The following is a 56,693-nucleotide window of genomic DNA, read 5'->3' on the forward strand; positions in this document are numbered from 1 at the left end:
GGTCATGGGCATCGACGACTGGGCCAACACCGACAACCCCGTCTTCGCCGAGATCGCGCCTTTACCCACGGGACTCGAGCACTGGGTCAGCCTCTATCTGGCGATCACCAAGAACCCACAGCGCGCCAGGTTCTCGTACGGCAGCGGGGGACTGGGCCTCGACTGGAGCAGCGCGCAGAGCTCGGTCTCCTCCGGCATGGCCAAGAAGCTCTTCGACCGGATCAACTCCGCCAACTCGACCATCTACCGGTACGACCTCTTCGGCTCCCCCAGCAGGGTCTTCGCCGACGACTTCACCTACCACCCGCTGGGCGGCTGCGTGCTGGGCAAGGCCACCGACAACTACGGCCGGGTGAAGGGCTATTCGAAGCTGTACGTCACCGACGGCTCGCTGATCCCCGGAAACATCGGGGTCAACCCGTTCGTCACCATCACCGCCCTCGCCGAACGCACGATGGCGCGGGTCCTCGTGGAGGACACCGCGCCATGACGCTTCGTCAGAGGACGTACTACTTCGCGTAGATCGCCTCGATCTCGTCCGCGAAGTCCTTCGCCACCACGTTCCGCTTGAGCTTCAGCGAGGGCGTGAGGTGGCCCGTCTCCTCCGCGAACTGGGAGGACAGAATGCGGAACTTCCGCACCGATTCCGCCTTCGACACCGCGGCGTTGCCGTCGTCGATCGCGGCCTGGATCGCCGCGTTCAGGTCCGCGTCCCCGGTCAGCGACGCCGCGGTGGAACCCGCCGGCTTGCCGTGCTCCTCGGCCCAACGGCCCAGGAACTCCTCGTCGATGGTGACCAGCGCGCCCACGAACGGCCGCCCGTCGCCCACCACCATGCACTCCGCGACCAGCGCGTGCGCCCGGATACGGTCCTCGATCACGGCCGGGGCGACGTTCTTGCCGCCCGCGGTGACGATGATCTCCTTCTTGCGGCCGGTGATCCTGAGATAGCCGTCCTCGTCGAGGGTGCCGATGTCACCGGTGTGGAACCAGCCGTCGGTCAGCGCCTCGGCGGTCGCGGCCTCGTTGTTCCAGTAGCCCTTGAACAGGTGCTCGCCGTGCAGCAGCACCTCGCCGTCGTCCGCGATCCGGATCACCGAACCCGGCAGCGGCTGCCCGACGGTGCCGATCTTCGTACGGTCCCAGGGGTTGAACGCGGTCGCGGCACAGGACTCGGTCAGGCCGTAGCCCTCCAGGACCGTGAAGCCGATACCGCGGAAGAAGTGCCCCAGGCGCTCGCCCAGCGGGGCGCCGCCGGAGATCGCGTACTCACCGCGACCGCCCAGCACGGCCCGCAGCTTGCTGTAGACGAGTTTGTCGAACGTCTTGTACTTGATCTTCAGACCGAGCGACGGGCCCGACGGGGTGTCCAGGGCCTTGCTGTAGGCGATCGCCGTGTCGGCGGCCTTGTCGAAGATCTTGCCCTTGCCGTCCGCCTGCGCCTTGGCGCGCGCCGAGTTGTAGACCTTCTCGAAGACGCGCGGGACGCCGAGGATCAGCGTCGGCCGGAAGGCCGCCAGTTCGTCGGTGAGCTGCTTGATGTCCGGGACCATGCCCAGTTTGATCGGCGCCATCATCGGTGCGATCTGCACCAGCCGGCCGAAGACGTGCGCGAGCGGCAGGAAGAGCAGGACCGAGCACTCGCCGGTGCGGAACAGCGGGCGCAGCCGCTCCACGATGTTGCCGCACTCCGCGAAGAAGCTGCGGTGGGTGAGCACACAGCCCTTGGGACGCCCCGTGGTGCCGGAGGTGTAGACGATGGTCGCCGGGTCGTCGGCCTTCGCCAGCGAACTGCGCTCCTCGACGGCCGCGTCGCTGATGTCCTTGCCGGCGCGGGCCAGCTCCTCGATCCCGCCGCCCTCGATCTGCCAGACGTGCTTGAGGGCAGGCAGCGAGTCGCGCACCGACTCGACGGCCGCGCTGTGACCGTCCAGCTCCACGACGCAGGCGGTCGCGCCCGAGTCGCCGAGGATCCACTGGATCTGCTCGGGCGAACTGGTCTCGTACACCGGCACGGTGATCGCGCCCGCACTCCAGATCGCGAAGTCCAGCAGCGTCCACTCGTAGCGGGTGCGGGACATCAGGGCGACCCGGTCGCCGGGCTGGACGCCGGAGGCGATGAGCCCCTTGGCGGTGGCGTGCACCTCGGCCAGGAAGGCCGTGGCCGTCACGTCCTGCCACTGACCGCCCACCTTGCGGGCGATGACGGCTACGTCGGGATGCTGCGCGGCGTTTCTCCGGACGATGTCGGTGAGATTGCCGTCCGCAGGGACCTCGTACAAAGCCGGAAGGCTGAACTCGCGCAAGACTGCTGCTCCTCATAGGGCGCCGGCGCCACGACGTTGTGTGATGCGACGGTCGGTCCAAGGCTCGGGCAGGTGCTCAGGGATTCGGTAGTTGAATGCTGAGCACGACTGGACTGCCCGGACGTTACCCGCCGGTATGGCTTCTTCGACAGGGGGTCCCGGCGAGATGTTCGCTGCGTCACACGGATTGGGGGTTCTTTTCGCGCACAGTAGTCCACCTACTTACCGACTGGCCAGTAACCGCAGGGCCGGACGCCACTGTTCACGTATGCCGCACAGGCTTACTCTTGATCGTCATGGCACCCACACCGGCCGGAAGCCGGAAGACACGCGTCCACGTGGTCAGTGATGTGCACGGCAACGCCCGTGACCTGGCCAGAGCCGGCGAAGGCGCCGACGCCCTGATCTGTCTCGGTGACCTGGTGCTGTTCCTGGACTACGCCGACCACTCGCGCGGCATCTTCCCCGACCTGTTTGGCGCGGAGAACGCGGACCGCATCGTGGAACTGCGCACCGCCCGCCGTTTCGAGGAGGCGCGCGAACTCGGGGCCCGGCTGTGGAGCGGGATCGGTGCCGACCGGGGCACGGTGATCGAGAAGGCGGTGCGCAAGCAGTACGCCGAGATGTTCGCCGCGTTCCCGACACCGACGTACGCGACCTACGGCAATGTCGACATGCCGCCTTTGTGGCGGGAGTTCGCGGGGCCCGGTACGACCGTGCTCGACGGCGAGCGGGTGGAGATCGGCGGCTGGACGTTCGGTTTCGTGGGCGGCGGTCTCAGGACCCCGATGCGGACGCCGTACGAGATCAGCGACGAGGAGTACGCGGCGAAGATCGAGGCGGTCGGCGAGGTGGACGTGCTGTGCACGCACATCCCGCCGGAGGTGCCGGAGCTGGTCTACGACACCGTCGCGCGGCGGTTCGAGCGGGGCAGCCGGGCACTGCTCGCCGCGATCCGCCGTACCCGCCCCCGGTACTCGCTGTTCGGCCATGTCCACCAGCCCCTGGTCCGGCGGATGCTGATCGGGGCGACCGAGTGTGTGAACGTGGGGCACTTCGCGGGGAGCGGGAAGCCGTGGGCGCTGGAATGGTGAGCCCGTCCGCGCGGTAGCCTTCACGCTGCACAGACGTGCGTACCACCCTTCCTCACCGGACCTTATCTGGAGGAGCCACGGCGATGGCGGAACACACCAGTTCGAGCATCACGATCGAAGCTGCGCCTGCCGACGTCATGGCGGTGATCGCGGACTTCGCCCGCTACCCGGACTGGACGGGCGAGGTGAAGCAGGCGGAGGTCCTGTCGACGGACGCGTCCGGCCGCGCCGAGCAGGTCCGGCTGGTCATGGACGCGGGCGCCATCAAGGACGACCAGGTCCTCGGCTACACGTGGACCGGCGAGAACGAGGTCTCCTGGACGCTGGTCAAGTCCCAGATGCTGCGGCAGCTGGACGGTTCGTACGTGCTGAAGCCGGCGGGTGCGGGTTCGACAGAGGTCACCTACCTGCTGACGGTCGACGTCAAGATCCCGATGCTCGGCATGATCAAGCGCAAGGCGGAGAAGGTCATCATCGACCGGGCGCTGGCGGGGCTGAAGAAGCGGGTGGAGTCCGAGCGGTAGGGCCGTCTTTCGGGTGCGGGTCCGTCGTGGCTGGTCGCGCCCACGCGGCGGGGCCGCACATTGCTACAGCCCCGCGCCCCTGAAAACGGTGCGCGACCAGCCCCCGCCGGGCCGCAGCCGCAAGACTGCCCCGCCGGACTGAACCGTCGCGTCCGTTACGGTTCACCCCTATGCGCACCATCCTGATCACCGGCCCCGGCGGCAGCGGTCGTACGACGGTCGCCGCCGCCACCGCCCTGCGCGCCGCAGGCGACGGCACCCGCACCCTGGTGCTGAGTGCCGACCGCACCGACACCCTCGGCGCGATCCTCGGCGTGCCCACCGGCCCGACCCCGGCCCAGGTCACCCCCACCCTCACCGCGTGGCGCCCTGACGCCACCGCCGGTTTCCGGGACGATCTGGCCGCCTTCCAGGACCGTGCCTCCCACGTGCTCGACCTGCTCGGCGCCTCCCGGCTCGACCCCGAGGAGGTCACCCCGCTGCCCGGCGCCGAGGAGCTCACCCTCCTGCGCGCCCTGCGTGACGCGGCCCTGTCCGAGCGGCACGACCTGCTCGTCGTGGACCTGCCGCCCACCCCGCAGGCCCTCGCCCTCCTCTCCCTCCCCGAGGAACTGCGCCGTTACCTGCGCCGACTCCTCCCCGCCGAGCGCCAGGCGGCCGCCGGTCTGCGGCCCGTCCTCGGACGGCTCGCCGGCATTCCCATGCCCTCGGAGTGGCTGTACGAGACCGCCGCCCGCTGGGACACGGAACTCGGCGCGGTCGAGGCCGTCCTCGCCGACCGGCGGGCCGTGGTGCGGCTCGTCGCCGAACCCGGCCCCGCCGGCGCCGACGCGGTCCGCGCCGCGAGCCTCGCCCTCGCCCTGCGCGGCCTGCGCCCCGACACCCTGGTCGCCAACCGCGTCGTACCGGAGGACTGGTCCCCGGGACTCGTCGCCCAGCAGCGCAAGGCCCTGGAGGAGTGGCAGGAGTCGTACGACGTCCAGGTCGTCCCGCATCTGGGCCACGACCCCCGCGGCGACGACGACCTCACCGCCCTCGGCGTCCCCGTGGTCAACGACACGACCTCCACGGTCGAGTGGCCCGTCGCCGACCACCTCGCCGAGGACGGCGTGCTGGTGTGGCACCTCCCGCTGCCCGGCGCCCTGCGCGACGAGCTGGACCTGATCCGGCGCGGCGACGAACTCCTCATCAGGGCGGGGCAGTTCCGCCGGATCGTCCCGCTGCCCTCGGCCCTGCGCCGCTGCACGGTCGCCGGCGCCGCCCTGCGCGAGGGCGAGCTGCGGATCCGGTTCGCCCCGGACCCGGATCTGTGGCCCCGCACCCCGTGAACCACGTACGCCCATTCGGGTAACGTCGTAGGGACGAACCGTAGTCAGGAGTCCGTCATGAGCGAAGAGCTCCCCCCGTCCGGCGCCGAGGAGAACGAGGCCGTGGACGAGGTACGGGCGACCGACGCCGACGCATGGGCGACGGCGGTCGCGGAGGACCTCGCGGCGGAGAAGGTCCGCCGCCGCACCCAGTACGGCCCGCCCCCGGGCTCGGCCGCCGAAGAGCTGCGCAAACTCGTCGACAACGTCGCCGAGAAGCTGTCCGGCCTCCAGTCCCCGCTCCTCGGGGGCATCGCCGGGCCGGCCGCCCAGCAGGTGGTCAAGCAGGTCGTCCAGCAGGCCAAGGCCGCGGTCGAGCCGGTCATCGAGCGCAACCCGGACGTCTTCGACCACCTCGCGGCCGCCGGTGGCGAACTCCTCGCCGCCTACCGCTCCGCGGTCCAGGCGCAGGAGCAGCGCTGGAGCCGCCGCGACGAGACCCTGCGCGACCGGGGCGAGGAACCGGGCCCCGGCGAGCGCATCGATTTGGACTGAAACCCCCTGACGGCAGGGCCTCGGGTACGGTTGGCCGTAGCGGGGCTCGACCGAAACTGAGGGATTCATGGGACTCACCATCGGCGTCGATATCGGCGGCACGAAGATCGCGGCCGGTGTGGTCGACGAGGAAGGCAACATCCTCTCGACGCACACGGTGCCGACCCCGGGCACGCCGGAGGGCATCGTGGACGCCATCGCCTCGGCGGTGGAGGGCGCGCACGCCGGTCACGAGATCGTCGGCGTGGGCATCGGGGCCGCCGGATACGTCAACCGGCAGCGCTCCACGGTCTACTTCGCACCGAACATCGACTGGCGCCAGGAACCGCTGAAGGAGAAGGTCGAGGCCCGCGTGGGCCTCCCGGTGGTCGTGGAGAACGACGCCAACGCGGCCGCCTGGGGCGAGTACAAGTTCGGTGCCGGCAAGGGCCACCGCAACGTCATCTGCATCACGCTCGGCACCGGCCTCGGCGGCGGCATCATCATCGGCAACAAGCTGCGCCGCGGCCACTTCGGCGTGGCGGCCGAGTTCGGGCACATCCGCATGGTCCCGGACGGTCTGCTGTGCGGCTGCGGCTCGCAGGGCTGCTGGGAGCAGTACGCGTCGGGGCGGGCACTGGTGAGGTACGCCAAGCAACGCGCCAACGCCACCCCGGAGAACGCCGAGATCCTCCTGGGCCTCGGCGACGGCAGCCCCGACGGCATCGAGGGCAAGCACATCTCCATGGCCGCCCGTCAGGGCGACCCGGTCGCCGTCGACTCCTACCGCGAGCTCGCCCGCTGGGCCGGCGCGGGCCTCGCGGACCTGGCCTCCCTCTTCGACCCGTCCGCCTTCATCGTCGGCGGCGGCCTCTCCGACGAGGGCGAACTGGTCCTGGACCCGATCCGCAAGTCCTACAAGCGCTGGCTGGTGGGCGGCAACTGGCGCCCGGTGGCGGACGTCATCGCCGCCCAACTGGGCAACAAGGCGGGCCTGGTGGGCGCGGCGGACCTGGCGCGAGAGCCCGACCCGGTCATGTAAGGGGTGACTTCTCCTCTTCAGGGGCTCCTCCTCAGGGGCGTGGGGCGCGATCCCCACGCCCCTTCTCCTTGGGCGTAAATTGATCCACATGGTTCTGGTCAAGGTCCTGAGCTACAACATCCGCTCGATGCGAGACGACACAGACGCGCTGGCCCGGGTCATCCAGGCCTGCGAACCAGATCTCGTCCTGATCCAGGAAGCCCCCCGCTTCTTCCGCTGGCGCAAGAAGCTGGCAAGGCTGGCGTCGGCCGCGGGACTGGTCGTGCTCACCGGCGGCGGCACGGCGGCGGGCCCCGCGATCCTCTGCAACCTGCGGGCGACGGTCGAACGGACGGAAGACGTCCTCCTCCCGCTCACCCCCGGTGAGCACCGACGGGGCTTCGCCACCGCCGTCGTGCGAATCGGCGGCGCCCGGCTCGGCGTGCTGAGCTGTCACCTGTCACTGCAGAGGGACGAGCGCTACGACCAGGCGGGCATGCTCCTCGACCGCCTCGCCGGCATGGGCGTGGAGCACGCCGTGGCCGGCGGCGACCTCAACGAACGCCCCACCGGCCCCGCCTTCACCCGCATCGCGGACAGCCTTCAGGACTGCTGGGCGAGCAGTCCCACCGGCGCCGAACACACCTGGACCCGCACCGAACCCCAGCGGCGCATCGACGCGATCTTCGCCACCAAGGGCATCGAGGTGGTCGGCTGCGGAGTCCCCGTGGACCTGCCCGGCATCACGGAGACAGACCTGAGGGCGGCCACCGACCATCTTCCGGTCCTGGCCACCCTCAACATCCCCGTGAGCTGAAGCTGAGCCGAGCCGACCTAGACGACGGCACCCCGGCCGGGATTCTCGTCGTCCTCGTCGTCCGCCCGCATCCGCGTCACCAGCGTGGCGAAGCCGCCCAGGAAGCCGCCGATCCCCACCGTGGCCAGCCACCACGTCATCTCCCAGCCGAGCAGCACCGCGACCAGCAGCAGAAGCGGCCCGCCGAGCACGCCCAGCCAGGCGAACTTGGCGGTGGTGTCGGCGGCGGGCAGCGGCGGCGGCTCCGGCGGCACGAAGTGCCCCTCGTCGTCGTCCTCGAAGTCGTCCTCGGACGGCTCCGGCGCGCTGTAGTCACGCGGCCCGACGCCGGGCGCGAAGGAGACGGAACCGCCCAGCGGCTTCGCCGGCTTCTCGTCCTGCTTCGGTGCGTCCTTCTTGGGTGAGTCCGCCTTCGGCGCGTCCTTCTCCGGCTGGGTCCGCGTGGCCGTCGGCTCGTCGTTCGTCTCGGTCTCGAGCAGCGCGAGATCCTCGACCGACTTGAACGGCTTCGTGCCCGGCGGGTCCTTGGGCTCTTCGCCGTACCCGGCGACGATGGCCGCCCACGCGGCCTCCTCGTCGAACGGGACGCCCTGCTCCTCGGGCTCGGGGCCCTCGCGGTCCTCGCGATCGGAGTCGTGCTCAGCCACGGGCGGCCGTCCCTTCACTGCCGATGCCGGTGGTGTGCCGGCCGATGAACGCGAGGCTCTCGTCGAAAATCCGCTCCGCGTCATGGTCCAACGTCGCCACGTGGTAGCTCTGTTCCAGCACGATCTCAGTTACGTCCGTCGACGACACCCGGCTCAGCACCCGCGCCGAGTCGGCCGCCGGCACCACATGGTCCTGGGCGCTGCGCAGCACCAGCAGCGGCTGGGTGACCTGCGGCAGCTCGCCGTCGACCTGGCGGAAGAAGGTCCGCAGGGAGTGGGCCGCGTGCAGCGGCACCTTGTCGTACCCCAGCTCGACGCTGCCCTCCTTCTTGATGTCGCTGGCGATCCCGGGCGCCGTGCGCACGAAATGCCGGGCCACCGGAAGGGCGTAGGGCGCGAGGCCGTGCATGCGGTTCGCCGGGTTGACGACGATGACGCCGCTCACCGCGTCCCCGTGCTTGGCGGCCAGCCTGAGGGCCAGGGTGCCGCCCATGGACAGACCGGCCACGAACACGGAGGTGCAGCGCTCGGTGAGGGCACGCAGCTCGCGGTCCACCTCGGCGTACCAGTCCTGCCAGCCGGTGAGCGCCATGTCCTGCCAGCGGGTGCCGTGACCGGGCAGCAGCGGCAGGGAGACCGTCAGACCGCGGTCGGCGAGGTACTGGGCCCAGGGCCGCAGCGACTGGGGGGAACCGGTGAAGCCGTGGCAGAGAAGGACACCGGCCTCCCCGCCCTCATGGCGGAACGGCTCGGCTCCGGGGAGGACCGGCACCTAGGTCTCCTGTTCATGAAAGAAGCGTGAGCAAGTCCAGGTGAGGTTCACCGTACGCGACCGCACTGACACCGACCAGGGCCGTCGGTCTCTTTGACAGGCCTCCGGGTTAAGGTCTGAACGACGAACACAGGAGGCACTCGGTTGTTGTACGGCACGATGAAGGTCGCCATCGGTGGGCCGCTGAAGGTTGCCTTCAGGCCCTGGGTGGAGGGCCTGGAGAACATTCCCGCCGAGGGGCCGGCCATCCTGGCGAGCAACCACCTGTCGTTCTCCGACTCGTTCTTCCTGCCCGCGGTCCTCGACCGCAAGGTCACCTTCATCGCGAAGGCCGAGTACTTCACCACGCCCGGAGTGAAGGGTCGCCTCACGGCCGCCTTCTTCAAGGGCGTCGGACAGCTGCCGGTGGACCGCTCCGGCGCGCGCGGCGCGGGCGAGGCGGCCATCAAGAGCGGCCTCGACGTGCTGGAGCGCGGTGAGCTGTTCGGCATCTATCCGGAGGGCACCCGCTCGCCCGACGGGCGCCTGTACCGGGGCAAGCCCGGCGGCCTCGCGCGCGTGGCGCTCGCCTCCGGCGCCCCGGTCATCCCGGTCGCCATGATCGACACGGAGAAGATCCAGCCGCCCGGCAAGGTCATGCCCAAGCTGATGCGGCCGGGCATCCGCATCGGCGAGCCGCTGGACTTCAGCCGCTACCAGGGCATGGAGCACGACCGCTTCGTGCTCCGCGCGGTGACCGACGAGGTCATGTACGAGATCATGAAGCTCTCCGGCCAGGAGTACGTCGACATCTACGCGACCGCCGCCAAGCGCCGGATCTCGGACGCGGCGAAGGCCGCCAAGGCCGCTGTCGCGAAGGCCGACAAGGACAAGCCCTAGGATCCTGGGACACGCAGTCCGGGCCGGGGGTGGGGGAGATGGCCAAACAAGTACGCGTCATGCGCATGTCGGTCGAGCAGCCGCTGTGGCGTGCGCTGACCGGGTACCGGGTGCTCACCATGCTGTACGCGGTCGGCCTCTTCGCCACGCAGTACGACGAGTACGACCGGCCCGGCATCGCTATCACCTACTACGTCGTCCTGTGCGTCTGGACGCTCGCCACGCTGCCCCGCGTCCAGAACGCGGCCGCCTGCACCAAGCGTTTCCTCGCCGTCGACCTCGCGATCGCGCTCACCGGGATCGTGCTGACCCCGCTGGTCGTCAACGACCACCACATCGACAGCGGCGGGCCCACCCTGCCGTCGATATGGACCGCCGGTTCCGTCCTCGCCTTCGCCATCAAGGGCGGCTGGCGCTGGGCCGCACTCGCCTCCACGCCGGTCGCCGCCGCCAACCTCATCGAGCGCGGCCAGCCGGCCCGCGACACCGTCCACAACGTGATCCTCGTCTGGGTCGCCTCCATCGCCATCGGCTACGTCGTCGAGGTCGCCCGTGCCTCCGAGCGCACCCTCGCCCGCGCCCTGGAGATCGAGGCGGCGACCCGGGAGCGCGAGCGGCTGGCCCGGGACATCCACGACAGCGTCCTGCAGGTGCTCGCCATGGTGCAGCGCCGGGGCGCGGTCATGGGCGGCGAGGCGGCCGAGCTGGGCCGGATGGCCGGCGAGCAGGAGGTGGCGCTGCGCACCCTGGTCTCCGGCGGGCTGACGTCCGTCTCCCGGGTCTCGCGGGACGCGGCCCAGGGGGCCGTCGTCCACGTCGTCGACGACGTGGACGACGACGGACCGGACGACGGTCCGCTCGACCTGCGCGCGCTGCTCGCCCCGTACGCCTCGGCGAAGGTCTCCCTCGTCGAGCCCGGCGCCCCCGTCCCGCTGCCCCCGCCCGCCGCGCGCGAGCTGGCGGCGGCCGTGGGGGCCGCCCTGGACAACGTGCACCGGCACGCCGGTGAGCACGCGCGTGCGTGGATCCTCGTCGAGGACGAACCCGACGAGGTGATCGTGACCGTACGGGACGACGGACCCGGCATCCCCGAAGGACGGCTCGCGCAGGCCGAGGGGGAGGGGCGGCTCGGGGTGGCCCTGTCGATCCGGGGCCGGCTGCGTGACCTCGGCGGCAGCGCCGAGTTGATCTCACCTCCGGGGCAGGGCACGGAGGTCGAGCTGAAAGTACCGAAGGTCTCACGGGGGAAGGCAGGACTGCGATGAGCGACAAAGGTCCGATCAGGGTCATGGTGGTCGACGACCACCCCATGTGGCGCGACGCGGTCGCCCGCGACCTGGCCGAGTCCGGCCTCGACGTGGTCGCGACGGCGGGCGACGGCGACCAGGCCGTACGCCGGGCCAAGGCGGTGGACCCCGACGTGCTGGTGCTCGACCTGAACCTGCCGGTGAAGCCCGGCGTCCAGGTCTGCAAGGAGCTCGTCGGCCACAACCCGGCCCTGCGCGTCCTCGTGCTGTCGGCGAGCGGCGAGCACGCGGATGTCCTGGAGGCCGTGAAGTCGGGCGCGACCGGCTATCTGCTGAAGTCGGCGTCGACCGAGGAACTCCTGGACGCGGTCCGCCGCACGGCCGTCGGCGACCCTGTCTTCACACCCGGCCTCGCGGGCCTTGTCCTCGGCGAGTACCGGCGCCTGGCCACCGACCCCGCGCCCACCACGGACCCTGACCAGCCCAGAGCCCCGCAACTCACCGAGCGGGAGACCGAGGTGCTCAGGCTGGTCGCCAAGGGCCTGAGCTACAAGCAGATCGCCGAACGTCTGGTCATCTCCCACCGCACGGTCCAGAACCACGTCCAGAACACCCTCGGCAAGCTGCAACTCCACAACAGGGTCGAGCTCGTCCGATACGCCATTGAACGAGGCCTCGACGACGAGTGAGACGGGCGTCACACTGACCCTTCGTCAGGCACCTGCGGCGAAGGGATCTGTCCATGCGCGTCGGAGTACTGACCGGAGGCGGCGACTGCCCCGGCCTCAACGCCGTCATCCGGGCCATCGTCCGCAAGGGCGTTCAGAAGTACGGCTATGACTTCACCGGCTTCCGGGACGGCTGGCGGGGTCCACTGGAGGACGCCACCGTGCGTCTCGACATCCCGGCCGTGCGCGGCATCCTGCCCCGCGGCGGCACCATCCTCGGCTCCTCCCGCACCAACCCGTTGAAGCGGGAGGACGGCATCCGCCGGATCCAGGAGAACCTGGCCGCGCGGGAGATCGAGGCGCTCATCGCCATCGGTGGCGAGGACACCCTGGGCGTGGCCGCCCAGCTCTCCGACCACCACGGCGTGCCCTGTGTCGGCGTACCGAAGACCATCGACAACGACCTCTCCGCCACCGACTACACCTTCGGCTTCGACACCGCGGTCGGCATCGCCACCGAGGCCATCGACCGGCTGCACACCACCGCCGAGTCCCATATGCGCGTCCTGGTCTGCGAGGTGATGGGCCGCCACGCCGGCTGGATAGCCCTGCACTCCGGCCTCGCGGGCGGCGCCAACGTCATCCTCATCCCCGAGCAGCGCTTCGACATCGACCAGGTGTGCGCCTGGATCACCTCCCGCTTCAGGGCGTCGTACGCCCCGATCGTGGTCGTCGCCGAGGGTGCCATGCCGAAGGACGGCGACGCGGTCCTCAAGGACGAGTCGCTCGACTCCTTCGGACACGTGCGGCTGTCCGGGGTCGGCGAGTGGCTGGCCAAGCAGATCGAGAAGCGCACCGGCAAGGAAGCCCGCACGACCGTCCTCGGGCACATCCAGCGCGGCGGCACCCCCAGCGCCTTCGACCGCTGGCTCGCCACCCGCTTCGGTCTGCACGCCATCGACGCCGTCCGCGAGGGCGACTTCGGCAAGATGGTCGCCCTGCACGGAACGGACATCGTGCGCGTGCCGATCGCGGAGGCGACGGCGAAGCTGAAGACGGTCGACCCGAAGCTGTACGAGGAGGTGGGGGTGTTCTTCGGCTGACGCCGGCCGGCTCACACGGTCGTGCGGCGCAGCTGCCTCACCAACTCCCGTACGACGACGGCGCCGTTCAGGGTCAGGACCGACTCCGGGTGGAACTGGACGCCCGCGAAGCCGGGGCCGCGCAGGGCGTGCACCTCTCCGTTGGCCGCCCGGCTGATCTCGATCTCGTGCGCGGCCAGTTCGGTCGCCGTCTCGTCGTCGCAGTGCGCCACGAAGCTGTTGTAGAAGCCCACGGTCTCGGGCCGCCCGAACAGATCGACCGTTGTCTGCGCGCCCTGGTACGGCACTTCCTTCCGTACGATCTCCAGGCCCAGCTCGGCCGCGATCAGCTCGTGTCCGAGGCAGACGCCGAGGACGCCGTGCCGGTGCTGCCTGATCACCTCGGTGGTCAGGCCCCGCAGGAACCGCATCTTCGGGTCGTCCAGGTCGGAGGGGTCACCAGGACCGGGGCCCAGCACGACCGGTCCCTCGTGCGCGAGCACCGCCTCCCGGAGCCCTTCCTCGTCGTACCGGCGGACGGTGACGTCCAGCCCGCTCGACCGCAGGACGTGCGCGAGCATCGCCGTGAAGGTGTCCTCGCCGTCGACGACCAGGGCGTGCCCGGTGAGCTCGTCGAGGGGCTCCTGCATCCGCAGCCAGAACGGCGCCAGCGAGGTGCGTCGCCCGTCGAGCGCGGCACGCACGCGTGGGTCGTCGGCGAGACTCACGCGCGCGTGCTCCGCACGGGGCCGGGACGGTCGTACGCCGAGAGCAGCCAGTACCCCCGCCGCCTTCGCGTGGGTCTCCGCGACCTCGCTCGCCGGGTCCGAACCGCGCACGAGGGTCGCGCCGACGGGGACCCTGAGGCGGCCGTCGGCGGAGATGTCCGCGGTGCGGATGAGGATGGGGGAGTCCAGGGTCTGCGCCCCACCGGAGTCGCGGCCGAGCAGGGCCAGCGCCCCGGCGTAGTAGCCGCGCCCGCCGACCTCGTGCCGCTCGATGACCCGGCAGGCGTTCTGCACCGGGGAACCGGTGACGGTGGCCGCGAACATGGTCTCCCTCAGGACCTCCCGCACGTCCAGCGAGGACTTCCCGCGCAGTTCGTACTCGGTGTGCGCGAGGTGGGACATCTCCTTCAGCCGGGGCCCGATGACGACCCCGCCCATGTCACCGACCGTGCACATCATCTTGAGCTCCTCGTCGACGACCATCGACAGCTCCTCGATCTCCTTGCCGTCGGCGAGGAAGCCGAGCAGGTGCTCGGGAGTGGGGCCCTCGGCGGGATAGCGGTACGTCCCGCTGATCGGGTTCATGACGACGGTCCCGCCGCTCATCCGGACGTGCACCTCGGGGCTCGCGCCGACCAGGGTGCGCTCGCCGGTGTGGACGACGAAGGTCCAGTACGCGCCCCGCTCGTCCACCAGGAGCCGCCGGAACAGCGCGAGGGCGTCCGCGCGGGAGAAGCCCGGGATCTCGCCCTCGTACGTCCGCCGGATCACGAAGTTGGCGCCCTCGCCGCGCCCGATCTCCTCGTGCAGGACACGCCCGACGATCTCGGCGTATTCCTCGTCGGGGACGTCGAAGCCGCCGTTCTCGACCCGGACGTCGTGCGCGGGGAGCTGCTCGAGGGCCTCCCGCAGGGACAGCGAGTGGGTCTCGTCGGGCGTCAGCACCGCGAGCGGGGTCCCGTCGTGCCGTACGTCGAAGCCGCGCTCGCGGATCTGGCGGAAGGGGATGAGCGCGAGCCCCTCGTCGGGGAGGTCGGCGAGACGGTCGTAGGTGCTGACGGGGCCGAGGAGCAGTTCTACCGTGCTCTCGTCGTGGCCGGGGGTGCGGCGGCGGAGCAGGGCGAAGGGGCGGTCGTCGTCCAGGAGGTGTGTCAGGTCCATGGTTCCTCAACTCTCGATGACTCGATGTCGGTGAGGAACGACCCGGAAAACACCGAAGGCCGCCCCTCGGGCGGCCTTCGCGAAGTCTTGCGTACGCGCAGTCAGTGGGCCGCCGGATGAGCGGTCCACCACCAGTTCTGGGTCGAGTGCGCGAACATGCGAGGCACCCTATCCCATGTCCGGCCCTTGTACCCCGTGTCTCATTTCCTGGGCACGGCTCGGGAGCCACGACACGACCCCGTAATGTTGAGGTCGTGACCGTGAACGCTAAGACCAGCGCCAGCGCTGGCAACACCTGGCGAGACCTGCCCGCGGCGCAGCAGCCCGAGTACCCCGACACCGAGGCTCTGCGCGCAGTGATCGCGGACCTCGCGTCGTATCCGCCGCTCGTCTTCGCGGGCGAGTGCGACCAGCTGCGCGCCCGGTTGGCGGCCGTCGCCAAGGGAGAGGCGTTCCTCCTCCAGGGCGGCGACTGCGCCGAGGCCTTCGACGCCGTGTCCGCGGACCACATCCGCAACAAGCTCAAGACGCTGCTCCAGATGGGCGCCGTGCTGACCTACGCCGCCTCGGTGCCGGTCGTGAAGGTCGGCCGCATCGCCGGCCAGTACTCCAAGCCGCGCTCCAAGGGCACCGAGACCCGCGACGGCGTGACGCTGCCGACCTACCGGGGCGACTCCGTCAACGGCTTCGAGTTCAACGAGAAGGCCCGCATCCCGGACCCCGAGCGCCTGAAGCGGATGTACAACGCGTCCGCGTCCACGCTCAACCTGGTGCGCGCCTTCACCACCGGCGGCTACGCCGACCTGCGCCAGGTGCACGCCTGGAACCAGGACTTCGTGAAGTCGTCCCCCTCCGGCCAGCGCTACGAGCAGCTGGCCCGGGAGATCGACCAGGCGCTGAACTTCATGCGGGCCTGCGGGACCGACCCGGAGGAGTTCAAGACCGTCGAGTTCTACTCCTCGCACGAGGCGCTGCTGCTCGACTACGAGTCGGCGCTCACCCGCGTCGACTCCCGCACCGGGCGGCTGTACGACGTTTCCGCGCACATGGTGTGGATCGGTGAGCGCACCCGGCAGCTGGACGGCGCGCACATCGAGTTCGCCTCCCAGATCCGCAACCCGATCGGCATCAAGCTCGGCCCGACGACCACGGCCGAGGAGGCGCTGCAGTACATCGAGCGCCTGGACCCCGACCGTGAGCCCGGCCGGCTGACCTTCATCGTCCGCATGGGCGCCGACAAGGTCCGCGACAAGCTGCCCGAGCTGGTCGAGAAGGTCACCGCCTCCGGCGCGACCGTCGCCTGGATCACCGACCCGATGCACGGCAACACCTACGAGGCGGCCTCCGGCCACAAGACCCGCCGCTTCGACGACGTGCTCGACGAGGTCAAGGGCTTCTTCGAGGTCCACAAGGGCCTCGGCACCCACCCGGGCGGCATCCACGTCGAGCTCACCGGCGACGACGTCACCGAGTGCGTGGGCGGCGGCGACGAGATCTTCGTCGACGATCTGCACCAGCGCTACGAGACGGCCTGCGACCCGCGGCTCAACCGCAGCCAGTCGCTCGACCTGGCGTTCCTCGTCGCGGAGATGTACAGGGACCAGTGACGGGTTCGCCTGTTACCGGGACATGAAGTGGGGCGCGGATCACATACGATCCGCGCCCCACTCCACTTTTGCGGTTCCTGAGCGCCGGGTAAGGTTAGGTTAGCCTTATCGATCTCGGCAGGAGGTGAGTCCGCGTGTACGTCTGCAACTGCTTCGGCGTGACCGAAGCGCAGGTTCAGCAGCACGCGGACAGCGGCGCCTGTACACCCCGCCAGATCGCCTCCGCCTGCAAGGCCGGGACGGACTGCGGATCCTGTGTACGTCGGATCCAGGCGATCCTCGGCCGCGGCGCGTTCCCCCGCCGTGAGCCGGCCGACCCGGGCAAGCAGGTCCTGACCGGAGTCGAGGAACTGGAAGAGGCGGCCTAGCTCTCCGGCTCAGCTCTCGGGCCCAGCTCTCCGGACTAGCTCTCGGGCTGCTCGATCAGCTGGGCGATGTACAGCGCCTCACCGAGCTTCTCCAGCAGCTCCAGCTGCGTGTCGAGATAGTCGATGTGGTGCTCCTCGTCCGCGAGGATCGACTCGAAGATGTTCGCCGAGGTGATGTCCCCCTTGGCGCGCATCACCTCGATACCGCGCTTGAGCCGGTCGATCGCCTCGACCTCGACCTGCCGGTCGGCCTCGAACATCTCCTTGACGGTCTGCCCCACGCGCACATGGAACAGCCGCTGGTAGTTCGGCAGCCCCTCCAGGAAGAGGATGCGGTCGGTGAGGATCTCGGCGTGCTTCATCTCGTCGAACGACTCGTGCCGCGTGTACTTCGCGAGCTTCGTCCAGCCGAAGTTCTCCTGCATCTTCGCGTGCAGGAAGTACTGGTTGATCGCGGTGAGCTCGCCCGTGAGCTGCTCGTTGAGGAATTCGATGACCTCGGGGTCGCCCTGCATCGCAGAGGCTCCTTCCAACCGTGGGGAACAGGCAGGCTGCGCCGCATCCTTGCACCGGCGAAGAAGATCGTCCAGTAAGTCTTCACTTAGTAAGTAAGGGCATGCTTAGTCCGATTTGGGATGTGTTGAGTGGGGGTTGGTCGGGTGCATCGCCTCGGGTCTGTCAGGATGGAAGGCATGGGTCAGCCGGTGGAGCGGGAGAGTGGAGAAGCGGCGCACTCCGAGCTTCCGCCGGGGCAGCGACTGCAGCGCGGCTGGCCCGTCACGCACTACGGCCCGGTCCCCAAGTTCCGGCCCGAGCGCTGGGAGTTCCGGGTCTTCGGCGCCACCGCGGACGACGAGAAGCACTGCTGGAACCACGAGGAGTTCACGGCTCTGCCGCACACCACCGTCGTGGGCGATCTGCACTGTGTGACGAAGTTCAGCATGCTCGGCGCCGAGTGGGGCGGCATCCCCGCCCGCACCCTCCTGGAGATCGCCCCGCCCGCGCCGACGGTCACCCATGTGATGGTGTGGGCCGAGTACGGCTTCAGCTCCAACCTGCGGCTCGCGGACTTCGCGTCCGACCGCGCGATCTTCGCCACCCACAAGGACGGGGAGCTGCTGACCGCGGAGCACGGGTTCCCGCTCCGCCTGGTCGTCCCCCATCTGTACGCCTGGAAGGGGCCCAAATGGGTCCGTGGCGTGGAGTACATGACCGCCGACCGGCGCGGCTTCTGGGAGGAGCGCGGCTACCACAACGTCGGCGACCCCTGGAAGGAACAGCGGTACTCGTACCAGGAGGAGCCGGGGGACGGTCCCGAGCTCTGACGCTTCCGGGGCTCAGTGACCGTGGTGCTGGTGGACCACGGCGTGCCCCTTGCCGAGGCCGATCATCCACTTGTTGACCGGCACGGTGACGACGAACGCGATGGCCAGCGAGATCGCCAGCGACACCCAGAACAGCGGGTCGGCGAGTTCCGCGTCCATGGCGTTCGGCCACAGGGCGATCACGCCGTTGTCGATCAGCTCCATCACGGCGATGGACAGGGTGTCGGCGGCCAGTGCGACGCGAAGCGCGGCCCTGAAGCCCATGCCGGCCTTCAGGACCCCGCGCAGGGTGAGCGAGTAGCCGAAGAAGAAGGCCAGGGCGATCGCCAGTACGGTGGTCGCCAGGTTGCCCCAGCCCAGCGCGGTCCCGACGACCATGCCGAGCACCTCACCGATGGTGCAGCCGGTGAGGCAGTGGAGGGTGGCCTGGACTGCGACGGCCCAACCCTGTGTCCGGTGCTGCATGAGTGCCCCCATGTCAGGTGACGGTTTCTGTGTCCAGTAGGTAGGAACCGCATACCCCCTGGGGGTATTCCCGACTCCCTGCCGGTTGTCCGTCCCGGAGTTTCTTCAGTCGCTCCACGTCCGCCGCGTGGCCTTCCTTGCCGCCGGGTGTCTCGATGATCAGGGGGACGCCCTCGGTGGCGGGGTGGGTCATCAGGGCGCGGAACGGGTCCTCGCCGATGTGGCCGGAGCCGATGTTCTCGTGGCGGTCCTTGTGGGCGCCGACCACGTCCCTGGAGTCGTTGGCGTGGATCAGCTTCAGGCGGCCCTCGCCGACCGTGTCCACCAGGAGGTCGAGCGTCTGGTGCATGCCGGACGGGCCGGTGAGGTCGTGGCCGGCGGCGAAGATGTGGCAGGTGTCCAGGCAGACGCCGAGTTTCGGATGGGCGTCCAGGGCCTCGAAATAGGGCCCGAAGTCCCAGGTCCGGGAGCAGAGCGAGGAGCCCTGGCCGGCCGTCGACTCCAGGAGCAGATACGGGTCGTCGTCGTGGGTCAGCTCGTCGAGGAGCGGAAGCAGGTACTCGCGCACCTGCTTCAGGGCCACGGAGCGGTCGCGGCCGCCGGTCGCGCTGCCGGTGTGCACGACCACCCCCAGCGCGCCGATCTCGCGTCCGCGTCGGAGGGAGTGCCGCAGTGAGTCGACCGACCTCTCCACGGTCGCCTCGGTGTGCGAGCCGAAGTTGATCAGGTACGGGGCGTGGACGTACGCCGGTATCGCCTTTTCCGTACAGACCTCACGGAACGCCTCGTCCTGGCGCGGGTTGCCGACGGGGGTGGCCCAGCCGCGTGGATTGGCGACGAAGACCTGCACGGTCTCGGCATCGAGGTCCTGGGCGTACGACAGGCCCACCGAGTGAAGGCCACCGGCCACGGGGACGTGGCCGCCGACGGGGTTGCGCTGTGTTGTCACCGATCCAGGGTGCCATTGCCTGCGGCGCTCGGGCCGGTGGGGTGGGGTGGGGTGCCTCTTGCCTCGGGTGGCTGCGGGTCCGTGGGGGCTGGGCGCGCAGTTCCCCGCGCCCCTGGGTGGGTGTGGCGCGGGCGGCCTCGCCCGTGGCCGTGTGAGGCAAGGAGTGGCGCCCGCGCGGAGCGTTCGTCAGCGGATGGTGATCGTGATCGTCGAACCCTTGGGGGCCGTGTCCCCGCCGTCCACCGACTGCTTCTTCACCGTGTCGCCGAAGAGGCCCAGCAGGCCGCGGTCCTCCTCGACCTGGAAGCCCGCCGCCTCCAGTTCCGACTTGGCGTCGTCCACGCTGTCGCCCGTGACATCCGGGACCTCGACCATCTCCGGGCCCTTGGAGATCGTCAGCGTGACGGTGTCGCCGTCGGCCGCCTCGCTGCCGGCGTCCGGGGTCTGCCGGGCGACCTGGCCCGCGTCGTCGTCGGAGTTGACCCGCGCGGTGGCGACCTTGACCTTCAGGCCGGCCTCCGCCAGATCGGCCTTGGCGTCCGCCAGGTCCTCGCCGGTGACGTCCGGGACGTCGACCGGGGCGCCCTTGCTGACGGTGAACGCGATCGCCGAGCCCGCGCGCAGCGTGGTGCCGCCCTCGGGGTCGGTGCCGATCACGAACCCCTTGGGGACGTCGTCGCTGAACTCCCGGGTCACCATGCCCGGTTGGAGTCCTTCGGTCTTCAGCCGGGTTCTCGCCCTGCCGAGTTCGTAGCCGTCCACGTCGGGCACCTTCACCGTCTGCGGGCCCTTGGAGAGGGTGATCGAAACGGAGTCGTGGTTCCGTATCCGGGTGCCGATCTCCGGGTCCGTGCTGATGACGGTGCCGCGCTTGACGGTGTCGCTGTAGGCGTAGGTGACCTTGCCGGTCTCCAGACCGGCCTCGTCCAGCCGGTCCCGGGCCTGTGCCTCGGTCTTCGCCAGGAGGGCCGGGACCTGTGTGAACTGGCCGGAGTTGATGTACCAGACGCCCGCCCCGAGCCCGAGGGCCAGCAGGACCGCGGCGACGATCAGGAGCGAGCCGCGTCGGGAACCGCCCGAGGAGCGGCCACGCCGGGACGGCGGGAGCGGGGGACTCTCCAGCACGCTGGTGCGGTGGTATACCGGCTCGGGTTCGTCCTCGTTGACCGGCAGCAGACGCGGCACCGTCAGGGCGCGCGGGATCACGCTCGTGCTGTTCTCGGCGCCGGCGTACTCCACCGACAGCGCCTGCGGCGGCACCGCGTCCAGCTGGTCGGCGCTCAGCCGGCCATACGCCTCGCGGGTCATCGCGAGCAGTGCCACGGCGTCGTACGGACGCAGGTCCGGGGTGCGGGCGGTGGCCGACGCGACCAGTTCGTCCAGTTCGTAGGGCAGCCCCGGGACCACGGCCGAGGGGGGCGGGACGTCCTCGTGGAGGTGCTTGTAGAGGACTATGGCGGGGGAGTCGCCGTCGTGCGGCTGGCTGCCGGTCAGCATCTCGTACAGCACGACACCGCACGCGTACACGTCGACGCGGGCGTCCGCGGCGCCCGGCTGCTCGATCTGCTCGGGTGAGAGATAGGACACGGTACCGAGGACGGCTCCGGTGCTGCTCGTCACCGTGTTGACCGACCGCACGAGACCGAAGTCGGCGACCTTGACCCGGCCGTCGTCCCCTATCAGGACGTTCTCCGGCTTCATGTCCCGGTGCACGAAACCGGCGCGGTGCGCGGCGCCGAGCGCGGCGAGCACCGGCTCCAGGATGTCCAGGGCGGCGCGCGGCTGCAGGGCCCCGCGCTCGCGCAGCACGTCACGCAGGGTGCAGCCGGCGACGTACTCCATGGCGAGATAGACGTACGACCCGTCGGTGCCCTGGTCGAAGACCTGCACCACGTTGGGGTGGGCGAGCCGGGCGACGGACTTGGCCTCCCGGATGAACCGCTCGACGAAGGTCCCGTCCGCCGCGAGCGCGGGGTGCATCACCTTGAGCGCGAGCACGCGGTCCAGGCGGGTGTCCAGGGCCCGGTAGACCGTGGCCATCCCGCCGACCGCGATCCGCGCGTCCACGCGATAGCGGCCGTCGAGCACCTGCCCGACCAGCGGGTCCTGAAGGGTCGTATCCACGCAGGCGAGTGTACGAGCCGCCGCTGACAGTCGATTCGGTTCGACCCGATCGGGGCGGTACTGCAGCCGAGCTGTGACGAGGATCGCACGTGGGGGACGCGCGCCTCTCGAGGCAGGTGCACCGGACGCATTCAGCCCTGGGCGCGACTCACTGAAAAGCCGGCCGCTCCGGATCCAACGCCGCCAGGCCCTCCGCAGGAGACGACGCCTGCGCGAAGTGCCGCCGGGGAATCCGCCCTGCCCGCCGCGCCAGCCGCCCCGCCTCCACCGCGTGCCGCATCGCATGCGCCATCAGCTCGGGCTCCTGCGCCCGCGTCACCGCCGAGGCGAGCATCACACCCGCGCACCCCAGTTCCATCGCCAGGGCCGCGTCCGACGCGGTGCCCGCCCCCGCGTCCAGGATCACCGGCACACGCGCGTGCTCGACGATCAGCTGGAAGTTGTGCGGATTCCGGATGCCGAGGCCGGAGCCGATCGGTGAGCCCAGCGGCATGATCGCCGCGCAGCCCGCGTCCTCCAGCTTGCGGGCCAGTACAGGGTCGTCGTTCGTGTACGGCAGTACCGTGAAGCCGTCGTCGACCAGCGTCTCCGCCGCGTCCAGCAGCTCTATGGGGTCCGGCAGCAGGGTGCGCTCGTCGGCGATGACCTCCAGCTTGACCAGGTCCGTGCCGAGCGCCTCGCGCGCGAGGCGGGCCGTCAGGACGGCCTCCCCGGCGGTGAAACAGCCCGCCGTGTTCGGGAGCACCCGGATGCCGAGCTTCTCCAGCACGGACAGCACCGAGCCGTGCACCGAGGGGTTCACCCGCCGCATCGCGACCGTCGTCAGCTCCGTGCCGGAGGCGACCAGCGCCCGTTCCAGCACCTCCAGGCTGGGCACGCCACCCGTGCCCATGATCAGCCGCGACGAGAAGGACGTACCGCCGATGACAAAGGGATCGTCGGCCATGGGTCAGCCTCCTTGGACGGCGGTGAGGACTTCCACGCGGTCTCCCTCGGTGAGGGGCGTCGAGGGCCACTGCGTGCGCGGGACGACGGTCTCGTTGAGCGCGGCGGCCACCCCGGAGGGCGCCGGCGTCAGCGCCCGTACGACGGTGTCGAGAGCCGTGCCGGGAGCGAACTCCCGCGGCTCTCCGTTGACAGAGATGTTCATACCGGCTGCTCCAGGAGCTCCGTGGCGGCGAAGCGCCTCGGGGTGAACGGGCGTGCCACGTCGGGGAGCTCACCGGTCGTCAGGACGTGCACCATGGCGTCCCCGGTGACCGGCGTGAGCAGCACGCCATTGCGGTAGTGCCCGGTGGCCAGCAGGAGGCCGGGCAGTTCCGTCGGACCGAGCAGCGGGGCGTTGTCCGGCGACCCCGGGCGCAGTCCCGCGCGGGTCTCTGTGAGCGGCAGTTCGGTGATGCCGGGGACGAGTTCGTGGGCGTCCCGCAGCAGCTCGTACACCCCGCCCGCGGTCACCGTCGTGTCCCAGCCCAGTTCCTCGCTGGTCGCGCCGATCACCAGCTCGCCGTTCTCCCGCGGCACCAGATAGACCTGGCTGCCGCGCACGACGGCCCGCACGGTACGGCTCAGGAAGGGCGCGTAGCGCGGAGGAACGGTCAGCCGGAGCACCTGGCCCTTGACGGGCCGTACCGGGGGCAGGACGTCCGCGGGGATCCCTTCGAGGCGGCCGCTGAGGCTTCCGGCGGCGAGTACCACCTGACCCCCGCCCAGCTCGTCGCCGTCAGTCGTGGTGACCCCCGCGGCCCGGTCCCCCGCGACACGGAGGCCCTTGGCCCACGCGCGGTGGAAGACGACACCTGCCTGCTCGCACGCGGCCAGCAACGCGCGCGTGAGGCGGCGCGGATCGATCTGGTGGTCGCCGTCCACCCGCAGCCCGCCCCGCACCCCCGGCGCGAGCATCGGCTCCAGCCGTCGGCACTCCCGGCCGGACATCCACTCCGACTCCAGCCCCGACTGCCGCTGGAGCGCGTGCAGTTCGCGGAGGTGGGCGCGGTCGTCGGCGTCCAGGGCGACGGCGAGCGTGCCGCACCGGCGGTAACCGAGATCCTGTCCGGTCAGTTCGGTGAGCTCGGCCGCGAAGGCGGGATAGCGCTGGGCGGAGGCGAGGTTCAGGCCCAGCAGGGTCTGCTCGCCGTAGTGCAGTTCGGTGACCGCGGCCAGCATCCCGGCGGCCACCTGGGCGGCCCCGCCGCCCGGTTCGGGGTCCACGACGGCCGTGGTGAGACCGCGCTGCGCGGCCCGCCAGGCCGTGACCAGGCCGATGATGCCGCCCCCGACGACGAGGACGTCTGACGTACGTGAGGACATGGGCGTCCAGCCCCTCCCTTCGCCGGCATGACCCGGATCAGGTTCGTACGGTCGGAGGCCGCCAGCCTCCCTCTCAGCCCGGTGCGTCCGGGCTCCCGCGAGTGCTCTACGTTGGCCACCCTAGCCCGTGCCCGTGTGCCGCTGTAAGGGAGCCTCGCGCCATGCCCCGCTCGCTCGACGGTCTCGTCCTCGCCCCGGTGGCCGATCAGGCACCGGGTCAGGTGGGGACGCGGACCCGGTTCACCTACCACGAGAAGGACGGGGAGATCTGGGCCGAGTACGCGGGCGGCGACGTCGTACGCGGCCATCTCGTCGGCACGCGCGCGGGGGACCGTCTCGACTTCCGGTACGTCCAGCTCAAGCCTGACGGGACGACATCCTCCGGGCACTGTGTCTCGACGGTCGTGGAGCTTCCCGACGGCCGGGTGCGGCTGGAGGAGACATGGGAGTGGGAGTCGCAGCCGGGCAGCGGGACGAGCGTTGTGGAGCAGGTCACGGAGCACGACTCCTGACTGACTGATTGTCAGGTGACTATGGTGATCAAATGAGCGAGCAGATGCAGGCGCAGGCGCAGCGGCGGGTGGTCGTGGTCGGCGCGGGCATGGCCGGGGTGCAGACCGCGGTCGCCCTGCGTGAACAGGGCTTCACGGGAACCGTCACGCTGATCGGCGCGGAGCCCCATCAGCCGTACGACCGTCCGCCGCTCTCCAAGGCCGTGCTGCTGGGCAAGGCCGAGGGATCCGCCTTCGACGTGGACTTCGAGGCCCTCGGCATCGAACTGCAGCTCGGCCGCGAGGCACTGGGCGTGCGCCCCGACGTGCACGAGCTGGACACCGAGGCCGGGCCCTGCCCGTACGACGTCCTGGTCATCGCCACCGGCGCCGAACCGATCCGGCTGCCCGGCGCGGAGGGCGTGCCCGGCGTGCATCTGCTGCGCACCCTGGACGACGCCGAGCGGCTGCGCCCTGTGCTCGCCTTGCAGCACGACATCGTGGTCGTCGGCGCGGGCTGGATCGGCGCCGAGTTCGCCACCGCCGCGCGTGAGTCGGGCTGCGCGGTGACGGTCGTGGAAGCCGCCGACCGGCCCCTCGCGGGCGCGCTGCCCGCCGAGGTGGCCGCGCCGATGGCCTCCTGGTACGCCGACGCCGGGGCCGTTCTGCGGACGAACGCGCGCGTGGAGCGCATCGAGCCGGGCGCGGTCGTCCTGGACGACGGTTCCCGGGTGGCCGCGGGGGCTGTGGTGGTCGGTATCGGCGCCCGGCCCGCCACGGCCTGGCTCGCCGGTTCCGGCATCGAGCTGGGCGCCCACCGCGAGGTCCTCGCCGACGACCGGCTGCGCACCTCCGCGCCGGACGTCTACGCGGTCGGCGACTGCGCCTCCTTCCCCTCGGCGAGGTACGGCGAGCGCCTGCTGGTCCACCACTGGGACAACGCCCTCCAGGGCCCCCGCACGGTGGCCGCCGACATCCTGGGCGAGACCCCCACGGTCTACGACCCGGTCCCGTACTTCTGGTCCGAGCAGTTCGGCCGCTTCGTCCAGTACGCCGGCCACCACGCGTCCGCCGACACGACGCTGTGGCGCGGCGAGCCGTCCGGTCCCGCCTGGACGGTGTGCTGGCTGCGCGAGAACCGCCTGGTGGCCCTCCTGGCGGTGGGCCGGCCCCGCGACCTGGCCCAGGGCCGCCGCCTGATCGAGGCGGGCACGGAGATGGACCCGGAACTCCTGGCAGACCCGGCGAGACCGCTCAAGGCGGCGACAGCCTAGGCGGCCCGGACCCGGCGATTCCGGAGCGGCGAAGGCGTGGGCGGCCCGGTCCGGCCACGGAGCTCGGCGATCGCGCCGGCGGGGTCGCCAAGGTGAAGGCCTCCGGCAAGGGCGACGAGTCCGCCACCGGCGACCACAGCGGAGGCGGGCAAGGCCCTTCCGTCGCGGCGGCGCGGTCGGGTGACGCTTGACGCGCCTGACCTGCTGGCAGCCACGCTTCCGGCCGTCTGGGCAGGGTGTCGCGCGACGGGTCGCGGTCGGCGGATTGCGGTGGCGGGTCGTTCGGCGGCGCGGCCTGGTGGTGTCTGATGCCCCTGACCTACCGGCGGCCACGCTTGGGCTTTCCGGGCGAGGCGCCGCGCAATCGGACGCCACCCGCGGTCACAGTGGCGCATCGGCCGGCGGCGTGGTCCGGCGGCGCGGTCCGGTACTGCTCGATGCCCCTGACCTGCTGACGGCCTCTCTTTCGGCCCCCGGGGCCACCCTGACCGAACGCGGCGATCAGCCCTTCCGTCGCCCCGTCGGAGGTGCCCCGGCTTCCGACTGTCAGTGCGGGATGGCACGCTTGATCCCGTGACCGAGATTGACGCAAAGATCGATGCTCTCGTCCCCGCCTGGCTCACCCTCCCCGACATCGCAGAGATGCTCGATGTCGAGGTGACGCGTGTGCGGCAGCTGGTCAAGGAGGGCCAGCTCATCGCCGTACGCCGTGGTGAGAACCGCGCGCTGCACGTGCCCGCCGCCTTCATCGACGTGGCCGAGCAGAAGGTCGTCAAGGGCCTGACCGGGACCCTGACGCTCCTGAGGGACGACGGCTTCACCGACGAAGAGATGCTGGAGTGGCTCTTCACGCCCGACGACAGCCTGCCCGGCACCCCCGCGCAGGCCCTGAGCGAGAATCGCGGCACGGAGGTGAAGCGCCGGGCCCAGGCGCTCGCCGTCTGATCCGAACCACACCGGCATACGGGCCGTGCCCACCGAGGCCACGGCCACGGTCCGGCACGGCCCGTACGCCACCGAACCCGGGGGAGACACACGCATGCCCGACACCGCCCGCACCCAGCTCGCCGACGCCCGTGTCTACCTGTGCACGGACGCCCGCAGGCGCCAGGGCGACCTCGCCGAGTTCCTCGACGCGGTCCTGGCCGGCGGTGTCGACATCGTGCAGCTGCGGGACAAGGGCATGGAGGCGGCCGAGGAACTGGAGCATCTGCGGGTGTTCGCCGACGCCTGCGCGCGGCACGGCAAGCTTCTCGCGGTCAACGACCGGGCCGACGTCGCCCACGCGGCCGGTGCCGACGTACTGCACCTGGGCCAAGGCGACCTGCCCGTCACCGCCGCCCGCGCGATCCTCGGCGACGACATCCTCATAGGCCGCTCCACCCACGCCGAGCCGGAGGCCGCCGCGGCTGCAGTGCAGGACGGCGTGGACTACTTCTGCACCGGCCCCTGCTGGCCGACCCCCACCAAGCCGGGCCGGCCCGCCCCCGGCCTCGATTTGGTCCGCCACACCGCCGCCCTCGGCACCGACCGCCCCTGGTTCGCCATCGGGGGCATCGACCTCGGCAACCTCGACGAGGTCCTGGAGGCCGGCGCCCGCCGGGTCGTGGTCGTCCGGGCAATCACCGAGGCGGACGATCCGGGCGCGGCCGCCGCGGAGTTCGCGAAGCGGTTGCGCGACACGCGATGACGGGCCGGTGCCGACCGGGGAGACCGGTCGCATGATCGGCCCGGTGTCCGAAGGATGGACAACAAGTCGACAAAACGGGCAAATTTCCCTGATCTGGTTGGGTGACCGCTGCCCCCTGGCTAACCTGCCGGTATGGCCCTAGGAACCGCATCCACCAGGACTGACCGCGCACGCACCGTGCGCGACATGCTCGCCGCGGGAAAGACGACGTACTCCTTCGAGTTCTCGGCGCCGAAGACCCCCAAAGGCGAGCGGAACCTGTGGAGCGCGCTCAGGAGGGTCGAGGCGGTCGCCCCGGACTTCGTCTCCGTCACCTACGGCGCCGGCGGCTCCACCCGCGCGGGCACCGTCAAGGAGACCCAGCAGATCGTCGCGGACACCACCCTGACCCCGGTCGCCCACCTCACCGCGGTCAACCACTCCATCGCGGAACTGCGCAACATCATCGGCCAGTACGCCGACGCCGGGATCCGCAACATGCTGGCCGTGCGCGGCGACCCGCCCGGCGACCCGATGGCCGAGTGGGTGGCGCATCCCCAGGGCCTGACCTACGCCGCCGAACTCGTCCGGCTCATCAAGGAGTCGGGCGACTTCTGTGTCGGTGTCGCCGCCTTCCCGGAGATGCACCCGCGCTCCGCCGACTGGGGCACCGACGTCGCGCGCTTCGTGGACAAGTGCCGTGCCGGCGCCGACTACGCCATCACCCAGATGTTCTTCCAGCCGGAGTCCTATCTGCGGCTGCGTGACCGAGTCGACGCGGCGGGCTGCGCGACCCCCGTCATCCCGGAGATCATGCCCGTGACCAGCGTCCGGATGCTGGAGCGGCTACCACAGCTCAGTAACGCGATCATCCCCTCCGTCCTGAAAGAGCGGATCCTCACAGCAAAGGACGATCCGGCCGCTGTACGCTCAATCGGAATCGAGTTCGCCACGGAGTTCTGCGCGCGGCTGCTGTCCGAGGGAGTGCCCGGACTGCACTTCATCACGCTCAACAACTCCACGGCCTCGCTGGAAATCTACGAAAACCTGGGTCTGCACCATCCACCGCAGGCCTAGACCGGCCGCACGGACATACGACACACTGCGTAGCGGTCACTGGGAGAGGGGCGTACATGGGCTGGACGGTCCTCTACATCGCGTTCGGATTCGTCGCGCTGTGGCTGCTCGGCGAGGTGCTGCTGCAGTACAAGGCGCGACTGCGCTGGCGGCTGCTCGCCTTCGTCGGCTTCCTCGGCGTGGTCCTCGGCGTGCTGATCCCGTCGGTGATCGTCATCGGCCTGGGCGCGATCGCCTTCGCGGTCGGCCAGACCTACGTCACCCTGTCCTTCCGCCGCGGCTTCGAGCAGGGCTGGGCGGTCAACCCCCCGGCCGCACTGGGCGGTCTGACCGGTGGCAAGAAGAGCCGCCGGGAGCGCGGCGGCGAGGAGCCCGACCTTGAGGGCTCCGACCTGGCGACGGGTGGCGCGGCCTACCTCGACGAGACCGGGTACGACCAGGGCCGGCCGGCCAACACCGCCGGCTTCGGCCAGGACGACGACTACGACCGCGACGACGTCTTCACGCCCGCACGTTCCGCCGCGCCCACGGCCGCCGAGACCACCTCGGTCTACGAGCCGCAGCCGCTGCCCGACGACACCGGCTCCTACGGCGTGTACAACGACTCCGCCTACGCCGGTGACCAGTCCTACGCGTCCACGGGCCAGACCCAGGACCAGTACGCGACGGCCGCCGCCGACCAGAGCTACGGCTACGACGGCTACACCGGCTACGACCAGCAGCAGTACGGCTACGACCAGGCCGGACAGCAGCAGTACGCCGCCTACTCCGACCCGTACATCGGCACCCAGACCTATGGCGCGGGCTCGTACGACAGCTCCTACGGTGGCCAGCAGCAGTTCGTCCAACAGGGCTACGACCAGTACGCCGGGACGTACGGCGGCGAGACCCCGGCCGGCGGGGTGTGGGTGCCGCAGCAGCGCACCGACGAGTCCTACGGCGGTGAACTCCCGCAGGAGCAGGGGTACTACCAGGACGACAGCGGCCAGGGGCAGCACAACCAGGGCCAGGGGTTCGACGAGCAGTACCGCTTCTGACGCGGGGCGGCCCGCGTCACTGGGAGCCGCGGAACTCCGGCCCCTCCACGATCAGTCCGGCCACCAGCGCACCCGACATCCCCGCGTGGGCGAGGCCGCCGCCGGGATGCGACCAGCCGCCTGCCGTGAACAGGCCAGGTATCGCCGTGCTGTTGGACGGATGCAGGATGCCGTCGCCGCCGGCCAGCGAGGGCGGGGGAACGGCGCCGCCCTCGGCCCCTGTCTCCCGCTCGGTGTGCACCGGCGTCCGCACCTCGCGCCACAGGATCCGCTCGCGCAGGCCCGGAATCGCCCGCTCGGCGGCGGCGACCATCCGGTCCGCGAAGGTCTCGACGACCCCCGGTGTGGCCCAGTCGTATCCCCGGCCGCAGGGCACGGTCGCCGTCAGCACGACGGATTCGTGGTCCGCGTCGGGGCGCAGCGCGGGGTCGGCCGGCCGGTCGATCCGGACCGTGGGGTCGGGCATCTCCCCGTGCGCGAACAGGTCCAACTCGCCCTCCGGATCGGGGCCGTACACCACCGTGCGGTGCGCGGCGTCCGGTTCGCGCGCGCCGCGCAGAGCCAGACACACCACGAACCGGCCCGGGTGCAGGTCCTCGGCGCCGGGAAGGACGCCCTCGCCGCCGTAGAGCTCGCGACCCGGTACGAGCGCGCGCAGCCGCCAGGGTCCGGTGCCGACGACGGTGTCCGCGTCCTCGACCGTCCCGTCGGCGAACTCCACCCCGACCGCGCGACCGTCCTTCTCCAGGACGCCCGTCACCTCGGCGCCGAAGCGGAACTCGACCTTGCGCTGGACGCACCGCTCGTACACCGCACGCGCCAACTCCCTCACGCCGCCCCGGACATACCAGGTCCCGAAGGCGTGCTCCATGTACGGCAGGACGGCCGCGCTCGCCGGAGCGGAACCGGGGTCGACGCCGTACGCGAGCGCGTGGCCGTACAGCAGCGCCGCGAGGCGGGGGTCCCGGAGCTCCCAGGCGCCGATCTGGGCCAGGGTGCAGGCCCGTCGGGTGCGCAGCAGCCGCTTGTGCGGCACCGCGGGGTAGGGCTCGCGCTGCAGCACCTGCCAGTTGGGCCACAGGGGCTCCTCCAGGAGTGGCCTGCGGGTGCGGTCCCAGGCCTCGCGGGCCCGGATGAGGAAGTCGCCCCAGCGTGCACCCGCGCCCGCGCCGAGGGCCTCGTCCAGTGCGGTGACCACTCCCGCGCGCGAGGCGTTCGGCAGGGACACCTCGGTGCCGTCTGTGAAGACGTGCCGTGACGACGGGTCGACCTGGACCAGCTCGACGACCGACTCCAGCGGCTCTTTGCCGGTCTTGATGAACAGATCGCGGTAGACAGCGGGAAGGGTGAGCAGCCCGGGCCCGGTGTCGAACCCGAACCCGTCCCGCTCGAACCGGCGCACCGCCCCGCCGTACGTCTCCGTACGCTCGTACACCGCCACCCGGTGGCCCGCGACGGCCAGCCGGGCAGCGGCCGCCATCGCGCCCATCCCGGCGCCGATCACCGCAATCCGTGCCATGCCTGCGACTTTATCGGCCGCCACTGACACCCCACGGCCGCGGGCCGCGGTTACGGGCAGGTCGGACCGCCTCGTCACGCGACAGTCGGCCGTTCCGCGGGCCACGCCCCACCGGGCGACCGACCAGGACCTTGCCCGCCTCGGCGCAGGTGCGCAGACCGGGTCGGGGGACGGGAGGCACGGTTCTGCGGATGGTGCGGGCTGGGTCGGGGAGGCCCGGTCGCGGCGCATTCCGTCGGCCGGGGCCGCTCTGCGCGTGGTGCACCCTGTCGGCGCACCCCTTGCCCGTGGGGCTCGGCCACCAGCGCCGCTTCAATCGTTTCGCCGGCCGAGGGCGTCAGTCCGGTGGTCGGTTCCGCATGCCGCGTGGTGGTCGGCCCAGTGGTGCCCCAGTGCGTGTGAGGAAGGCGGAAGGCGGGGTCGTTTCGCCTGCCGAAGGTATCGGCCCGGTGGCCGGTCCCGTGGGCCGCGCGGGTGGTCGGCACAGCGGTGGTACTCGCGGCAGGCAGAAGGCGGGTCGTTCCGGCCGTCTACGGCGTCAGGCCGGTGGGCGGTCCTGCTGGGTCGCGAGGCGTCGCTCCTCCCGTCGCTGGGCCCTGCGGCGGCGGAATCTCCGGATGCGGGAGATCAGGAAGAACAGCACCACCAGTCCGGTCGTCAGCAGGACGCCCGCGATGATCGCCGCCGCCTCCGGGTGGAACATCGCGAAGGCGACGATGCCACCGACGCCCAGATCCTCCGCCAGGCTCAGGACGATGTTGCTGAAGGGCTCCGGGGAGGTGTTCACCGCCATGCGGGTGCCCGCCTTGACCGTGTGGCTCGCCAGCGCCGTCGAACCGCCCACCAGGCCCGCGACCACGTCGTTGAGCGAACCGCTCTGCCCCGCGAGCAACGCCCCGACCCAGGCGCCGGCGACCGGCCGCACCACGGTGTGTACGGAGTCCCACGCCGAGTCGACGTACGGGATCTTGTCCGCCACCGCCTCGCACAGGAACAACACGCCGGCCACGACGAGGACTTCGGGGCGCTGAAGGGTCTCGGGGACGTCGTCGCTCAGCCCCGTCGCGCCGAACACGCCGAGCAGCAGCACCACCGCGTACGCGTTGACGCCGCTGGCCCAGCCGCTGGTGAACACCAAGGGGAGTACGGACACGGACGCGATCGTAACCAGTCGGCCACGAGCCGTCCTGGGGGTGAGCGCTCAGGACTGAGTATCCGTACTTAGGGGCGGAGATGAGTACGCGCGCGGATGGGCCTCGACCTGTGTGAACGACAGAGTGGAGGCACGGCGAAGGGGAACGGCTCCGGCACCGGCGACACGGGGCGCCGGAACGGAGCCGCCCCGGACCCGCTCCTTCCGTCGGCCGAGGTCGGCGGGAGCGAGGCACGGGGGAACCCGGAAAGCGGGGGAACGACCGAACGGGGGCCCAACGGGGGGACGGGGGATCGGGGGAGTACGGGGGGCAAGGGAAGGCGCCGGTTCGAGGTGGCCCGCGGGGGACGCGGCCACAGCGGACCGGCGCTTTCGCATGTCAGCCCGGTGTCATCCCCTGCGCCCGCTCACCCGCCCCTGCAACAGCCGCGACAGCGCCGCGTGCACGTCGTCCAGGGAGCGCTCGGACTGGAAGGACTGCCAGTCCAGGGCGGCCACCAGGACCATGCCGACCAGGGCGGAGGCGGTCAGCGAGACGTCGATCTCGTCGCTGAACTCGCCGTTCTCCACGCCCTCGCGCAGCACGTCCTCCACGACCGCCACGGCCTGCTGACGGACCACCATGAGCGTGGACTGCCAGGTCCGGTTGGTGCGCCACAGCTCGGCCACGTACAGCTGGGTGAAGGCCGGGTAGCGGTCGATGAAGACGAGGCCCGCGCGGATCATCGCGTCCAGGGCGTCCACCTTGCCGCCACCCGCGCGTGCCGTCGCTTCCGCCGCCTCCCGCAAAGAGGCGGTGAGCAGGCCGACACCGTGCCGCAGCAGCTCCTCGAAGAGGACGGACTTGCTCGCGAAGTTGTAGTAGACCGTGCCCTTCGCGACCCCGGCGCGCTCGGCGATCTCGTCGACCGTGGTGGCGGAGAAGCCCTGCTCGGCTATGAGCGTGACGGCCGCCTCGTAGAGCTTCTGCCGGGTGGCCTCGCGGCGTGTGCTGACGCCCGCCGTGGCGCTGCTGCTTTCCATGGTCCTGATTCTCACAGGTGAGGGGGCACCTGAGGTCGCGGAAGGGCTCACAGGGTCAGCTCCGGGTGCAGTCGGTCCAGCGTCCACACCTGCCGGCGGCGCGCCGAGACGGCGGTCAGCGCGAGGGCGCCCGCGGTGAAGGCGAGGAGCACCACGCACGCGTGCCACACCGGAGTGAGACCGCCGCCCGTGATGAGCCTTCTGAGGGCCTCGACGACGTAGCTCATCGGCAGGAAGGGGTGGATCGCGTTGAAGAAGTCCGGGCTGGTCTGGACGGGGTAGGTGCCGCCCGCGGACGTCAGCTGGAGCATCAGGAGGGCGAGGACCAGGATCCGGCCCGCGGCTCCGAAGCGGGCGTTGAGCCATTGGACGATCGCCGCGAAGCAGGCCGTCACCAGGAACAGGAAGCCCACCGTCCCGGCCGCCCGCGCCATCTGGAGGCCGATCGCCCAGTGCAGCACCGACATCAGCGCCACGACCTGCAACACTCCGATCGCCACCACGGGCAGCCATCCCGCCAGCGCGATCCGCCAGGCCGCGGCACCGGCGGCGAGGGCACGCCGGTTCATCGGTGTGATGAGCATGTACGCCACCATCGCGCCCACCCACAGGGACAGCGGGATGAAGTACGGGGCGAACCCGGTGCCGTAGTTCGGCGCCTTGTGCAGGTCCTTGGAGACCAGCTGGACCGGGTCGGCCATCACGCCGGTGCGCCGGTCGCGGTCCTTCTTGTCGTAGTCGGGGATCTGCGAGGCACCGTCGTGCAGCCCGTCGGAGAGCTTCCCGGAGCCGTCGGCGAGCTTGTACATGCCGCCGCTGAGGGTGTCGGCCCCGGTCTTGAGTCTGCCGACGCCCTCGTCCAGGTCCTGTGCGCCGGTCCGCGCGGTGCCGAGACCCGAGTGGAGCGTCCTGGCGCCGGCGGCGACCTTGCCCGCGCCCCGGTTCAGCTGGTTGATCTTCGCCACGGCGTCGTCCAGGTCCTCGGAGAGGCGGGGCGCCCGGTCGGCGAGGGTCCGGGCCTGCTGCTGGAGGGTGGCGAGTTGGCCGTCGAGCTTCTTCAGGTCGCCGTTCTGGTCGGCGACGAGCACGTTGACGTCGTCGGCGACCTTCGCCACGTGGTCGGCGGCCTGCCGGGCCTTCTTCAGGTCGGCACAGGCCGGGTCCGGCAGCACCGGGTCCGTGCAGCGCGCCCTGTAGACGGCGTTCAGGCTGTCGGCTGCCGTATGCGCTCCCTTGGCGGCGGCCGGGGCGGTCCTCACCAGGGTGCCGAGGTTGTGGCGGACGGCTCCGGCCGAGTCGGCGACGAGCCGGGCGGTATCGCCGATGGTCTTCTCGTTGCCGTCGAGGAAGGGACCCACCTTGTCCGCGACCCCGTTGACCTTGTCGGCGAGGCTCTGGGTGCCGTCGGCGACCTGGCGGGCGCCGTCCGCGAGGTCGCCCGAGCCCGTGTCGAGCTTCGCCAGCCCGTCGGAGAGCTTGCCGCTGCCGGCCTTGGCCTCCTGCAGGCCCGAGGCGAGGTCCTCGGAGCCCTTCTCCGCCTTGCCGATGCCGCCCTCCAGGTCGTCGGCCCCGTTGGCGGCCTTCACCGTGGCGCCGTGGATGTCGGAGAAGGAGATGAAGATCCGGTCCAGGAAGGACCGCGACGCCTTGGTGGACGCGGCCTGGCGCACCTCGGCGAAGACCGTCCGCGAGATCTGCCCGACGATGTAGTTGTTGGAGTCGTTCGTACGGACCTGGAGGGCGCCGGTCTCGGGGGAGTCGCCCGCGCTGGAGGCGATCCGCCGGCTGAAGTCGGCCGGCATGGTGAGCGACAGGTAATAGGTCCCGTTCTCGACACCCTTTCGCGCCTCGGCGGCGCCGACCTCGTGCCAGTCGAAGGTGTCGCTCTCGCGCAGCCCCTGGGTGAGGTCGTCGCCCGCGGTCAGCTTCTTCCCGTCGGCGGTGGCGCCCTTGTCATCGTTCACGAGGGCGACGGGGATGCGGTCCAGGCGGCCGTAAGGGTCCCAGAAGGACCACAGGTACAGGGCGCCGTACAGCAGGGGCAGCACCAGCAGGGCCACCAGGGCGGCGCGCGGCAGCTTCCCCCTGCCGAAGCGGCGCAGCTCAAGCGCGGCGAGTCTCGGCGAGCGCATCGGTCATCTCCTCACTGGTCTCGTCCCGCACGGCTTCCGGCCGTGTGGACACCGTCACGGCGTCCTCAGGGGCCTCGCTGCACACCGCCACGACCGTCGTCCCGGCCTCGGCGAGGGACCTGAGGAGTGCCCAGGCCTCGGCGCGTTCGGCGTCCGACAGCTTCAGGTCCAGGTCGTCGACGGCGAGCAACCGCGGGCGGCCGATCAGCGCCAGGGCGATCGACAGCCGCAGGGCTTCCAGACGTTCCAGATCGCGTACGGCGGTCCGCGCGCCCTTCGGCAGCGCTTGGAGGTCGAGCCCGGCGGCCGCCAGCACGGTGTCGATCCGCAGCCTCGCCTCGGCCGTACGCTCCGCGCGGGGTCGCAGCAGGGCGCGCACCGAGTCGCCGAACCGGCGCTGCAGCAGCGTCCGTTCACGCAGGTGCTCCCCGACGGTCAGAGCCGCGTCGAGGTCGGTGACCCCGGCGACGTTCGCCGGCGCGCTGAACCGGCGCACCGCCGCGAGCTGCTTGGGCAGCCGTGCCCCGCCCACGGTCGCCGTGCCCTCGGTGGCCTTCATCCGCCCGGTGAGCGCCAGCAGCAGGCTCGTACGACCGGACCCCGAGGGGCCCTCCACGGCGATCAACGCGCCGGGCTCCGCGGCGAGGTCGACCCCGCGGAACGCCCACCCGCGAGGCCCCTTCAGACCGAGACCCTCGGCCGTGACAGTGACTCCGTCCACGGCCACCCCCTGATCTTCTTGAATCGAGAACTTTTTTGCACTGACTGGTCAGTGCAAAAAGTAACGCGAACCTTCGATCGAAGCAAAAGCCCAGGTCAGAACGGATTGTCAGTGGCATACCTCACGATGGGCACATACGGCACTCCGTAGCGCGAGATGCCGGCAACCAGACGACAGGAGGATCGTCATGGCCAGCTACCACGCAGCCGCCGCCCGTCGGCGCCGCGCCACCGGCCCTGCCCCCTCACTGACCGGCCCGGCGAGCGACGTACACCCCGTCCTGCGCCGGGCGACGGCCCCGCCCGCCGCCCTCGACCTGCTCGCCCAGGCCCGCGCGGGCCTCGACGAGGCTTCGGCACTGGAGACGCCGAACGAGCGCTATGCGACGGCCCATCTCGCCGCCCTGCGCACCGCGGCCGCCGTGCTCGCCGCCCGGGGGCGTCCGGAACCGACGCCCCGACGCCGCGCCAAGATACGGAGCGCCTGGGAAGTGCTCCCCGAGATAGCGCCCGAACTCGCCGAGTGGAGCGCGCTGTTCGCCTCCGGGGCCCGGCGCCGTGCCAGGGCCGAGGCGGGCATCCAGGGCGCGGCCAGCCGCCGGGACGCGGACGACCTCATACGCGACGTGGCGATGTTCCTGCGCCTCGTCGAGCGGATGCTGGTGCTCCAGCCGGTCCTGCCCCAGCCACGCCAGGACGCCGAGGGGCCACAGGAGAGCGGCCACGGCACCGACCGTGGCTTTCCGGACGCCGGGTGACCGGCGCGCGGCGCCACGGACCACCGGGGCCCCAGGGTCCGCCGTACGAGACGGGCAATCGGGCACGGCACCGGAGTAACCAGGTGGGGTACCGGAGGCAATAGGGTGGAAGGCGCCTGAAGCCTTCACATCCGCGCCGAGGAGTCAACTGCCGTGTCGGACCCGCTGCGACCCCGCGCCTCCCTCCGTACCGCCGTGGTCTGGGAGGTCCTCCAGGACGCCCTCGACCGCCGGGTCAAGGCCACGGGTCGCCAGGCGCTGGACGTCCTCGACACCGGAGGCGGCAGCGGCAACTTCGCGGTGCCCGTCGCCCGCCTCGGCCACCAGGTCACCGTCGTCGACCCCAGCCCCAACGCGCTGTTCGCCCTGGAGCGCCGCGCCGCCGAGGCCGGTGTCGCCGACCGGGTGCGGGGCGTCCAGGGCGACGCCCACGGCCTCTTCGACGTGGCCGAGCGCGGTGGCTACGACGTGGTGCTGTGCCACGGCGTCCTGGAGTACGTGGACGACCCGGCCGAGGGCGTGCGCAACGTGGTGGCCGCCCTGCGCCCCGAAGGCGTCCTCAGCCTGCTCGCCGCCGGACTCGGCGGCGCCGTGCTCGCGCGGGCCCTCGCCGGCCACTTCAAGGAGGCCCGGCAGGCGCTCGACGACCCGAACGGCCGCTGGGGCGACGGCGACCCCGTGCCGCGCCGCTTCACCGCCGACCAGCTCACCGAACTCGTCGAGGGCGTCGGCCTCACCGTGGGCGCCGTGCACGGTGTGCGGGTCTTCGCCGACCTCGTCCCCGGCGTGCTGGTGGACACCGAACCCGGTGCCATGGAAGCCCTGCTGAAGCTGGAGGCGGCGGCGGCCGAACTACCCGCCTTCCACTCCGTGGCCACCCAGCTCCATGTGCTCGGTGAGACGCGGGAGGCCGCCGAGGCCTGAGCCGCCCCCTGTGCCGGAGTGCTGATCAGGTACTTGATGGTGCATGGAGTACGCCACAGGCCCCCCGATCGCGCCCGCAGCGCCGTATGATCGAGGGAGACCGCCCGGCATGACGGGACGGCCGCTGGGGAATGACAAGATTCAGCAGCCGGAGCGTTCATGGCGGAATCCGGTTGGCCAATTGGCGCAGAGGGGCGGGTTTCACGGGGGCGATTCCCTGCCTATCCTGAAGGGACCCCCCGAGTCGCCCCGGCGACTGCACGATGAGGAGGACTCCGTGCCGCTCTCGGAGCACGAGCAGCGCATGCTCGAGCAGATGGAGCGAGCGCTGTACGCCGAAGATCCCAAGTTCGCGTCGGCGCTCGAGGGAAGCGGGCTGCGTACGTACACCCGGCGGCGGGTCTACCAGGCGGTCGCCGGCTTCCTCGTGGGTATCGCGCTCCTCATGGCCGGTATGGTCGCCAAGCAGGTGTGGCTCAGCGTGGTGGGTTTTCTCGTCATGCTGGGGTGCGCGGTGCTCGCGGTGACCGGCTGGCGCAAGGCCCCCAAGCCGGGCGAGCAGCCCGCTGCCGGTGCCCCGCACGCCCGTCGTCAGGGACGCCAGAAGCGCTCGATGATGGACCGGATCGAGCAGCGCTGGCAGCGCCGCCGCGATGAGCAGGGCGGCCAGTAGCCGGCCCCCGCACACCGCAGTCGCCACGAGCCGCTCTCACAGACGTTCTGAGGGGGTGAGCACCCAGCCGGGTGCTCACCCCCTCCCGCATGTCTCCGAGCTGTCCCCCCACCCATCCCCGCCCGTGCGGGCGCTCATCCCTGGCAGCACAGTGGCCCGGGCCTTCGAGAGGCCCGGGCCACCGTCGTCCGCCGCCCTGCGGGGCGGCTCTTCCAGCCTTCCTGACTCAGCCTTGCTGACCGGACGGTTTGCGCAGGGTCGGCCGGGCCGCCGCCGCGCGTGTCCTGACCCTTGCCCACCACTCCGAGACCGCCCACACCACCCTCGCGGTGGAACGCGGGGCGATCAGCGCACGCGCCCGCGTGCCCCGGCCGACCGAGCCGCGCAGTCCGCCGATCACCCGATGGACGTCCTGCGCGAGGCCGGCCGTCAGCCGGGGATGCGGGGCGTAGAGCACCTGCTCCACGGCGTCCGCCACCCGGTGCACCGAGGTCGCGGCCGTCGGATCGAGATGCCCCAGCCGGACGATCCGTGCGGCCGCCTTGCGTGGCGTCTGCGAGTCGTCCGGCAGGATCCCGAAGTCCCACGCCGTGTCGGTCAGCTCCTGCCAGGCCGCCAGGGTGTGCGCGGCGGCGCCCTCGTCACTGCGGCCGTGCCCGCCCAGACGCACCGAACGGGTACGCAGCCGCCACAGCATGGGCGCCAGGGGGATCAACAGAACGCCCAGTCCGACGAGCACCCAGAACAGCAGCTTGAGATACCACCACGGGCCCTGTACGGCCCACCAGGGGCCGCCACCGTCCGTGGCCGCCGCTGCCGCCGGGGAGGCGCTGTCGCACGCCTCCAGCTTCCGCAACTGGGCCGAGCAGCTCTCGCTCGCCGAGGGCGAGGCCGACGGTGCCGTGGACGACCCGGCGGACGGCCGCGCCACGCCGGGGTCCACGCTGCCGGTGGCGTCCGGAATGGTGTACGACGGCACCGTGCCCCGGGTCGGGGTGGGCTCGAAGCGGGTCCATCCCACGCCCTCGAAGTACAGCTCGGGCCAGGCGTGGGCGTCCTTGAGCCCCACCGACACCGAGCCGTCCGCCTGCGGGGTGCCGGGCGCGAAGCCCACCGCGACCCGGGCCGGAATGCCCAGGGAGCGGGCCATCGCCGCCATGGCGAAGGAGAAGTGGACGCAGAAGCCCTGCTTGTCCCGCAGGAAGTTGGCGATCGCGTTGGGCCCGTCGCCGACCTCCACCTGGGTGTCGTACTCGAAGCCCCCGGTCACCGCGAAGTAGTCCTGGAGGTCGACCGCCTGCTCATAGGGGTTCTTCGCGCCCGCGGTGACCTCGCGGGCGGTCCTGCCCACCACCGCCGGCACCGAGTCGGGCAGATCGGTGTACTCACGCTCGATGACCGGGGGAGCCGCCGGTGCCGCGGCGAGCTGCTCGGCCGTCGGCTGGACGTCCAGGCTCTTCACCTCGTACGTCAGCCCGCGCGTGTTCTGCCCGTGGTCGCCGACGAGCGCCATGCCCTCCGGTTCGTAGCGCCAGTTGCCTCGGACCTGGACGCCACTGGGCGGGTAGGGCATGGGCAGATAGCTCTGCTCGTACCAGTTCGCCGCCGAGATGCTCGTCTTGATCTCCGTGCGCCTGACGTCGGAGCCGAGGCCGATCGGGAGGGGGAAGTCCTTGGGTACGGCGCCGATGGACCGCTTGGACGGCTTCCAGGTCCGGCCGTCGAAGTCGTCCAGGGAGACGATCCGCAGATACAGGTCGGAGGTGTCGTTGCTCTGGGTCCGCACGGAGAGCACCTGGCGGTCCTCGTCCACGTTCAGGCTGTCGCGCAGCGAGAGCAGGGGGTTCACCGCGGAGATCGTGCCACCGCTGCCGTTTCCGGCACCCACGCCCGCCCCGGTGGCGTCCAGGAGGCCGCCGTTCATCGAGGGCAGGGTGGCCGACACCACGAGGGCGATGCCGAGGCTGGCCACGCCGATCCGCCGGCCGGTGCGCACCGGCGCGACCGGCCCGGAGTCGGCGCCCGGGGAGCGTGCCGCCCCGCCGAAGACACGGCCCCACTGCGAGAGCCGCTCGCGGCCCTCGGCCAGGAGAAGCAGCAGATAGCCGATCGCCGCGACGAGGAACCAGAACCAGTCGCCGTGGCCTTCGGACAGCCCCGCCGCGACGGAGTACAGCGCGAGCAGCGGCAGGCCTGCCGGCGCCGCACTGCGGAAGGTCACCGCGAGGGTGTCCACCACGAGCCCGACGATCAGGACACCGCCGAAGACCATCAGCTTGATGCCCTCGGACGCCAGCGGCGCCGGGATCGCGTACCGCGCGATGTCGTCGCCGCCCTGCTGCAGCAGGTCACCGAAGTGCAGGAAGGCGCCCGGGCCGGGGACCAGCCCCAAGAAGGCTTGGTCGCGGGCGAAGATCAGGGTCAGCATGAACAGTGTGGCGAGCGCCTGGGCCGCCACCGTCAGCGGACGGGCCAGCGGGATCCGCCGGGCCACCGCGCCCACGACCGTCTGCACCCCGAGCAGGAAGGCGGCCTGCACGATCCAGGTGACCGGCTCGACCAGCGGCAGCAGGGCGCACGCGGCCATCAGCGTGGCCGCCCACGCGCACAGCGCCAGTCGTGCCCGCCCGCTCATCACGATGCCTCCCCGGCCCCGGCCCCGGCCGCACCGACGCCCGTGCGCTCACGGTCCGCGAGCCGCCACAGCTCCTCAAGCGAGGCGCCCCGCGGCACACCCACCGCCGTCCAGCCCGCCTCGCGCAGCATCCGCAGCCGCGCCTCGCGCTCGTCCAACGGCCCGGACACATCCGTGGGTTCCCGCACCCAGCCCTCGCTGTCGAGCACGAACGCGAGCGCGCCCCCGCTGCGCTGCCGCATCTTGGCGACCACCGTGGCCTGCTCCTCGTCGAGGTCGCCGAAGAAGGCCACCAGCAGTCCTTCGTTCCCGCGGCGCAGCACCTCGTAGGCGCGCGACAGGCCGGTGTCGTCGGAGTGGTCGATCACGGCGAGGGTGTCCATCATCAGCCCGGCCGCGTCCGCGGTCCCCTGGCTCGCGCCCGCGAAGCCGTCGGCGCCCTCGCCGGGCACGGAGTTGCCGGTGTCCGTGAGCAGCCGTACCGAAAAGCCCCGCTCGAGCATGTGGACCAGGACGGAGGCGGCGCCCGAGACGGCCCACTCGAAGGCCGAGTCGGGGCCCGCGCCCGCGAAGGCGAGGCCCCGGGTGTCCAGGAGCACCGTGCAGCGGGCGCGCTGGGGCTGCTCCTCGCGGCGGACCATCAGCTCGCCGTAGCGGGCGGTGGAGCGCCAGTGCACCCGGCGCAGGTCGTCGCCGTAGCGGTAGCCGCGCGGGATCACGTCGTCCTCGCCGGGCAGGGCGAGCGAGCGCTGCCGTCCGTCGCCGTACCCCTTGGCCTCACCGCTCAGCCGCACCGGCGGCAGCGGCTCCACGCGCGGGATCACGGTCAGGGTGTCGTACGTCGAGAAGGAGCGGGTCAGCTCGCACATGCCGAACGGGTCGGTCAGGCGCAGCTGGAGCGGGCCCAGCGGGTAGCGGCCGCGCAGGTCGGAGCGGACCCGGTAGGAGACCTCGCGGCGGCCGCCCGGCTCGACGCGGTCGAGTACGAAGCGGGGGCGCGGGCCGAGGACGTAGGGGACCCGGTCCTGGAGCATCAGCAGGCCGGTGGGCAGGCGCGAGACGTTGTCCATCCGCAGATGGACGCGGGCCTCGCTGCCGGCGGGCACGCGCGCGGGGGAGAGCCTGCGGCTGCCCGCGACGCGGTAGCGGGTGCGGTAGAGCACGGTGGCGCAGACCAGCGGCAGTACGGCCAGCAGCAGGCCGACCCGCAGCAGATCGCTCTGGCCGAGGACATAGGCGCAGATGGCCGCGGCGATACCGGCGGCGAAGAAGGAGCGGCCCCGGGTGGTCAGCCCTGTCAGTGCCGTGCGGACCCCGCCCTGGTCGCCCCGGTCGCCCCGGTCGGCATCGGGGCCGCCGGCCGAGGGCACCCCGGTGGACATCACAGGCTCCGCGGCGGCTGCTGCGGATACGCGGGCGCCCCACGGCCGATCCCGAGACCGCCCTGCTGGGGAGCGGCGGGGACCGGGGTGCGCTGGAGGATCTCCTGCACGACCTGCTCCGAGGTGCGCCGGTTCAGCTGGGCCTGGGCGGTGGGCAGCAGACGGTGGGCGAGGACGGCCACGGCGAGCGCCTGGACGTCGTCCGGCAGCGCGAACTCGCGGCCGCTGAGGGCGGCGGAGGCCTTGGCGGCGCGCAGCAGGTGCAGCGTCGCGCGCGGGGAGGCCCCGAGTCTGAGGTCGGGGTGGGTGCGCGTGGCGGCGACCAGGTCGACGGCGTACCGCCGGACCGTTTCGGCGACGTGGACGCCGCGGACGGCCTCGATGAGCTTCACGATGTCGTGCGCGTGGGCCACCGGCTGGAGGTCCTCCAGAGGGCTCACTCCGCCGTGGATGTCGAGCATCTTCAGCTCGGCCTCCACGCTGGGGTAGCCCACCGACACCCGGGCCATGAAGCGGTCGCGCTGCGCCTCGGGCAGCGGGTAGGTGCCCTCCATCTCGACCGGGTTCTGCGTGGCGACCACCATGAAGGGACTGGGCAGCTCATAGGTCTGCCCGTCGATGGTGACCTGGCGCTCCTCCATCGACTCCAGGAGCGCGGACTGGGTCTTCGGCGAGGCGCGGTTGATCTCGTCGCCGATCACGATCTGGGCGAAGATCGCGCCCGGTTTGAACTCGAAGTCCCGGCGCTGCTGGTCCCAGATGGACACGCCCGTGATGTCCGAGGGCAGCAGGTCGGGCGTGAACTGGATGCGGCGCACCGAGCAGTCGATGGACCGCGCCAGCGCCTTGGCCAGCATGGTCTTGCCGACGCCGGGGACATCCTCGATCAGAAGATGTCCCTCGGCGAGCAGCACGGTCAGTGAAAGCCGTACGACCTCGGGCTTCCCCTCGATCACGCCCTCCACCGAACTGCGTACCCGCTCCACGACGGCGGTCAGATCAGTGAGGCTCGATCGATCGTCATAGGTGGTCACCCGGCCCTCCTCGGCCCGTACTTTCCGGGCCGACGCTCATGATGCGCAACCGGCCCACCCCGAATCACGGACACCACGCGTGAAAAGTTCCGCGTGACGCCACAACCGCATTCTTGCTGCCGTTACCGATTCGTGTCACTCGACTGTGGACAACTGGCCGCACTATGTCGGGTCTTGCGGTGGTTTGGGCACCCCGAGGGCCGAAATCAACAGCGAAACGACAGCTACGGCGGGCCTGGTCGGGGCCGTTCAGGCGGGGTCGATCTCGCGCAGCAGGCCCGTCTTCACGTCGAACACGAAGCCGCGCACGTCCTCGGTGTGCAGCAGGAACGGCGAGGTGCGCACCCGCTGCATGGACTGCCGTACGTCCTGGTCGACGTCCCGGAAGGCCTCCACGGCCCACGCGGGACGCTGGCCGACCTCCATCTCCAGTTCGGTGCGGAAGTCCTCGGTGATCGCCTCCAGGCCGCAGCCCGTGTGGTGGATGAGCACGACGCTGCGGGTGCCGAGCTTGTGCTGGCTGATGGTGAGCGAGCGGATCACGTCGTCGGTGACCACGCCGCCCGCATTCCGGATGGTGTGGCAGTCGCCGAGCTCCAGGCCGAGCGCGGCGTGCAGGTCCAGGCGGGCGTCCATGCATGCCACGACGGCGACATGCAGGACCGGGCGGGCGTCCATCCCGGGGTCGGTGAACGCGGCGGCGTACTGCTCATTGGCCTTCACCAGGCGATCGGTCACACGGCCGCCGTCGGATATGGCGCCTTCGGTGGGAACGGATGCGGAAGTCGTCATAACCATGACGGTACTGGTCACCGCCGTCGCGGTCCTGCCGTGAGAAGGGAAAAAGAGCGTCATCACGTCTTGTGTGTGAGGTACCCCACATGGGGAGCGGGTGCACCCGAACGGGTGTTTTCGGTCCTTTTGGAGCGTCGGATCCGCGCCGGTACGCGACGCGCAGGCCGGTTGATTGACCGCGAGACACCGTGGACTAAAGTGACGCGAAGCGGGAGGCGAGGCCTCCCTGCTGACACTTTCCGGAGGCCCCGGCTAGCGCACGGACGGTCTCCCCACGTGCGCGGCGCGTACGTACGGCTCGGCCTCCTCCCGCTCCGGTCGGTTGACGCTTCCGGCGCCGGCAGGCCTCCCCTTCATGAGCGGGCGGGGACCCGGCGGTGCGTACGGGCCGCGCCGGACCTGAGAGGGCCCCTTGAGCCAGAGTCGACACGTCCCGGTCATGCTCCAGCGGTGCCTGGACCTGTTGGCCCCGGCGCTCGAGCGGCCCGGGTCGGCGGTCGTCGACTGCACGCTCGGTCTCGGCGGCCACAGCGAGGCCCTGCTCCAGCGGTTCCCCGAGGCCCGGCTCGTCGCCCTCGACCGCGACAAGGAGGCCCTGCGCCTGTCCGGCGAGCGGCTCGCGCCCTTCGGTGAGCGCGCCACCCTCGTCCACGCGGTCTACGACGAACTCCCGGACGTCCTCGACCGGCTCGGCATCGCGCGCGTGCAAGGCGTCCTGTTCGACCTCGGCGTCTCCTCCATGCAGCTCGACGAGGCCGACCGCGGCTTCGCCTACGCCCAGGACGCCCCGCTCGACATGCGCATGGACCAGACGACCGGCATGAGCGCCGCCGAGGTCCTCAACACCTACCCGCCGGGCGAACTCGTCCGGATCCTCAGGGCATACGGCGAGGAGAAGCAGGCCAAGCGGATCGTGTCCGCGATCGTGCGCGAGCGCGACAAGGAGCCGTTCACGAACAGCGCGCGGCTCGTCGAGCTGATCCGGGACTCCCTGCCCCAGGCCGCCAAGCGCACCGGCGGGAACCCGGCCAAGCGCACCTTCCAGGCCCTGCGCATCGAGGTCAACGGCGAACTCTCCGTCCTGGAGCGGGCGATCCCGGCCGCGGTGAAGGCGCTCGCGGTGGGCGGCCGGATCGTCGTGCTGTCGTACCACTCGCTGGAGGACCGGCTGGTCAAGCAGGTCTTCGCGGCCGGCGCCGCCACCACCGCCCCGCCCGGGCTGCCCGTCGTCCCCGAGCAGTACCAGCCCCGGCTCAAGCTGCTCACGCGCGGTGCCGAACTTCCCACCGAGGAAGAGATCGCCGAGAACCGGCGAGCCGCACCGGCGCGGTGCAGAGGCGCCGAGCGAATCAGGGAGTCCATCGAATGATGCGTGAGGCGCGTGAGCCGCGCCGGTGGGTTGGGCAACCGGACTCACTGGAGGGCGCGTGAGCAGGAAACCCGAACTGAGGGGGAGGGCGGCTCGTCTCGCGCGTCTCCTCCCCGGCACGGCGAGCCCCGGTCAGGCGGCCCGCGCCCCCTTCGTGCTCCTCGTGGTCCTCCTCCTCGGCGGCGGCCTCATCGGGCTGCTGGTGCTGAACTCCGCGCTGAGCGAAGGCTCGTTCAAGCTCACCGACCTCCAGAAGGACACCAAGAGCCTCACCGACGAGCAACAGGCCCTGCAGCGGGACATCGACGCCTACTCCGCGCCCGACGCCCTGGTGCGCCGCGCCCGTGAACTCGGCATGGTGCCCGGCGGCGACCCGGCCTTCCTCGACCCCGACGGCACCGTCAAGGGCGTCCCCTCCGCCGCCCCCGACGCCGACCCGGTCACCTACCACATGCCGCTCGTCCTCGCCCCCGAGGTGATCGACAGCACGGCCGTCCCGACGCCGACGGCCAGCCCCACCCCGACGGAGACCGTCGTACCGGCTCCCGAGGACGTCGTACCGACACCCGAGACCGTCCCCTCGGACGTCCCGCTCCCCACGACCACGACCCCCGGCAGGTGACGGAAGTGTCCGACGACTTCGGCAGGCAACCGCCGCGCCGCCGCGTGCCCGGACCCGCACGCTCCGAGCGCTCCGCCCGCTCCGTCGGGCGATCGCGACCGGGTCCCGGCGCCCGCCCGGCCCGCCGCCCGTCGGCGCCCCGTGCGGCCGCCCCCAAGACCATCCGCCTGGGCAGCCCCCGCCCCCGGCTGCGCCTGGTCGGCCTCGCGCTGACGCTGGTGCTGGCCGCCTTCGTCGTACGACTGCTCCAGGTGCAGGCCGTCGACGCGAGCACCTACGCCGCCAAGGCCGAGCAGAACCGGTACGTCGGCTACACGCTCGCCGCCGAGCGCGGCGGGATCACCGACCGCTCCGGCGTGGCCCTCGCGACCAGCGAGGACGCGTACGACATCACGGCCGACCCCACGCTGTTCACCCGCAAGCAGCTGAAGATCGACGACGGCCCCGAGCAGGCCGCCGCCCTGCTCGCCCCGATCCTCGGGCAGGACCAGGAGACGATCCTCGGCAAGCTGCGGCCCAAGGACAAGAAGCTCCGCTACGTCCTGCTCGCCAACCGGCAGACCCCGCAGGTCTGGAAGCAGATCAAGGACCTGAAGTCCGCGCTCGCCACCAAGAGCGCGACCGACCCGGGCACGGCCAACGTCCTCGGGGGCGTCCTGTCCGTGCCGACGACCAAGCGCGTGTACCCGAACGGCGATCTCGCCGCCGGGATACTGGGCTGGGTCAACGCCGACGGCAAGGGCGGCGGCGGTGTCGAGCAGCAGCTGAACTCCCTGCTGGCCGGCAAGGACGGCAAGGTCCGCTACGCCCAGTCCGGGGGCCGTCAAGTGCCCACCGTGGGCTCCACCGAGACCCCCGCGGTGCCCGGCAGCGACGTCGAGCTCACCATCGACCGCGACATCCAGTGGGCCGCCCAGCAGGCCATCACCGACCAGGTGAAGGAGTCCAAGGCGGACCGCGGGTACGTGATAGTGCAGGACACCCGGACCGGCGAGGTCCTGGCCATGGCCAACTCGCCCGGCTTCGACCCGAACGACCTGTCCAAGGCGCGTTCGGTGAACATGGGCAACGCGGCTCTCCAGGACGCCTACGAGCCCGGCTCCACCGCCAAGGTGATGTCGATGGCCGCCGTACTCGAACAGGGCGTCGCCACCCCGCTCACGCATGTGATCGTGCCCAACCGGCTGCACCGCGGGGACCGGCTCTTCAAGGACGACATCGACCACGAGACCTGGTACCTCACGCTCAACGGCGTACTCGCCAAGTCCAGCAACATCGGCACCATCCTGGCGACCGGCCAGCTCGGCAAAACCCAGGCGCAGGCCAACCAGGCCCTTTACTCCTACCTGCGCAAGTTCGGCCTCGGCCGCTACAGCGGGCTCGACTTCCCCGGCGAGACCCCGGGCATCCTGGCCAAGCCCGCGGACTGGTCGACCTCGCAGCAGTACACGATTCCTTTCGGCCAGGGTGTCTCCCTCAACGCCATGCAGGCCGCGTCCGTCTACTCGACGATCGCCAACGGCGGAGTCCGCGTCGAACCCACCCTCGTGCGCGGCACGAAGGGGCCCGACGGACGCTTCACACCCGCCGCGAAGCCCAAGGAGACAAGGGTCGTCAGCGCCAAGACGGCCAAGACGCTGGCCCGGATGCTGGAGTCGGTCGTGGACGACCAGGAGGGCACCGGCACCAAGGCGCGCATCCCCGGCTACCGGGTCGCGGGCAAGACGGGCACGGCCAACCGCGTGGATCCGGCCACCGGCAAGTACAAGGGCTACACCTCCTCGTTCGCCGGCTTCGCGCCCGCCGACCAGCCCCGGATCACCGTCTACTGCGCCATCCAGAACGCCACCAGCGGCAGCTACTTCGGCGGCCAGATCTGCGGACCCGTCTACAAGAAGGTCATGGAGTTCGCCCTGAAGACCCTGCAGGTCCCGCCCACGGGGGCGAAGGCCGCGAAGCTGCCCGTCTCCTACACGCCCTGATCAGCACCACCCGAGCACCTCATCAGCACCTCGGAAAGGCCACCAGGAACCACCTCGTGACGACGATCACCTCCGATCCCGGGAACCAGGGCGCCCCCCGCCCCTCGCCCGCCCGTCGCCCACCACCACCCTTGTCCGACCGCGCTGCGCGCGGGCCCTCTTTTAGCTCCGAGGCGGGTGCGCCCGGTACGCTCACCGCCGTGCCACACGCTGATCAGTCCCAAACCACCCAGAAGGGCGCACCCGTGACCTATCCGGGACCGCCCCGGCCGGTCCGGGTCTCCGCCACACCCCTCGCGGAGCTCGCCGATCAGCTGGGTATCGAACAGCCGGAGAAGACCGCGCAGGTCACGGGTATCACCCATGACTCACGTGCCGTCCGCCCCGGCGACCTGTACGCCGCCCTCCCCGGAGCCCGTCTGCACGGCGCCGACTTCGTCACCCAGGCCGCCGGCCTCGGCGCGGTCGCGGTGCTGACCGACCCGACGGGCGCCGAGCGCGCCGCCGCGACCGGGCTCCCGGTGCTGGTGGTCGACGACCCACGCGCGCGCATGGGCGAACTGGCCACCACGATCTACGGTCACCCCGGCCGGGACCTGCTCCAGATCGGGATCACCGGCACCTCCGGCAAGACCACCACGGCGTACCTCGTCGAGGGCGGTCTGAAGGGGGTCAGGTCCACCGGTCTGATCGGTACCGTCGAGATGCGCATCGGCGACGAGCGCATCAAGTCCGAGCGCACCACGCCCGAGGCCACCGACCTCCAGGCCCTGTTCGCGGTCATGCGCGAGCGCGGTGTCGAGGCGGTCGCCATGGAGGTCTCCAGCCACGCGCTGGTCCTCGGCAGGGTCGACGGCTGTGTCTTCGACATCGGCGTCTTCACCAACCTCAGCCCGGAACACATGGAGTTCCACTCCGACATGGAGGACTACTTCCGGGCCAAGGCGCAGCTCTTCACGCCCGAACGCAGCCGTCTCGGCGTCGTCAACCTCGACGACGAGTACGGCCGCAGGCTCGTCAAGGAAGCCACGGTCCCGGTCGTCACCTTCTCCGCCGAGGGCCACCCCGACGCCGACTGGCGTGCCGAGGACGTCGAAGTCGGGCCCATGGACTCGACGTTCACCGTGATCGGCCCCAAGGGCGAGCGCATCGCCGCCAGGTCGCCGCTCGCGGGCCCCTTCAACGTGGCCAACAGCCTCGCCGCGATCGTCGCCCTGGCCGCGGCCGGCCTCGACCCGCAGACCGCCGCCGACGGCGTCGCCGCGGTACCGGGAGTGCCGGGCCGCCTGGAGCGCGTGGACGCCGGGCAGCCCTACCTCGCCGTCGTGGACTACGCCCACAAGACCGACGCCGTCGAGTCGGTGCTCAAGGCGCTCCGCAAGGTCACCGAGGGCAAGGTGCACGTCGTGCTCGGCTGCGGGGGCGACCGCGACAGGACCAAGCGCGGGCCCATGGGCGCGGCCGCGGCCCGCCTCGCCGACACCGCCGTACTGACCTCCGACAACCCCCGCTCCGAGGACCCGCTCGCGATCCTCGCAACCATGCTCGAGGGCGCGGCGTCCGTACCGGCACACGAGCGCGGCGAGGTCCAGGTCTTCGAGGACCGGGCCGCCGCGATCGCCGCAGCCGTCGCCCGCGCGCAGCCCGGTGACACCGTGCTCGTCGCGGGCAAGGGCCACGAGCAGGGCCAGGACATCGCCGGGGTGGTCCGTCCCTTCGACGACCGCCAGGTGCTTCGAGAAGCCATCCAGCAGACCCAGGGATGAACTTGTGATCGCCCTCTCTCTCGCCGAGATCGCCTCAGTCGTCGGCGGGCAGACCCACGACATACCGGATCCGTCGGCGCAGGTGCACGGGCCCGTCGTCATCGACTCCCGGCAGGTGAAGGACGGCGCTCTGTTCGCCGCCTTCGTGGGGGAGCGCGTCGACGGCCACGACTACGCCGACCAGGCCGTCAGGGCGGGCGCGGTGGCCGTGCTGGCCCAACGCCCCGTCGGCGTGCCCGCGATCGTCGTCGAGGACGTCCAGACGGCCCTCGGCGCCCTCGCGCGTCACGTCGTACGACGGCTCGGCGCGACCCTCGTCGCCCTCACCGGCTCGGCCGGCAAGACCAGCACCAAGGACCTGATCGCCCAGGTGCTGCGGCGCAAGGCGCCGACGGTGTTCACGCCGGGCTCGCTCAACAACGAGATCGGGCTGCCGCTCACCGCGCTCACCGCCACCGAGGAGACGAAGTTCCTCGTCCTGGAGATGGGCGCCCGCGGTATCGGCCACATCAGCTACCTCACGGATCTGACGCCCCCGAAGATCGGCCTGGTCCTGAACGTCGGCTCCGCCCACATCGGCGAGTTCGGCGGCCGCGAGCAGATCGCGCAGGCCAAGGGCGAGCTCGTGGAAGCCCTGCCGTCGGCACAGGACGGCGGCGCCGCGATTCTCAACGCCGACGATCCTCTCGTACGTGCCATGGCCTCCCGTACGACGGCGAAGGTGATCCTTTTCGGAGAGTCCGGCGAAGCGGACGTTCGCGCCGAGAACGTGCGACTCACGGACAGCGGACAGCCCGCCTTCAGCCTTCGCACACCCTCCGGTGCAAGCGAAGTGACCATGCGCCTGTACGGTGAGCACCACGTGTCGAACGCGCTCGCCGCGGCCGCCGTCGCCCATGAGCTGGGCATGTCCGCAAGTGAGATCGCCACCGCGCTCTCCGAGGCGGGCTCCCTCTCCCGCTGGCGTATGGAGGTCACCGAGCGCCCGGACGGCGTGACCATCGTCAACGACGCCTACAACGCGAACCCCGAGTCCATGCGAGCGGCCTTGCGCGCGCTCGCGGCGATGGGCAAGGGGCGGCGGACCTGGGCGGTGCTCGGCAAGATGGCCGAGCTCGGGGACGAGGCGCTCGCCGAGCACGACGCGGTCGGACGGCTCGCCGTCCGGCTCAATGTCGGCAAGCTCGTCGCGGTCGGGGGCAGGGAAGCGTCCTGGCTGCAACTGGGCGCATATAACGAGGGTTCGTGGGGTGAGGAGTCGGTGCACGTGTCCGACGCACAGGCGGCGGTCGACCTGCTGCGCAGTGAATTGCGCCCGGGAGACGTCGTCCTCGTGAAGGCGTCCCGTTCGGTCGGTCTGGAGAGCGTCGCCCAGGCGCTGCTCGACGCCGAGGGTGAGGTTGCCGCCCGATGATGAAGCAGATCCTGTTCTCAGGAGTCATCGGCCTGTTTCTGACCCTGGTCGGCACCCCGCTGCTGATCAAGCTGCTCGCGCGCAAGGGTTACGGCCAGTACATCCGGGACGACGGCCCGCGCGAGCACGCCAGCAAGCGCGGTACGCCGACCATGGGTGGTATCGCCTTCATCCTGGCGACGGTCGTCGCCTACTTCCTGTCCAAGGTCATCACCGGCTTCCCGCCCACCTATTCGGGCCTGCTGGTGCTCGGCCTGATGTGCGGCATGGGCCTGGTCGGCTTCCTCGACGACTACATCAAGATCGTCAAGCGGCGTTCGCTGGGTCTGCGGGCCAAGGCGAAGATGGCGGGCCAGCTGATCGTCGGCATCAGCTTCGCGGTGCTCGCGCTGATGTTCCCGGACGCCCGCGGCAACACCCCGGCCTCGACCAAGCTGTCGTTCATCACCGACTTCGGCTGGAAGATCGGCCCGATCCTGTTCGTGGTCTGGGCGCTGTTCATGATCCTCGCGATGTCGAACGGCGTGAACCTCACCGACGGTCTGGACGGCCTCGCCACCGGCGCCTCCGTCCTCGTCTTCGGCGCCTACACGTTCATCGGCGTCTGGCAGTTCCAGGAGTCCTGCGCCAACGCGGGCGCCCTGACCAACCCGGGTGCCTGCTACGAGGTACGGGATCCCCTCGACCTCGCGGTCATCGCCTCGGCGCTGATGGGTGCCTGCCTCGGCTTCCTGTGGTGGAACACCTCGCCGGCCAAGATCTTCATGGGTGACACGGGTTCGCTCGCGCTCGGCGGTGTCCTGACCGGCCTCGCGATCCTGTCCCGCACCGAGCTGCTGGTGGCCATCATGGGCGGCCTGTTCGTCCTCATCACCATGTCGGTGGTCATCCAGGTCGGCTCCTTCAAGCTCACCGGCAAGCGCGTCTTCCGCATGGCCCCGCTCCAGCACCACTTCGAACTCAAGGGCTGGTCCGAAGTCCTCGTGGTGGTCCGTTTCTGGATCATCCAGGGCATCTGTGTGATCGTCGGCCTGGGTCTCTTCTACGCGGGATGGGCAGCAGAAAAGTGACCTCCTCGGAGCACCTCGACTGGCAGGGAAAGCACGTCACCGTCGCCGGACTCGGCGTCTCCGGCATCCCGGCGGCCAAGGCGCTGCACGCGCGCGGGGCACACATCACGGTCGTCAACGACGGCGGCGACGCACGCGCGCGTGAGCAGGCCGCGGAGTTGGAGGCGCTCGGCATGACCGTGCGTCTCGGTGACACTGCATCCACTGGCGGCTCCGCCGCGGGGACCCTGCCCGAGGGCACCGACCTCGTCGTCACCGCGCCCGGCTGGAAGCCGGACAAGCCGCTCTTCACCGCGGCCCGTGAGGCCGGCCTGGAGATCTGGGGCGACGTGGAGCTCGCCTGGCGGCTGCGCGGCCCCGACGCGGCCCCCTGGCTCGCGGTCACCGGCACCAACGGCAAGACGACCACCACCCAGATGCTGGCGTCGATCCTGAAGGCCGCGGGGCTGCGCACCGCCGCCGTGGGCAACATCGGCGTCTCCCTGCTGGACGCCGTGCTCGGCGACGAGCAGTACGACGTCCTCGCCGTGGAGTTGTCGAGCTATCAGCTGCACTGGGCGCCCTCGCTGCGCGCCCACTCCGCCGCCGTGCTGAACCTGGCGCCGGACCATCTGGACTGGCACGGCTCCATGGAGGCGTACGCCGCCGACAAGGGCCGTATCTACGAGGGCAATCGGGTCGCCTGCGTCTACAACGTGGCCGACAAGGCCACCGAGGACCTGGTGCGCGAGGCGGATGTCGAGGAGGGCTGCCGGGCCATCGGCTTCACCCTCGGCACTCCGGGGCCCTCTCAACTCGGTGTCGTCGAAGGCATCCTGGTCGACCGGGCCTTCGTCGAGGACCGGCACAAGAACGCCCAGGAGCTCGCCGAGGTCTCCGACGTCAACCCGCCGGCTCCGCACAACATCGCCAACGCCCTTGCGGCGGCGGCCCTCGCCCGCGCATTCGGGGTGCCCGCAAGGGCCGTACGGGACGGGCTGCGGGCCTTCACCCCGGACGCCCACCGCATCTCCCACGTGGCCGACGTGGACGGGGTCGGCTACGTCGACGACTCCAAGGCCACCAACACCCACGCGGCACAGGCCTCGTTGGCGGCCTACGAGTCGATCGTGTGGATCGCGGGCGGGCTCGCCAAGGGCGCGACCTTCGACGAGTTGGTCGCCAAGTCGGCACAGCGACTTCGCGGTGTCGTGCTCATCGGCCGGGACCGCGCCCTGATCCGTGAAGCCCTCGCGCGACACGCCCCGGAGGTACCCGTGGTGGACCTCGACCGGACCGACACTGGGGCGATGCTCGCGGCTGTCCAGGAGGCCTCACGCCTCGCCGTCGCAGGTGACACGGTGCTGCTGGCTCCGGCCTGCGCCTCGATGGACATGTTCGCCAACTACAACAAGCGCGGTGACGCGTTCGCGGAGGCGGTTCGCGAACTCGGCGCCTGACCGACGTAGCGGAGGCGTTGATGCCCAGTAGCCGGACCGGCAGGCCCCCCGTGCAGCGGGCCCGGCGCCCCGCCGTCCCCCGGCAGGCGCGCGAGAACCCCGTGCAACAGCTCTACATGCGTGCGCGGAAGGCCTGGGACCGGCCTCTGACCGCCTACTACCTGATCCTCGGTGGCAGCCTGCTGATCACCGTGCTCGGTCTGGTGATGGTGTACTCGGCCTCCCAGATCACGGCCCTGCAGATGTCGTTGCCGGGTTCCTTCTTCTTCCGCAAGCAGTTCCTGGCCGCCGTCATCGGCACCGTACTGCTGCTGATCGCCTCCCGGATGCCGGTCAAGCTGCACCGGGCACTCGCCTATCCGATCCTGGCGGGCGCGGTCTTCCTGATGGCCCTGGTACAGGTGCCGGGGATAGGGATGTCGGTCAACGGCAACCAGAACTGGATCTCGCTCGGCGGCTCCTTCCAGATCCAGCCCAGCGAGTTCGGCAAGCTCGCCCTCGTGCTGTGGGCGTCCGACCTGCTCGCCCGCAAGCAGGACAAGAAGCTGCTGACCCAGTGGAAGCACATGCTGGTGCCGCTCGTCCCGGTCGCCTTCCTGCTGCTCGGGCTGATCATGCTCGGCGGCGACATGGGTACGGCGATCATCCTGACCGCGATCCTGTTCGGCCTGCTGTGGCTCGCGGGGGCCCCGACGAGGCTGTTCGTCGGGGTGCTGTCGATCGCCGGGCTGATCGGCATGATCCTCATCAAGACCAGCCCCAACCGCATGGCCCGGCTCGCCTGCATCGGCGCCACCGAGCCCAAGTCGGGGGCCGCCGACTGCTGGCAGGCCGTGCACGGCATCTATGCCCTCGCATCAGGCGGGATCTTTGGCTCCGGGCTCGGCGCGAGTGTGGAAAAATGGGGCCAACTCCCCGAAGCCCACACCGACTTCATCTTCGCCGTCACCGGTGAGGAACTAGGCCTCGCGGGGACGCTGTCAGTACTCGCTCTCTTCGCGGCTCTAGGCTATGCGGGTATCCGCGTGGCCGGACGCACGGAGGACCCCTTCGTGAGGTATGCCGCGGGAGGTGTGACCACCTGGATCACCGCTCAGGCGGTGATCAACATCGGTGCGGTGCTCGGTCTGCTGCCGATCGCCGGCGTCCCGCTCCCGCTGTTCTCCTACGGAGGGTCCGCCCTGCTGCCGACCATGTTCGCCATCGGGCTGTTGATCGCGTTCGCGCGTGACGATCCCGCTGCGCGGATGGCGCTTTCGATGCGGCAACCCCGCTTTGGTAGAAAGCGGGCGGGAGGCGCCGTGCCGGCACGGGGTCCTCGGAGATGGAACACGATGCGACGGCGCGCCTCCTCGGCGCGTTCGTCCGGAGAGCGGTGAATTTCGGTGCATGTCGTACTCGCCGGTGGGGGGACCGCCGGCCACATCGAGCCCGCGCTCGCCCTCGCGGACGCCCTGCGCAGGCAGGACCCGACCGTGGGGATCACGGCCCTGGGCACGGAACGGGGCCTGGAGACCAAGCTCGTCCCACAGCGCGGCTACGAGCTCGCGCTCATCCCTGCCGTCCCGCTGCCCCGTAAGCCGACCCCGGAGCTGATCACCGTGCCGGGCAGGCTGCGCGGCACGATCAAGGCCACCGAGCAGATCCTGGAGCGCACCAAGGCCGACGCCGTCGTCGGCTTCGGCGGCTATGTGGCGCTGCCCGGCTATCTCGCCGCCAAGCGGCTCGGTGTACCGATCGTGGTCCACGAGGCCAACGCCCGCCCCGGCCTCGCCAACAAGATCGGCTCCCGGTACGCCGCCCAGGTCGCCGTGGCCACGCCGGACAGCAAGCTGCGCAACTCCCGCTACATCGGCATCCCGCTGCGCCACACCATCGCCACCCTGGACCGGGCCGCCGTCCGCCCCGAGGCCCGGCACATGTTCGGCCTCGACCCGAACCTGCCGACCCTGCTGGTCTCCGGCGGCTCGCAGGGCGCCCGGCGCCTCAACGAGGTCGTCCAGCAGGTCGCGCCCTGGCTCCAGCAGGCCGGGATCCAGATCCTGCACGCGGTCGGTCCGAAGAACGAACTGCCGCATGTACAGCAGATGCCGGGAATGCCCCCCTACATCCCGGTAAGTTACCTGGACCGGATGGACCTCGCGTACGCCGCGGCCGACATGATGCTCTGCCGCGCGGGCGCGATGACCGTCGCCGAACTCTCCGCCGTCGGGCTCCCGGCCGCCTACGTCCCGCTGCCCATCGGCAACGGCGAACAGCGGCTGAACGCCCAGCCGGTGGTCAAGGCCGGCGGCGGACTGCTGGTCGACGACGCGGAACTGACGCCCGACTGGGTGCGGGGCAACGTCCTGCCCGTGCTCGCCGACCCGCACCGGTTGTACGAGATGTCCCGCGCCGCCGCCGAGTTCGGCCGCCGGGACGCCGACGAGCTGCTTGTCGCCATGGTGTACGAGGCGATCGCCTCGCACCGACGCCAGTAGCCAGGAAGAGGGAGTGCGCGTGGCCGGATCGACGACCGCCGAGCGCGGTGAACGCCAGCAGGAGTCGTCCGGCCCGCCTCCCGCCCGGCGGTTGAGGGTGCGTCGGCTTCGTACGATCATCATCCTCGCCGTGGCGCTCGCGCTTCTCTCCGCGGGTGCCGTCTGGCTGTTGTACGGATCCCAGTGGCTCCGTGTCGAACGCGTGTCGGCCACGGGAACCCTGGTACTGACTCCGGAACAGGTCCGTGAGGCCGCCGACATCCCGCTCGGCTCGCCGCTGATTTCCGTCGACACCGATGCGATTGAGGCGCGGCTGCGCC

Annotated in this window: 54 protein-coding genes and 1 riboswitch (2 of these 55 running past the window's edge); of the genes, 33 read left to right on the forward strand and 21 right to left on the reverse strand. The window is 71.0% G+C overall.

The window, feature by feature from the left end:
• Positions 1 to 490, forward strand: partial view of a GMC oxidoreductase gene (locus ACZ39I_RS04310; RefSeq protein ID WP_467243317.1) — the 3' portion only. It extends 1,127 nt beyond the left edge of the window; the window shows 490 of its 1,617 coding nt (coding positions 1,128–1,617); its start codon lies beyond the left edge, outside the window; it ends in the stop codon at positions 488 to 490.
• 19 nt (positions 491 to 509) lie between these two features.
• Here ACZ39I_RS04310 and ACZ39I_RS04315 read toward each other — a convergent pair whose 3' ends face one another.
• Positions 510 to 2,306 (reverse strand): AMP-dependent synthetase/ligase, encoded by a 1,797-nt coding sequence (locus ACZ39I_RS04315; protein WP_467242760.1) that lies wholly within the window; start codon positions 2,304 to 2,306, stop codon positions 510 to 512.
• Positions 2,307 to 2,602: 296 nt separating this feature from the next.
• On the opposite strand from ACZ39I_RS04315, the gene ACZ39I_RS04320 reads away from it, so the two are divergent.
• The 6 genes from ACZ39I_RS04320 to ACZ39I_RS04345 all read left to right on the forward strand — a co-directional run bounded on the left by ACZ39I_RS04320 (position 2,603) and on the right by ACZ39I_RS04345 (position 7,603).
• Positions 2,603 to 3,400, forward strand: coding sequence for a metallophosphoesterase family protein (locus tag ACZ39I_RS04320; protein ID WP_467242761.1), 798 nt, complete (start codon positions 2,603 to 2,605; stop codon positions 3,398 to 3,400).
• Between the two features lie 83 nt (positions 3,401 to 3,483).
• Complete coding sequence (locus tag ACZ39I_RS04325; RefSeq protein WP_352382966.1) at positions 3,484 to 3,924, forward strand: SRPBCC family protein; 441 nt, start codon at positions 3,484 to 3,486, stop codon at positions 3,922 to 3,924.
• 170 nt (positions 3,925 to 4,094) lie between these two features.
• Positions 4,095 to 5,252: an ArsA family ATPase gene (locus tag ACZ39I_RS04330; RefSeq protein ID WP_467242762.1), complete on the forward strand. Its 1,158-nt coding sequence runs from the start codon at positions 4,095 to 4,097 to the stop codon at positions 5,250 to 5,252.
• A gap of 57 nt (positions 5,253 to 5,309) precedes the next feature.
• Positions 5,310 to 5,786 carry a DUF5304 domain-containing protein gene (locus ACZ39I_RS04335; protein ID WP_467242763.1) on the forward strand — a complete coding sequence of 159 codons (477 nt, stop codon included), beginning with the start codon at positions 5,310 to 5,312 and terminating at the stop codon, positions 5,784 to 5,786.
• 67 nt (positions 5,787 to 5,853) lie between these two features.
• Positions 5,854 to 6,807, forward strand: a complete 954-nt coding sequence (locus tag ACZ39I_RS04340) for an ROK family glucokinase (RefSeq protein WP_352382960.1) — start codon at positions 5,854 to 5,856, stop codon at positions 6,805 to 6,807.
• 88 nt (positions 6,808 to 6,895) lie between these two features.
• The gene (locus ACZ39I_RS04345; RefSeq protein ID WP_467242764.1) at positions 6,896 to 7,603 is read left to right on the forward strand and encodes an endonuclease/exonuclease/phosphatase family protein; all 708 of its coding nucleotides are present in this window, start codon (positions 6,896 to 6,898) and stop codon (positions 7,601 to 7,603) included.
• A 17-nt stretch (positions 7,604 to 7,620) separates the two neighbouring features.
• Here ACZ39I_RS04345 and ACZ39I_RS04350 read toward each other — a convergent pair whose 3' ends face one another.
• Both ACZ39I_RS04350 and ACZ39I_RS04355 read right to left on the reverse strand, forming a co-directional pair.
• Positions 7,621 to 8,250, reverse strand: coding sequence for a hypothetical protein (locus ACZ39I_RS04350; protein WP_467242765.1), 630 nt, complete (start codon positions 8,248 to 8,250; stop codon positions 7,621 to 7,623).
• Entirely contained in the window at positions 8,243 to 9,022 is a 780-nt protein-coding gene (locus ACZ39I_RS04355; protein ID WP_467242766.1) for an alpha/beta hydrolase, read from the reverse strand. The genes ACZ39I_RS04350 and ACZ39I_RS04355 overlap by 8 nt, the downstream gene beginning before the upstream one ends.
• A gap of 144 nt (positions 9,023 to 9,166) precedes the next feature.
• Between ACZ39I_RS04355 and ACZ39I_RS04360 the strand changes: the two genes are divergently transcribed.
• The 4 genes from ACZ39I_RS04360 to ACZ39I_RS04375 are packed head-to-tail and all read left to right on the forward strand — an operon-like array spanning position 9,167 to position 12,919.
• The gene (locus ACZ39I_RS04360; RefSeq protein ID WP_352382953.1) at positions 9,167 to 9,901 is read left to right on the forward strand and encodes a lysophospholipid acyltransferase family protein; all 735 of its coding nucleotides are present in this window, start codon (positions 9,167 to 9,169) and stop codon (positions 9,899 to 9,901) included.
• 38 nt (positions 9,902 to 9,939) lie between these two features.
• Positions 9,940 to 11,166: a MacS family sensor histidine kinase gene (gene macS / locus ACZ39I_RS04365; protein WP_467242767.1), complete on the forward strand. Its 1,227-nt coding sequence runs from the start codon at positions 9,940 to 9,942 to the stop codon at positions 11,164 to 11,166.
• Positions 11,163 to 11,837 (forward strand): response regulator, encoded by a 675-nt coding sequence (locus tag ACZ39I_RS04370; protein WP_467242768.1) that lies wholly within the window; start codon positions 11,163 to 11,165, stop codon positions 11,835 to 11,837. Before macS ends, ACZ39I_RS04370 begins: the two co-directional genes overlap by 4 nt.
• Positions 11,838 to 11,890: 53 nt before the next feature.
• Positions 11,891 to 12,919, forward strand: a complete 1,029-nt coding sequence (locus tag ACZ39I_RS04375) for a 6-phosphofructokinase (RefSeq protein ID WP_467242769.1) — start codon at positions 11,891 to 11,893, stop codon at positions 12,917 to 12,919.
• 11 nt (positions 12,920 to 12,930) lie between these two features.
• Here the strand turns inward: ACZ39I_RS04375 and ACZ39I_RS04380 are convergent, their stop codons facing one another.
• Together ACZ39I_RS04380 and ACZ39I_RS04385 are read right to left on the reverse strand one after the other, a co-directional pair.
• On the reverse strand, positions 12,931 to 14,787 hold the full coding sequence (locus ACZ39I_RS04380; protein WP_467242770.1) for an anthranilate synthase family protein: 1,857 nt from the start codon (positions 14,785 to 14,787) through the stop codon (positions 12,931 to 12,933).
• Between the two features lie 101 nt (positions 14,788 to 14,888).
• The gene (locus tag ACZ39I_RS04385; protein ID WP_071528813.1) at positions 14,889 to 14,945 is read right to left on the reverse strand and encodes a trp operon leader peptide; all 57 of its coding nucleotides are present in this window, start codon (positions 14,943 to 14,945) and stop codon (positions 14,889 to 14,891) included.
• Between the two features lie 96 nt (positions 14,946 to 15,041).
• Between ACZ39I_RS04385 and ACZ39I_RS04390 the strand changes: the two genes are divergently transcribed.
• Entirely contained in the window at positions 15,042 to 16,394 is a 1,353-nt protein-coding gene (locus ACZ39I_RS04390) for a class II 3-deoxy-7-phosphoheptulonate synthase (protein ID WP_467242771.1), read from the forward strand.
• A 134-nt stretch (positions 16,395 to 16,528) separates the two neighbouring features.
• Complete coding sequence (locus ACZ39I_RS04395; RefSeq protein ID WP_467242772.1) at positions 16,529 to 16,762, forward strand: (2Fe-2S)-binding protein; 234 nt, start codon at positions 16,529 to 16,531, stop codon at positions 16,760 to 16,762.
• A gap of 35 nt (positions 16,763 to 16,797) precedes the next feature.
• Here the strand turns inward: ACZ39I_RS04395 and bfr are convergent, their stop codons facing one another.
• Positions 16,798 to 17,277 carry a bacterioferritin gene (gene bfr / locus ACZ39I_RS04400; RefSeq protein ID WP_020119871.1) on the reverse strand — a complete coding sequence of 160 codons (480 nt, stop codon included), beginning with the start codon at positions 17,275 to 17,277 and terminating at the stop codon, positions 16,798 to 16,800.
• A gap of 177 nt (positions 17,278 to 17,454) precedes the next feature.
• Between bfr and ACZ39I_RS04405 the strand changes: the two genes are divergently transcribed.
• Positions 17,455 to 18,087 carry a sulfite oxidase-like oxidoreductase gene (locus ACZ39I_RS04405; RefSeq protein ID WP_467242773.1) on the forward strand — a complete coding sequence of 211 codons (633 nt, stop codon included), beginning with the start codon at positions 17,455 to 17,457 and terminating at the stop codon, positions 18,085 to 18,087.
• A gap of 12 nt (positions 18,088 to 18,099) precedes the next feature.
• Here the strand turns inward: ACZ39I_RS04405 and ACZ39I_RS04410 are convergent, their stop codons facing one another.
• The 6 genes from ACZ39I_RS04410 to thiO all read right to left on the reverse strand — a co-directional run bounded on the left by ACZ39I_RS04410 (position 18,100) and on the right by thiO (position 23,935).
• A complete protein-coding gene (locus ACZ39I_RS04410) occupies positions 18,100 to 18,564 on the reverse strand; it encodes a DUF4396 domain-containing protein (protein WP_467242774.1) in 465 nt (154 codons plus the stop codon).
• A gap of 1 nt (position 18,565) precedes the next feature.
• Positions 18,566 to 19,501: a deoxyribonuclease IV gene (locus ACZ39I_RS04415; protein WP_467242775.1), complete on the reverse strand. Its 936-nt coding sequence runs from the start codon at positions 19,499 to 19,501 to the stop codon at positions 18,566 to 18,568.
• 186 nt (positions 19,502 to 19,687) lie between these two features.
• On the reverse strand, positions 19,688 to 21,625 hold the full coding sequence (gene pknB / locus ACZ39I_RS04420) for a Stk1 family PASTA domain-containing Ser/Thr kinase (protein ID WP_467242776.1): 1,938 nt from the start codon (positions 21,623 to 21,625) through the stop codon (positions 19,688 to 19,690).
• A gap of 148 nt (positions 21,626 to 21,773) precedes the next feature.
• Positions 21,774 to 22,571, reverse strand: a complete 798-nt coding sequence (locus ACZ39I_RS04425; protein WP_467242777.1) for a thiazole synthase — start codon at positions 22,569 to 22,571, stop codon at positions 21,774 to 21,776.
• A 3-nt stretch (positions 22,572 to 22,574) separates the two neighbouring features.
• Entirely contained in the window at positions 22,575 to 22,775 is a 201-nt protein-coding gene (gene thiS, locus ACZ39I_RS04430; protein ID WP_467242778.1) for a sulfur carrier protein ThiS, read from the reverse strand.
• Positions 22,772 to 23,935 (reverse strand): glycine oxidase ThiO, encoded by a 1,164-nt coding sequence (gene thiO / locus ACZ39I_RS04435; protein ID WP_467242779.1) that lies wholly within the window; start codon positions 23,933 to 23,935, stop codon positions 22,772 to 22,774. The genes thiS and thiO overlap by 4 nt, the downstream gene beginning before the upstream one ends.
• A riboswitch (TPP riboswitch) is annotated at positions 23,933 to 24,044 on the reverse strand. It overlaps the preceding gene by 3 nt.
• 52 nt (positions 24,045 to 24,096) lie before the next feature.
• Here thiO and ACZ39I_RS04440 point away from each other — a divergent pair.
• From ACZ39I_RS04440 to ACZ39I_RS04465, 6 genes are all read left to right on the forward strand, one after another.
• The gene (locus tag ACZ39I_RS04440; protein ID WP_403657201.1) at positions 24,097 to 24,447 is read left to right on the forward strand and encodes an avidin-fold protein; all 351 of its coding nucleotides are present in this window, start codon (positions 24,097 to 24,099) and stop codon (positions 24,445 to 24,447) included.
• A 32-nt stretch (positions 24,448 to 24,479) separates the two neighbouring features.
• Complete coding sequence (locus ACZ39I_RS04445) at positions 24,480 to 25,700, forward strand: NAD(P)/FAD-dependent oxidoreductase (RefSeq protein WP_467242780.1); 1,221 nt, start codon at positions 24,480 to 24,482, stop codon at positions 25,698 to 25,700.
• A 573-nt stretch (positions 25,701 to 26,273) separates the two neighbouring features.
• Positions 26,274 to 26,645 carry an Rv2175c family DNA-binding protein gene (locus tag ACZ39I_RS04450; protein ID WP_352382923.1) on the forward strand — a complete coding sequence of 124 codons (372 nt, stop codon included), beginning with the start codon at positions 26,274 to 26,276 and terminating at the stop codon, positions 26,643 to 26,645.
• Between the two features lie 94 nt (positions 26,646 to 26,739).
• Positions 26,740 to 27,390: a thiamine phosphate synthase gene (gene thiE / locus ACZ39I_RS04455; protein ID WP_467242781.1), complete on the forward strand. Its 651-nt coding sequence runs from the start codon at positions 26,740 to 26,742 to the stop codon at positions 27,388 to 27,390.
• A 132-nt stretch (positions 27,391 to 27,522) separates the two neighbouring features.
• Positions 27,523 to 28,446, forward strand: coding sequence for a methylenetetrahydrofolate reductase [NAD(P)H] (metF, locus tag ACZ39I_RS04460; RefSeq protein WP_467242782.1), 924 nt, complete (start codon positions 27,523 to 27,525; stop codon positions 28,444 to 28,446).
• 56 nt (positions 28,447 to 28,502) lie between these two features.
• A complete protein-coding gene (locus ACZ39I_RS04465; RefSeq protein WP_467242783.1) occupies positions 28,503 to 29,483 on the forward strand; it encodes an SCO2102 family sporulation regulator in 981 nt (326 codons plus the stop codon).
• Between the two features lie 16 nt (positions 29,484 to 29,499).
• Here the strand turns inward: ACZ39I_RS04465 and ACZ39I_RS04470 are convergent, their stop codons facing one another.
• From ACZ39I_RS04470 to ACZ39I_RS04490, 5 genes are all read right to left on the reverse strand, one after another.
• A complete protein-coding gene (locus tag ACZ39I_RS04470; protein WP_467242784.1) occupies positions 29,500 to 31,002 on the reverse strand; it encodes a phytoene desaturase family protein in 1,503 nt (500 codons plus the stop codon).
• 538 nt (positions 31,003 to 31,540) lie between these two features.
• Positions 31,541 to 32,155, reverse strand: coding sequence for a DUF4126 domain-containing protein (locus ACZ39I_RS04475; protein ID WP_393599191.1), 615 nt, complete (start codon positions 32,153 to 32,155; stop codon positions 31,541 to 31,543).
• A gap of 390 nt (positions 32,156 to 32,545) precedes the next feature.
• Entirely contained in the window at positions 32,546 to 33,178 is a 633-nt protein-coding gene (locus ACZ39I_RS04480; RefSeq protein WP_467242785.1) for a TetR/AcrR family transcriptional regulator, read from the reverse strand.
• 47 nt (positions 33,179 to 33,225) lie between these two features.
• Positions 33,226 to 35,310, reverse strand: a complete 2,085-nt coding sequence (locus ACZ39I_RS04485) for a YhgE/Pip family protein (protein ID WP_467242786.1) — start codon at positions 35,308 to 35,310, stop codon at positions 33,226 to 33,228.
• Entirely contained in the window at positions 35,282 to 36,037 is a 756-nt protein-coding gene (locus ACZ39I_RS04490; RefSeq protein ID WP_467242787.1) for an ATP-binding cassette domain-containing protein, read from the reverse strand. Before ACZ39I_RS04490 ends, ACZ39I_RS04485 begins: the two co-directional genes overlap by 29 nt.
• A gap of 181 nt (positions 36,038 to 36,218) precedes the next feature.
• Here ACZ39I_RS04490 and ACZ39I_RS04495 point away from each other — a divergent pair, with 181 nt between their 5' ends.
• From ACZ39I_RS04495 to ACZ39I_RS04505, 3 genes are all read left to right on the forward strand, one after another.
• Complete coding sequence (locus ACZ39I_RS04495; protein ID WP_467242788.1) at positions 36,219 to 36,788, forward strand: SAV_6107 family HEPN domain-containing protein; 570 nt, start codon at positions 36,219 to 36,221, stop codon at positions 36,786 to 36,788.
• A 153-nt stretch (positions 36,789 to 36,941) separates the two neighbouring features.
• Positions 36,942 to 37,712 carry a methyltransferase gene (locus ACZ39I_RS04500; RefSeq protein ID WP_467242789.1) on the forward strand — a complete coding sequence of 257 codons (771 nt, stop codon included), beginning with the start codon at positions 36,942 to 36,944 and terminating at the stop codon, positions 37,710 to 37,712.
• Between the two features lie 277 nt (positions 37,713 to 37,989).
• On the forward strand, positions 37,990 to 38,385 hold the full coding sequence (locus ACZ39I_RS04505) for a DUF3040 domain-containing protein (RefSeq protein ID WP_057618523.1): 396 nt from the start codon (positions 37,990 to 37,992) through the stop codon (positions 38,383 to 38,385).
• Between the two features lie 226 nt (positions 38,386 to 38,611).
• Here ACZ39I_RS04505 and ACZ39I_RS04510 read toward each other — a convergent pair whose 3' ends face one another.
• From ACZ39I_RS04510 to ACZ39I_RS04525, 4 genes are all read right to left on the reverse strand, one after another.
• Positions 38,612 to 41,020, reverse strand: a complete 2,409-nt coding sequence (locus ACZ39I_RS04510; RefSeq protein WP_467242790.1) for a transglutaminase TgpA family protein — start codon at positions 41,018 to 41,020, stop codon at positions 38,612 to 38,614.
• Positions 41,020 to 42,402 carry a DUF58 domain-containing protein gene (locus ACZ39I_RS04515; RefSeq protein ID WP_467242791.1) on the reverse strand — a complete coding sequence of 461 codons (1,383 nt, stop codon included), beginning with the start codon at positions 42,400 to 42,402 and terminating at the stop codon, positions 41,020 to 41,022. Before ACZ39I_RS04515 ends, ACZ39I_RS04510 begins: the two co-directional genes overlap by 1 nt.
• Positions 42,402 to 43,436, reverse strand: coding sequence for an AAA family ATPase (locus ACZ39I_RS04520; protein WP_467242792.1), 1,035 nt, complete (start codon positions 43,434 to 43,436; stop codon positions 42,402 to 42,404). The genes ACZ39I_RS04515 and ACZ39I_RS04520 overlap by 1 nt, the downstream gene beginning before the upstream one ends.
• A 249-nt stretch (positions 43,437 to 43,685) precedes the next feature.
• On the reverse strand, positions 43,686 to 44,291 hold the full coding sequence (locus ACZ39I_RS04525; protein WP_467242793.1) for a beta-class carbonic anhydrase: 606 nt from the start codon (positions 44,289 to 44,291) through the stop codon (positions 43,686 to 43,688).
• Between the two features lie 352 nt (positions 44,292 to 44,643).
• Here ACZ39I_RS04525 and rsmH point away from each other — a divergent pair, with 352 nt between their 5' ends.
• From rsmH to ACZ39I_RS04575, 10 genes are all read left to right on the forward strand, one after another.
• Positions 44,644 to 45,600: a 16S rRNA (cytosine(1402)-N(4))-methyltransferase RsmH gene (gene rsmH, locus ACZ39I_RS04530; protein WP_467242794.1), complete on the forward strand. Its 957-nt coding sequence runs from the start codon at positions 44,644 to 44,646 to the stop codon at positions 45,598 to 45,600.
• A 58-nt stretch (positions 45,601 to 45,658) separates the two neighbouring features.
• Positions 45,659 to 46,222 carry a cell division protein FtsL gene (ftsL, locus tag ACZ39I_RS04535; protein ID WP_352382893.1) on the forward strand — a complete coding sequence of 188 codons (564 nt, stop codon included), beginning with the start codon at positions 45,659 to 45,661 and terminating at the stop codon, positions 46,220 to 46,222.
• 5 nt (positions 46,223 to 46,227) lie between these two features.
• Positions 46,228 to 48,204: a peptidoglycan D,D-transpeptidase FtsI family protein gene (locus ACZ39I_RS04540; RefSeq protein WP_467243318.1), complete on the forward strand. Its 1,977-nt coding sequence runs from the start codon at positions 46,228 to 46,230 to the stop codon at positions 48,202 to 48,204.
• A 245-nt stretch (positions 48,205 to 48,449) separates the two neighbouring features.
• On the forward strand, positions 48,450 to 49,970 hold the full coding sequence (locus ACZ39I_RS04545) for a UDP-N-acetylmuramoyl-L-alanyl-D-glutamate--2,6-diaminopimelate ligase (RefSeq protein WP_467243319.1): 1,521 nt from the start codon (positions 48,450 to 48,452) through the stop codon (positions 49,968 to 49,970).
• 4 nt (positions 49,971 to 49,974) lie between these two features.
• Positions 49,975 to 51,384, forward strand: coding sequence for a UDP-N-acetylmuramoyl-tripeptide--D-alanyl-D-alanine ligase (locus ACZ39I_RS04550; RefSeq protein ID WP_467242795.1), 1,410 nt, complete (start codon positions 49,975 to 49,977; stop codon positions 51,382 to 51,384).
• A complete protein-coding gene (gene mraY, locus ACZ39I_RS04555; protein ID WP_467242796.1) occupies positions 51,381 to 52,454 on the forward strand; it encodes a phospho-N-acetylmuramoyl-pentapeptide-transferase in 1,074 nt (357 codons plus the stop codon). Before ACZ39I_RS04550 ends, mraY begins: the two co-directional genes overlap by 4 nt.
• Entirely contained in the window at positions 52,436 to 53,893 is a 1,458-nt protein-coding gene (murD, locus tag ACZ39I_RS04560; RefSeq protein ID WP_467242797.1) for a UDP-N-acetylmuramoyl-L-alanine--D-glutamate ligase, read from the forward strand. Before mraY ends, murD begins: the two co-directional genes overlap by 19 nt.
• A gap of 20 nt (positions 53,894 to 53,913) precedes the next feature.
• Positions 53,914 to 55,272, forward strand: coding sequence for a putative lipid II flippase FtsW (gene ftsW / locus ACZ39I_RS04565; RefSeq protein ID WP_467242798.1), 1,359 nt, complete (start codon positions 53,914 to 53,916; stop codon positions 55,270 to 55,272).
• A 6-nt stretch (positions 55,273 to 55,278) separates the two neighbouring features.
• A complete protein-coding gene (gene murG, locus ACZ39I_RS04570) occupies positions 55,279 to 56,373 on the forward strand; it encodes an undecaprenyldiphospho-muramoylpentapeptide beta-N-acetylglucosaminyltransferase (RefSeq protein ID WP_352382882.1) in 1,095 nt (364 codons plus the stop codon).
• Positions 56,374 to 56,392: 19 nt separating this feature from the next.
• Positions 56,393 to 56,693, forward strand: the beginning of a protein-coding gene (locus ACZ39I_RS04575; protein ID WP_467242799.1) for a cell division protein FtsQ/DivIB. The gene runs 494 nt beyond the window's last position; 301 of the gene's 795 nt are visible here — the first part of the coding sequence; its start codon is at positions 56,393 to 56,395; its stop codon lies beyond the right edge, outside the window.

Source organism: Streptomyces sp. NPDC024687 (genome assembly GCF_055559055.1).

Bases quoted from the DNA above. Each gene is read 5' to 3' on its own strand.
- ACZ39I_RS04410 (WP_467242774.1), bottom strand. From the start codon at position 18,564: ATGGGGGCACTCATGCAGCACCGGACACAGGGTTGGGCCGTCGCAGTC.
- ACZ39I_RS04425 (WP_467242777.1), bottom strand. From the start codon at position 22,571: ATGGCCGACGATCCCTTTGTCATCGGCGGTACGTCCTTCTCGTCGCGG.
- bfr (WP_020119871.1), bottom strand. From the start codon at position 17,277: ATGCAGGGCGACCCCGAGGTCATCGAATTCCTCAACGAGCAGCTCACG.
- ACZ39I_RS04335 (WP_467242763.1), top strand. From the start codon at position 5,310: ATGAGCGAAGAGCTCCCCCCGTCCGGCGCCGAGGAGAACGAGGCCGTG.
- mraY (WP_467242796.1), top strand. From the start codon at position 51,381: ATGATGAAGCAGATCCTGTTCTCAGGAGTCATCGGCCTGTTTCTGACC.
- ACZ39I_RS04480 (WP_467242785.1), bottom strand. From the start codon at position 33,178: ATGGAAAGCAGCAGCGCCACGGCGGGCGTCAGCACACGCCGCGAGGCC.
- ftsW (WP_467242798.1), top strand. From the start codon at position 53,914: ATGCCCAGTAGCCGGACCGGCAGGCCCCCCGTGCAGCGGGCCCGGCGC.
- ACZ39I_RS04485 (WP_467242786.1), bottom strand. From the start codon at position 35,310: ATGCGCTCGCCGAGACTCGCCGCGCTTGAGCTGCGCCGCTTCGGCAGG.
- murD (WP_467242797.1), top strand. From the start codon at position 52,436: ATGGGCAGCAGAAAAGTGACCTCCTCGGAGCACCTCGACTGGCAGGGA.
- macS (WP_467242767.1), top strand. From the start codon at position 9,940: ATGGCCAAACAAGTACGCGTCATGCGCATGTCGGTCGAGCAGCCGCTG.
- ACZ39I_RS04440 (WP_403657201.1), top strand. From the start codon at position 24,097: ATGCCCCGCTCGCTCGACGGTCTCGTCCTCGCCCCGGTGGCCGATCAG.
- ACZ39I_RS04445 (WP_467242780.1), top strand. From the start codon at position 24,480: ATGAGCGAGCAGATGCAGGCGCAGGCGCAGCGGCGGGTGGTCGTGGTC.
- thiO (WP_467242779.1), bottom strand. From the start codon at position 23,935: ATGTCCTCACGTACGTCAGACGTCCTCGTCGTCGGGGGCGGCATCATC.
- thiS (WP_467242778.1), bottom strand. From the start codon at position 22,775: ATGAACATCTCTGTCAACGGAGAGCCGCGGGAGTTCGCTCCCGGCACG.
- ACZ39I_RS04375 (WP_467242769.1), top strand. From the start codon at position 11,891: ATGCGCGTCGGAGTACTGACCGGAGGCGGCGACTGCCCCGGCCTCAAC.
- ACZ39I_RS04525 (WP_467242793.1), bottom strand. From the start codon at position 44,291: ATGACGCTCTTTTTCCCTTCTCACGGCAGGACCGCGACGGCGGTGACC.
- ACZ39I_RS04495 (WP_467242788.1), top strand. From the start codon at position 36,219: ATGGCCAGCTACCACGCAGCCGCCGCCCGTCGGCGCCGCGCCACCGGC.
- ACZ39I_RS04340 (WP_352382960.1), top strand. From the start codon at position 5,854: ATGGGACTCACCATCGGCGTCGATATCGGCGGCACGAAGATCGCGGCC.
- ACZ39I_RS04325 (WP_352382966.1), top strand. From the start codon at position 3,484: ATGGCGGAACACACCAGTTCGAGCATCACGATCGAAGCTGCGCCTGCC.
- ACZ39I_RS04465 (WP_467242783.1), top strand. From the start codon at position 28,503: ATGGGCTGGACGGTCCTCTACATCGCGTTCGGATTCGTCGCGCTGTGG.
- ACZ39I_RS04345 (WP_467242764.1), top strand. From the start codon at position 6,896: ATGGTTCTGGTCAAGGTCCTGAGCTACAACATCCGCTCGATGCGAGAC.
- ACZ39I_RS04510 (WP_467242790.1), bottom strand. From the start codon at position 41,020: ATGAGCGGGCGGGCACGACTGGCGCTGTGCGCGTGGGCGGCCACGCTG.
- metF (WP_467242782.1), top strand. From the start codon at position 27,523: ATGGCCCTAGGAACCGCATCCACCAGGACTGACCGCGCACGCACCGTG.
- ACZ39I_RS04470 (WP_467242784.1), bottom strand. From the start codon at position 31,002: ATGGCACGGATTGCGGTGATCGGCGCCGGGATGGGCGCGATGGCGGCC.
- ACZ39I_RS04330 (WP_467242762.1), top strand. From the start codon at position 4,095: ATGCGCACCATCCTGATCACCGGCCCCGGCGGCAGCGGTCGTACGACG.
- ACZ39I_RS04380 (WP_467242770.1), bottom strand. From the start codon at position 14,787: ATGGACCTGACACACCTCCTGGACGACGACCGCCCCTTCGCCCTGCTC.
- thiE (WP_467242781.1), top strand. From the start codon at position 26,740: ATGCCCGACACCGCCCGCACCCAGCTCGCCGACGCCCGTGTCTACCTG.
- ACZ39I_RS04405 (WP_467242773.1), top strand. From the start codon at position 17,455: ATGGGTCAGCCGGTGGAGCGGGAGAGTGGAGAAGCGGCGCACTCCGAG.
- ACZ39I_RS04515 (WP_467242791.1), bottom strand. From the start codon at position 42,402: ATGTCCACCGGGGTGCCCTCGGCCGGCGGCCCCGATGCCGACCGGGGC.
- ACZ39I_RS04320 (WP_467242761.1), top strand. From the start codon at position 2,603: ATGGCACCCACACCGGCCGGAAGCCGGAAGACACGCGTCCACGTGGTC.
- ACZ39I_RS04370 (WP_467242768.1), top strand. From the start codon at position 11,163: ATGAGCGACAAAGGTCCGATCAGGGTCATGGTGGTCGACGACCACCCC.